This is a genomic window from Rhodococcus sp. SJ-2, assembly GCF_053750035.1.
Map to the genome: position 1 here is coordinate 5,379,175 of NZ_CM132340.1, position 57,671 is coordinate 5,436,845.

The following is a 57,671-nucleotide window of genomic DNA, read 5'->3' on the forward strand; positions in this document are numbered from 1 at the left end:
CATCGACAGACCACCGTCTCCGCTGACGGAGATCACCTGCCGGTCGGGTGCCGCGAACTGGGCACCGATCGCGTGCGGCAGCGCATTGGCCATCGACCCGTGCAGTGCGGACGACAGAAAACGTCGGCGACCGTTCGGGGTGAGATACCGGGCCGACCACACGTTGCACATACCGGTATCGGCAGTGAACACCGCGTCGTCGGAGGCGAGGTCGTCGAGAATCGACGCGACGTACTCGGGGTGAATCGGCTTCCGCTGCTTGACAGGTGTCGTGTACGCGCCGACAACCTTGTCCATCAGATCGCGGTGACGCTCGAGTGTGCGCTCGAGGAACTTCCGGTCGGACTTGCGCCGAATCAACGGTTTCAACGCCTGCAAGGTCGAGGCGGTGTCACCGTGCACTGCGAGATCCAACTCGGTGCGACGGCCGAGCCTGCTCGCATCGATGTCGATCTGCGCCGTGCGCACGTCCGGGAGGAACTGCTCGTAGGGGAAGTCGGTACCGATGAGCAACAGCAGGTCGGCACCGTGCATACCGTCGTGTGCGGCGCCGTAGCCGAGTAGGCCGGTCATTCCTACATCGAACGGGTTGTCGTACTGGATCCATTCCTTGCCGCGCAGGCTGTGCCCGATCGGCGCTGCCACTGTCTCCGCGAGGTCCAAGACCTCTTCGCGTGCACCGCGAACACCCGCGCCGGCGAAGATCGCGATCTTGTCGGCGGCATCGATCGCCTCGGCCAGCGCTCGTACGTCCGACTCTGCGGGCACGACGGTCGGGGCACTTGTACGGACCAGTCGCGGCGCCGGCCCTTCCGAGGGCAGTGCCGCGATGTCACCGGGCAGGGTGACGACGGCAACACCCGGCCCGGCGAGTGCGTGCGACATCGCGCTCTGCAGCACCCGAGGAGCTTGCGCTGCAGCGCTGATCAGCTCGGTGTAGGTGGAGCATTCGACGAACAGACGGTCGGGATGGGTTTCCTGAAAGTATCCGGAGCCGATCTGGGTGGACGGAATATGTGAGGCGATGGCGAGCACCGGCGCTCCGGATCTGTGCGCGTCGTAGAGCCCGTTGATCAGATGCAAGTTGCCCGGCCCACACGATCCCGCACACACCGCCAGCTCCCCGGTGAGCTGTGCATCCGCCGCAGCAGCGAATGCCGCAGCCTCCTCGTGACGCACGTGGATCCAGTCGATACCGCCCGACGCGGTGCCGCCGGTACGGCGCACGGCATCCACGACCGGGTTCAGACTGTCACCGACGATTCCGTAGATGCGGCGCACACCCGCATCGACGAGTTGACCGACCAGCTGATCCGCGACGGTCCGCGCAGCCATGCCCGGCCTACTTCCGTTCGAGGACGAAAACGGGGATCTGACGATCGGTCTTGGCCTGGTAGTCGGCGTAGTCGGGGAATGCAGCCACCGCTCGGTCCCACCACAGCGTCTTCTCGTCGCCGTGCAGTTCGCGCGCCACCATGTCGTGCACCTCGGTACCGTCTCGCAGTTCCACCTGAGGGTTCGCAACGACGTTGTAGTACCAGACGGGATGTTTCGGTGCCCCGCCGAGCGAGGCCACAACCGCGTACTCCCCGTCGTGTTCGACTCGCATCAACGGAGTCTTGCGTACTTTTCCGGTCTTGGCGCCGCGCGTGGTGAGGACGACGACGGGCTTGCCATTGAGGGTGGTACCGGCGGTACCGCCGGAAGACTCGTAGGTTTCGACCTGGTCGGCGGCCCATTTCGACGGGCTGGGTTCGTATTCTCCGGTGAGAGGCATACCTACCAGTGAACACCGCGGGGTGATCCGGCACACCCAGGACCAGAAGTTCGTTGACCCGAATTCTTCTATGCGTCTACCCTGAAGGAAGACTTTCCTCGACCGGAGGTGCCACTCCATGACGACCCTCGACCTGCGGCCCCGCAGGACCGCTCGCGTGGCCGGTGTCGACATCGCCGGCACCGAATGGCCGCTCTACAAACTCGAGGCTCTTGCTGTCGGCGCCCTGCTGCTCATTGCCCTGTTCGTGATCACAGGTACCGCACAGATCGCTGTGCTCACCGCCGCGGCGGCCACCACCGTCACGTGGTGGGTGCGCCTTGCGTACTACCGGCGCACTTCCCACTAGCGGCCACCGCCCGCGACCTCAGGTCGCGAGACATCCCGGTCCGAGCAGTGCCTTGAGGTCGCCCATCAATGCCGACGACGGTTCCACGCGCAGACTGTCGTCGAGCTTGAGCAGAGTCACCTTACTGCCTGTGATCAGCCGGACGTGGACGTCCGCGGTGCCGGGGTGCCTGGTCAGTACATTCTTGAGCGCTCCGACCTTGTCGGGAGTGCACAACCGGGTCGGCATCGCCACCGACACCGGCTTGGCCACACCCACCTGGGAAAGATCCGGTACCGCAAGATCATTGGCGATCAACGAGATTCGGTCGTCGCGGATCGACACGCGCGCTTTGACGAGCACAACCGAGTCCTCGACGACATCCATGCCGTACACCGCGTACGACTGGGGGAAGAAGAGCACCTCGATCCCACCGGTGAGATCCTCGAGCTGTGCGGACGCCCATGCGAGACCGTTCTTGTTGATACGGCGGTTCACGGAGGCGAGAATTCCGCCCACCGTGACCTGAGTGCCGTCCTTGAGACCGCCCTCGAGAATCGCGGGGATCTGCGTGTCGGCCTGGGACGCGAGCACGTGCTCGACACCGTTGAGCGGGTGGCCGGACACGTAGAGTCCGAGCATCTCCCGCTCGAGCGCAAGAAGGTGCTTGCTGTCCCACTCCTCGTCGGGGATCCGGACGTTGAACACCGACGCAACCGATTCGTCGGCGTCGGCACCACCGAACAGGTCGAACTGTCCGATGGCCTCGGCCTTCTTGGTGCTCATCACAGCATCGATGGCGTCGGCATGCACGAGCATGAGGCCCTTGCGGGGATGCTTCAGCGAGTCGAATCCGCCCGCCTTGATGAGCGATTCGGTGACCTTCTTGGTGCACGCGACCGTGTCGATCTTGCCCAGATAGTCGGAGAAGTCGACGTACCGACCCTTCTCCTCGCGTCCTCTGACGATGGACGCCACGACATTCGTACCGACGTTGCGGACCGCGCCGAGCCCGAACCGGATGTCTTCACCGACCGAGGTGAAGTTGGTGTGCGATTCGTTGACGTCCGGCGGCAGCACCGTGATGCCCATCTTGCGGCAGTCGGACAGGTACACAGCAGCTTTGTCCTTGTCGTCACCAACGGACGTCAGGAGTCCTGCCATGTACTCACCGGGGTAGTTCGCCTTGAGGTACGCCGTCCAGAAGGACACGAGGCCGTAACCGGCCGCATGCGACTTGTTGAACGCGTAGCCGGCGAACGGGAGGATGGTGTCCCACAGCGCCTTGATCGCGTCTTTGCCGTAGCTGTTGGCGAGCATGCCCGCTTCGAAGCCCTCGAACTCCGCGGCGAGGACTTCGGCCTTCTTCTTACCCATGGCGCGACGCAGAATGTCTGCGCGTCCGAGGGAGTAACCGGCAACCTTCTGAGCGATCTGCATGATCTGCTCCTGGTAGACGATCAGACCGTAGGTGTCCGCGAGGATCTCCTTCAGGGGCTCTTCGAGCTCCGGGTGGATCGGCTTGACTTCCTGCCGTCCGTTCTTGCGGTCCGCATAGTCGTTGTGCGCGTTCATGCCCATCGGGCCCGGGCGATACAACGCGAGCACGGCAACGATGTCTTCGAACCCCGTCGGCTGCATTCGCCGCAGGAGGTCGCGCATGGCGCTACCGTCGAGCTGGAACACCCCGAGGGTGTCGCCGCGCGCGAGCAGTTCGTAGGTCGCAGGATCTTCGAGCGGCAACGTGTCGAGATCGAGTTCGATCCCGCGGTTGTCCCGGATGTTGTCGATCGCATCACCGATGACAGTGAGGTTGCGCAGCCCCAGAAAATCCATCTTGAGCAGGCCGATGGCTTCACACGAGGGATAATCCCAGCCGGTGATGATCGCACCGTCCTGCGCGCGCTTCCACAGGGGGATCGCATCCATGAGCGGCTCGGACGACATGATCACCGCGCACGCGTGCACACCCGCGTTGCGGATCAGACCCTCGAGTCCCTTGGCGGTCTGATAGATCTTCGCGATGTCCGGGTTCGAGTCGATGAGCGATCGGACTTCGACGGCTTCCTTGTACCGCTCGTGCGTCGGGTCGGTGATGCCGGACACCGAGATGTCCTTCGCCATGATCGGCGGCGGAAGCGCCTTGGTGATCTGGTCGGCGATCGCGAACCCCGGCTGACCGAACTGGACGCGCGCCGCGTCTTTGATCGCAGCCTTGGTCTTGATGGTGCCGAACGTGATGACCTGCGCGACCTTGTCGCTGCCCCACTTCTCGGTGGCGTAGCGGACCATCTCTCCGCGACGGCGATCGTCGAAGTCGATATCGATATCGGGCATCGACACGCGTTCGGGGTTGAGGAATCGCTCGAACAGCAAGCCGTGCGGGATGGGGTCGATGTTGGTGATCCCCATGGCGTATGCGACGAGCGATCCTGCCGCTGAGCCTCGACCGGGGCCGACTCGGATCCCGACGTCCTTGGCGTGGTTGATCAGGTCGCCGACGACGAGGAAGTAGGCGGGGAACCCCATCTCGTTGATGACACTGATCTCGTATTCGGCGCGCCGCAGGTACTCCTCGGGGACAGGCCCGTGCGGGAACCGGCGGTCGAGGCCGCGCATGACTTCCTTGTGCAGCCAGCTGGCCTGCGTCTCTCCCTCCGGAACCGGGAAGATCGGCATCCGATCGTGGTGCTCCCACACCTCCTTGTAGGACTGCACGCGCTCGCCGATCAGCACGGTGTTGTCGCACGCTCCGGGAACCTGGCTGTCCCAGAGCTCGCGCATCTCCTGCGCCGACTTGAGGTAGTAGCCGTCACCGTCGAACTTGAATCGGGTGGGATCCGACAGGGTCTTACCGGTCTGGATGCACAGCAGAGCTTCGTGGTTCTCTGCGGCATCCTTGGTGACGTAGTGGCAGTCGTTGGTCGCCAACGGCGGGATCCCGAGCTTGTTACTGATCTCGAGGAGGCCTTCGCGGACACGCCGCTCGATCGACAGGCCGTGGTCCATCAATTCGAGGAAGAAGTTGTCCTTGCCCCAGATCTCCTGCCACTTCGCGGCAGCCTCGAGTGCCTCACGGTCGTGACCGAGACGCAGGCGCGTCTGGATCTCACCCGAAGGACATCCGGTGGTCGCGATGATCCCCTCGTGGTGCTGTGCGATGAGCTCTTCGTCCATGCGGGCCCACTTGCCGAGCTGCCCCTCGATCGACGCAAGCGAAGAGAGCTTGAACAGGTTGCGCAGGCCGGTCGCGTTCTCTGCGACCATCGTCATGTGCGTGTAAGCACCCGAGCCCGACACGTCGTCGGACTTCTGGCTGGGGTCGCCCCACTTCACTCGCTTGGTGGAAAAGCGTGACTCGGGCGCGACATAGGCCTCGATCCCGATGATCGGTTTGATACCGGCTTTCGTCGCGGAGTTGTAGAACTCACTGGCGCCGTACATGTTTCCGTGGTCGGTCATACCGACAGCTGTCATCTCGAGCCGTTGGGCCTCGGCGAACAACGGCCCGAGCTTCGCCGCGCCGTCGAGCATCGAGTACTCGGTGTGATTGTGCAGATGAACGAACGAGTCAGCCACGCGTGCCTCTCCCGGAAAGTCTGTGGGCAACGACGAGTCTAGGCGCTCGGTGCAACGTCATCGGACAGGCACACCGGTGTCCGACAGCAGACGGTGATGCGTGCTACTCCACACTCGTCGCTGTCGCGCGGAGGCCGCGCTCACGCCGCACGTGGGCCAGCGCATCAGCGCTGAACACCACGAGCGCCGCCCAGATGAGCGCGAATCCGATCCACCGTGAAGCAGGCATGTCCTCGTGCAGAACCATCACGCCCCACACCATCTGCAGACTGGGTGTGAGGTACTGCAGCATGCCCATCGTCGCGAGTGGCACCCGATGCGCCGCAGCCCCGAACAGCAACAACGGCACCGCGGTCACCAGTCCCGCCGACATCAGCAACAGCGAGTGCCCGATGCCGTACCCGGCAAAGGTTCCGGAACCGGTGACGCCGAGAAAGACGAGATAGACCACTGCGAAAGGCATCGCGACGATGCCCTCGCCCGCCAGAGACGTCCGCGGGTCGAGAGGCACGATCTTCTTGAGCACGCCGTAGGACGCGAACGAGAAAGCGAGAATCAGCGCGAGGAACGGTGGACGCCCGTAATCGACGGTGATCACCACCACTGCGACGGCGGCGGCGATCAACGCCACGATCTGCGCGGGCCGGAGCCGCTCGCGGAAGAACAACACACCGAACACGACACTCACGAGCGGGTTGATGAAGTATCCGAGTGCGGCTTGGATGACCTGCCCGGAGACCACAGCGTAGATGTAGACACCCCAGTTGACGGCGATCGCCGTCGACGCTGCCGCGACGAGTGACCAGGTACGCGGTCCGAGATGACGCAGGCCGGAAAGCCGACCGAGAACCGCGAGCAGCAACATCATCAGCACGAGCGTCCACACCACGCGATGGGCGAGGATCTCCACCGCCCCCGCGGGCGCGAGCAGTCCGAAGAACGCCGGAAACAATCCCCATGCGGCATACGCGCCGATGCCGCAGAGCACACCGGTGGCCGTCGGGTCATGTGGTTTGGTGGACAATCGTCGGCTCCTACGGCTCGCCGTCGTCAGCGCCGGGGGCCACCGTGTCGATATGTTCGGGCAACAGTGGTCTCACCGAGAACCTCCCGGCCACCGCATCCGACGGCAGCGCTTCGACCGCCCGGACTTCGGGAGCGGTGGCCGCCGTTCGTAACTGGTCACCGGTACCTCGTACGACGATCCCCACCACGCATGCGCACTCGGCCGCGAGTCGCTCCGCGGAGACGGCAGCGATCAGACCCGCGCGATCGCTTGCTGCAGCGGTGCTGCGCAACCGCCCTGCAGCGACGTCCGGAGCGCGCTGCAGCGCCTCCGGATGCGCCGACACGGCGACGGTGACGAACGGGGTCTGCACCCGGTCGATCGGCACCCGGAAGAGGACCTGGGCGACGCGCAGGGTGCCCGGCAGCGCGGCAACTGCGGCGACATCCAGCGGTTCGACGAACGACACGAGCGCCCAGCTCGGGTCCGGTCCGAGTTCGGTCAGAGTCGACTCGGCGCGGCCCAGATAGTCCGCGACCTGCTCTCCGTTGTCGGGGCCGAGCGCGTCGGTGCGCACCGACGCCGGACGGACCGGGTTGAGCACACCGGCGAGGAGCACCGCGAGCACCAACGCAGCCGTCGCCGACCATGACACAATCCGGGCCATGGCTCAGGCGTTGCGCAATACGTCGAGTGCGTGCTCGAGGTCAGCCGGGTATTTGCTGGTGATCTCGACCCAGTTCCCGCGGGTCGGATGCGCGAATCCGAGAGAGCGTGCGTGCAGCCACTGGCGTTCCAACCCGAGACGAGCCGCGAGACGCGGATCGGCGCCGTAGGTCAGGTCTCCGCAGCACGGGTGCCGTAGAGCGGAGAAGTGCACACGGATCTGGTGGGTGCGGCCGGTCTCGAGGTGGATGTCGAGCAGGCTCGCCGCTTGGAACGCTTCGACGGTGTCGTAGTGCGTGATGCTGGGTTTGCCGTCCGCCGTGACCGTGAACTTCCAGTCGCTACCTCGGTGCCGCCCGATCGGGGCGTCGATGGTGCCGCTGCTCGGATCAGGGTGGCCCTGCACGAGTGCGTGGTACCGCTTGTCGATGGTGCGCTGCTTGAATGCGCGCTTGAGCACGGTGTACGCACGCTCGGAGGTCGCGACGACCATGACGCCCGAAGTGCCGACGTCGAGCCGGTGCACGATGCCCTGCCGTTCGTGTGCACCCGAGGTCGAGATGCGGAAGCCAGCGGCGGCCAGACCACCGATGACCGTCGGACCCGTCCAGCCGACACTCGCATGCGCGGCCACACCGACGGGTTTGTCGACAGCGACGATGTCGTCGTCGGAGTAGAGGATCTCCATACCTTCGACGGGCTTCGCGTCGATGGTCAACGGCCGCGGAGGCTCGGGCAGGACCACTTCGAGCCACGATCCCGCAGAGAGTCGATCCGATTTGCCCATCGGCGCACCGTCCATGATCACGGAGCCCTCTTCGGTGAGCGCAGCGACCACCGTGCGGGACAAGCCGAGCAGACGGGCCAGTCCGGCATCGACCCGCATCGCGTCGAGTCCGTCCGGTACGGGCATGGCCCGGGTCTCCCTCACTGACGTTCTTCCTTTCCGTTGGATTCCGATTCGCTGTCCCCTGCGCTGTCCGGTAGGGCTGCGTCTGCCGGTGTCGCTGTGTCCCGGGAGTTCGCACGTGTTCCGTCGGGCTCGACGCCGAACACCGTCAACGCGACGAGCAGGATCGCGCCGCACACGATCGCCGAATCGGCGACGTTGAACACGGGCCACCATCCGACCGACACGAAGTCGACGACATGCCCCTGCAGCGGCCCGGGAGAGCGGAACAGCCGGTCGGTGAGATTTCCGAGCGCACCTCCGAGCACCAACCCCAACCCCAGAGCCCACCACAGCGAGCGCAGCGTCCGGCCGATCTTGATCACACCGATGACGACCCCGATCGCCACCAGCGTGAGCACCCACGTCATGCCGGTCGCCATCGAGAACGCGGCGCCGGGGTTGCGGATCAGCGTCAATGTCACGGTGTCGCCGATGACCGAGATGGGATCGGACGGGTCGATGTAGTGGACGGCGGCAATCTTCGTGATCAGATCGGCCACGTAGATCACCGCTGCCACGACGAGCAGATTGCGCAGCCGCCTCGGTCCCGCCTGCGCTTTCACCGGGGGATCCGGTGCGGGCGGTTCCGGCGTATCGAACGCAGGATCGGGCCGGGAAGCTTCGTCACTCACTCCGCCATCATCCCCTACCCAGCCGAGGAAGCGGCCACCGCGCCCGTCGTGGCTACCCTGGTGACGTGCCTGTGCTGTCGAGATTCGCCTATACGAGGCCGTGCGCCTTCGCCGCCGTCCTGTCGCTCACCGCGCTCGTCACGGGATGCGGTGATTCGCCCGACGGCACTCCCGCGGTGACCGCCGCGTCTTCGACCGAGGTGACGGTGCCCGTGTCCGCTGTGACCGCGACAGTGCTCGATGCGGGAGCCGAGCCCCGCGAGGTTGTGCGATTGACGCCCGCAACCGGTACCGAACAGAGCGTGATCCTGACCACGCGCTCCGAGGTGCACCAGCAGATCGGCGATCAAGCGGCGCAGGACTTCTCCACCCCTGAACTGACGACACCGCTGTCCGCGACGGTCACCGAGTCGGTGGCCGAGGGAGCACCCGGCACCGTGGTCGACCTGATACTCGGTGATGTCAGTACCCCCGACCCGCACCTCGAGACATCCCTCACCGAGGTCCAGGGGTCCGGAGCCGGGCTGACGATGGGCCCCAACGGTGCGGTCAGTGCGCTGCGACTCGAACCGGGGACCGCGGTACCCAACGTGGCGCGCTCAGCACTCGAACAGGCCTTCTACCAAGCGGTCTACCGGATGGTGGCGTTCCCCGACGAAGCGATCGGTGTGGGCGCGGTGTGGGAGAGCCACCAACAGGTGATGAGCGCGGGAATCACGATCGATCAGGTCGGCACGGCTACTCTCGTCTCCCGCGACGACGACCGGATCCGCGTGGATGTCCGCGTCGAACAGATTCCGCAGGAGTCGACCTGGATGTTGCCCAACGGACAAGGGCAGCTGTCCGTCGAGGAATACACGATGGCAGGCGACGGAACGATGACGATCGACCCGAGTAAGCCACTGCCCGTTCAGGGCGACTTCACGGTGAGCGGTGATCAGACCTATCTCGACCCGAATGGCGAAACTCGGTTGTCGCAGTCCCAGGTGGACCGGGTGGGCTGGCACACCCCGGGAAATTGAGCCGGTCCGGTCGACTGGTCACCGAAGCGGCGGTGGCCGACGCGGATCTCCGCGCCGGCCACCATCCCCGTCTCATGAAATGAGACTGTTCTCAGGAACTTACGGGCACGCGGGCGTCTGCAGGGCCGCCAGCGACACGATCGCACACGCGTTGTCCTGCGACAGCTTCCAGTAGCCGTCTTCAGCAACGAACATGACCGTGCCCGTGGATACCTGATCGCCGATGGCGGTCTCGATACCCGCAGTCGCAGTGCCGTCCTCGTTGTCGTTGATATCGATGATGGTGACCTTCGCACCGGCCTGCTGCGCGGCTGCTGCGACCTGGTCGATCAGGGTCGGATCGAGCTCTGCACCCTGCACGAGGTTCTGCTTCTCCTCGGCCGGAATGCTGCCGTCGAAGGCCTGGTCGAGCATGGTCTGCAGTTCCTCGACGGTGGGCACCGGCGGGTACTCGGATGCAACGGCCTCCGACGTCGTGGTCTCTGCCGTCGAGGTTGCCGCGGTCGTCTCGGTCGAGCCTCCGTCATCCGAGCTGCAGGCAGTCATCGTGAGGGCGGCGGCGAGCGCCACCGTAGCGACGGTGATCTTGCGAAGCTTCAAAATTCTCGTCCTTCTCGTTCTCGAACGAACACGACCTTCGTGCTCGGTCATCCAGCGACGGATGGGTCCACCGCGACAGGCGGGTCGTCCGCAAGAGTACCCGGCGGTATCGGCAGAACCTTGAGGGCCGCTGGAACGCGTGTCAGTGCAGGCTCGACAGTGGATCGGCGTGGTCCAGCAACGGATCTGCCTCGTCCAACGTCCGCGCAGGCCCAGGCCCGGTGGACCTCGTCTCGAATCGAACCGTGACGACACCGTGGCCGGCCCCCTGGACCCAGCCGTGTCCGAAATCCGGATGCCGGACGTCGGTTCCGGGCTGCCACCGCCGGCCCGGCGCCTGCGCCGGCTCGGACACGCTGTCGCCGATCGGATCAGCTCGCGACGGTTCCGGTTCGAGCGCATCGAGTTCCGGAAAGAGCGAATCCTGCGCAATCGCAGACAGCCCGGCGAACCCCACGCCGACAAGCCTGATGGGCCCGATCTCGAGTGGGTCGAGAGCCAGACGTTGCGCCGCGGCTGTGAGTACCTGCACGTCTTCCGTGGGATAGGGCAATGTCGTCGACCTGGTGAGAATCGACATGTCGGACTTACGCAGCTTGAGGACCACCGTCCGCGCGGCACGCCCGTCCTTGCGTAGCCGCTCGTGCGCAGCGGTCGCACTGGTAGTCACCGCGCGCCGCAGGTACTGCAACGCCACGATGTCTGTCGCATAGGTGGTTTCGGCACTGACCTGTTTGGCCTCGGCGCGTTCGACCACGGGGCGGTCGTCGAGACCGTTGGCCAGCCTGTGCAGGCCAGGGCCGATCGTTGTACCGAGAATGGACGCGACCTCGGTGACAGGAAGGGCTGCAAGGTGGCCGATGGTGTCGATCCCCAGCTTCCGCAGCCGTTCCTCGGCCACCGGTCCGATACCCCACAGGCTGCGCACAGGAAGGCCGTGCAGCAGCGTGAGTTCTTCCTCCGGTCGCACGACGAGCAGTCCGTCCGGTTTGGCCAGCCCCGACCCGATCTTCGCGATCTGCTTCCCCGACCCCGCACCGATGGAGGCCACGAGACCGGTCTTCTCCAGGATTTCGGCCCGCAACTCCGCACAGAAGCGGTCGGCTTCCTCGGCGGACGCCCCGGCCAGTTCCACGGGTTCGGCGAATGCCTCGTCGAGCGAGAGCGTCTCGAGGACCGGTACTCGTGAACGCAGGGTGTCGAACACTGCGGTGCTCAACTCTCGGTACACGACACCGCGTGGAGGTAGCACGATCCCGCCGGCCCCGACGAGCCTGCGCGCTCGGCTCATCGGCATCGCCGAGCGGGCACCGTAGCCGCGCGCTTCGTAGCTCGCGCCCGCCACGACCCCGCGTGCCCCGAGACCACCGACCAGTACCGGCCGACCCCGAAGGGTCGGCCGGGTGAGCTGCTCGGCGGACGCGAAGAATGCGTCGAGGTCCACGTGTAGGACCCAGCGCCGGTTCGCGGCGGTGGTCATCTCCCCAGGTTAGAGGGCTACGCCAACACGCTCGTTGCCGGGCGTTCGAACGCGCAAGCAAGACGCAAGTGCCATGCAAGAGGCGTGCAATCGGGTGCGCGGACAGTGGCATCAGCAACCACGATCCGAAGGGCACCACGCATGAACCATTCGTCTCCCCCTGCCATCGAGGCCGACGGGCTGGTCAAACGTTTCGGCGCATTCACTGCCGTCGACGGCGTCAGCCTCACTGTCCCGACCGGCTCGGTCTACGGCGTGCTCGGCCCCAACGGCGCGGGCAAGACCACCACCATCCGTATGCTCGCCACACTGTTACGGCCGGACGCAGGCAGCGCCCGAGTATTCGGGCACGACGTGGTCGCGGAACCGACAGCGGTGCGCTCCTTGGTCGGCGTCACCGGGCAGTACGCGTCGGTCGACGAGGATCTGACCGCGACCGAGAACCTGATCATCTTCGCGCGTCTACTGGGTCTGAGCCGCGCAGATTCGCGGCGGAAGACCCACCAACTGCTCGAGGAGTTCGCGCTCGAGGATGCCGCGAGCAGGGCACTGAAGTACTTCTCCGGCGGTATGCGCCGTCGCCTCGACCTGGCGGCCAGTCTCATCTCGCAGCCGCCACTGCTGTTTCTCGACGAACCGACGACCGGTCTTGATCCGCGCACCCGTGCCCAGATGTGGGACACGATCCGCAGGCTCGTCGCCGAGGGTTCCACCGTGCTCCTGACCACGCAGTACCTGGACGAGGCCGATCAGCTCGCGGACCGGATCGCCGTGATCGATCACGGCCGCGTGATCGCGGACGGCACCGCCGACGAGCTCAAGGCGTCGGTCGGAATGTCATCGCTGCACCTGTCGCTGGTCGACCACGAAGACGCCGAAGCGACCCGCGCGATCCTCATCGAAGCACTGGGGGTCGACGTCGCCGTCAGCCCCGAGGCAGCGCGGCTCACCGCACCACTGACCGACACCTCGATCACCCCCGAATTGCTGATCCGATTGCGCGACAACGGCATCGTCGTCGACGAAATCACGGTGAGCAAACCCAGCCTGGACGAAGTGTTTCTGACCATCACCGGGCACGACGCCGATTCGGCGACCGCCCCCCACAACGAATCGAGCGTCGCATGACGACCACTCTTGCCACTGAGCGACCCGGCATCGCACCCCGCCCGCTCCCCACTGCACGTCGCGTCGGACTCCGCGACACCGTGACCCAGTCGCTGACAATGGGGTACCGCGGGCTCGTCAAAGTCAAGCACAATCCCGAACAGTTGTTCGACGTCGTGATCCAGCCCATCATCTTCACGCTGATGTTCACCTACATCTTCGGTGGAGCCATCGCCGGTGACGTCGCGTCGTACCTTCCGATCATCATCCCGGGCATCCTGGTCCAGACTGTGATCACCGCGTCCGTCGTGACCGGGACCCAGCTGCGCGAAGACATGGACAAGGGAGTCTTCGACCGCTTCAAATCCCTCCCCATCGCCCGGATCTCGCCGCTGGCAGGCGCGCTGCTCTCGGATATCGTCCGGTACGCGATCGCAACAACCATCACCTTCGCCATGGGGTACGCGATGGGATTCCGACCGGACGGTGGGATCATCGGTGTCGTGGCGGCCGGCCTCCTCGTCGTCGTGTGCGCCTTCGCGATCAGCTGGATCTTCGCACTGATGGGTGTGCTGATGAACAAAGCGTCGGCTGTGCAGGGTATCTCGATGCTCGTGTTGTTCCCTCTGACCTTCATGTCCAACGCGTTCGTACCCGCCGATACGATGCCGGGCTGGATGCAGACGTTCGTGAGCATCAATCCGGTCTCGCATCTCGTGACGGCCGTGCGCGACCTGGTGAACAACGGCCAGGTCGGGATGCCGCTGGTGTGGTCGCTGGTCGGCGCCGCGGTCATCGTGGTGGTGTTCGCGCCACTGGCAGTACGCGCGTACATGCGCAAGGCGTGATGCCGACCCACCGCCCGCAAGTAGTGCAGGACCCATGCGGACCTGCACTACTTGCGGCTGCCGAGCGCTTCGAGGATCGAGGATCGGGCATGGTGACGACGAAGTCCCGCGACCGCGGCGAGTGCCTCTTCGACGCGCTCGGCGCCTGAGGTCACCCGAGCCAGGTCCAGATGCCGCGACACCTTCATCGACGGAAAGTCCTGCCGAGGAATTGCTCTCGTGGACAGTGCCAGCAATCGCAATCCACCCTCGGATCCGGTCGCGACATCGAAACTACCGAGCGCGCACGCCACTGCCCCGATCTGGGGCAGATCGCGGTACCCCTCCGGGCCGAGGTCTTCCCTCATCCTTGTTCCGAGCCAGTCGACGACGTCCCCTGCTTCGGCTGCACGACCGGCGAGGACATGAGCGCCGATGGTCGCCGCCACGACCAGCGTCCCGAACGGATCGGGAATGTCGTCGATGCCTGTGTCCGGCCAGCCCCTCAGCGCGAGCGCAGTCCGGTAACCTCGCAGTCCGGCGTCGATTTCACCGGATGCCAAGTTCACTTCGGCGCGACTCGCGGAGAGTGCGGCGATCCCCTGATTCCGGTCATGCACGGTCGTGTCGTCGGGGTCACCGACCTGATCCAGCTCGCGGCGCGCGTCGCCGACGCGACCCAGACCTACCAGCGCAGCAGCAATATAGCTGTGCAGAGCCGCGGACTCGTCGTATGCGTGCAATTCCCGCAACTGCTCGGCACTGTCACGGTAGTAGGCGACCGCTTCCTCGTAACGGCCCGACTGCGCGGCGATACTGCCGAGGTGTTGGTTGACCATCGACACCGTCCACTCCTCCCCCGCCGCCAGGGCGAGCTCGAGCGCCGCCCGGCCATCGGACCAGGAACCGTACATGTCGCCGCTGTTCTCCCGCAGGTTGGCCCGCACTATCAGCGCAGCACAACGTGACGCCCGATCGGGGTGTCGCACCGCAACGGCCAGCGCACGCGCGACACCCCGGCCGGATACCGGTAGCACCAGCAGCGCGGTGGCCGTGGCGATCACGGGATCGAGATCGTCTCGGGTCCGGACGATGTCGCGGAGCCGAATTCGGGTGAAGGCAAGCTCGCGGCTGACACCGCTGAACGACAGCACAGTGGCGACGAGCAGGTAACTCGAGGCGAGGAGGTTTCCCGGCACTGCACGGGCTTCCGCGCCCCGGGGATCGAGGTCGAGAATCCGGGGAGACCAGGCGAGCACCTCGGAGTGTGTGCCGCGCAACGTCCAGAGCATGCCGAGGACCGGGAACACCGTCAGCGCCACCCGGTCCTGTCCGCCGCTGAGCGCCTGTCTCAACACGGCGAGCAGGTTGTCGTGTTCGATATCGACCGCGCGTGAGACGGCGGTCTGGTCGCCGTCGAGGAACCTCCGTACGGCGCCGCGGCAGAACACTTCTGCCCAGTCGAACGTCCGGTCGAGGACCGCGGCCTCTTCGTCGCCGCGGGCCAGCTGTTCCTCTCCGAACTCGCGGACGGTTTCGAGCATGAGGTACCGCAGACCTGCACGTTCTTCGACGACGGTGAGCATCGACTGGGCCACCAGTCCCTCAATCGCGAATGCCGCATCGGCAACCTGACCCCACTGCGCGACGGCGACTGCGGCATCGAGTGTGAAGCCTGCCGGGAACCTGCACAACCGGCGCAGCGCCGCCCGTTGATCGGGTTCGAGGAGATTCCAGCTCCACTCGATGACCGCATAGAGGGTGCGATGTCGGTGGGGGGAAGTGCGGTCCCTTGAACGCAGCAGCGTGAATCTGTCGGTGAGCCGGGCATTGATGTCCTCGACCATCATGGTGCGCACCCTCGCGGCGGCCAGTTCGATCGCGAGCGGAAGACCATCCAGAGTGCGGCAGAGCCGTGCTACTTCCGCGGGATCCAACCGCACCGACGGACGCACGGCCCTCGCGCGGATGCTGAACAGATCCGTTGCTGGTGATCCACCCTCCGCGATGTCCAGCGGGGACAGCGGATACACGACCTCAGCGGTGATCGCCATCGGAGCGCGACTCGTGGCGAGCACTGTCAGTTGTCCGCTCGCCGCGACCAGGTCCGCGACGACCTCGGCAACGTCGTCGATCAGGTGTTCGCAGTTGTCGACGATCAGCAGCGACGGACGCGACGAGAGTGCCTCTCGCAACCTGTCACGCGCGTCGTGTATCCGCGCTCTGGTCAACACCGTCCCGGGAGTCAGCTCGACCTCACCGATACCGAGGACGGAGCTGATCGCGGCGACCACGTCGGCCCCGTTGCGCAACGGGGCAAGCTCGACCAGCGCTACCGGGATATCTCGTGCTGCCCGAAGGCCGATCTCGTGCGCGAGACGGGTCTTTCCTGTGCCACCCGGACCGAGCACGGTGACCACGCGCGCATCTGCCATCAGGCGCTCGACTTCGGCCAGATCTGCCTCGCGCCCGAGCAGGGCATTGGGCGCTGCTCGCAGCCCAACGGAACGCGGAATCGTCGGTGCTGCGCCATGTTCCGGTTCGGGAGCACGGTGTGGCCGTGCATGCGCTTCCGCCTCGACTGCCGGTGTCGAGGCGAACCTCGGCGACTCCCCCTTCAAGATAGCCGTATTGAGGTCGACCAACCGAGGTGACGGATCGGCACCGAGCCGGTCGGCGAGCCTGGTGCGGAGTCCGGCGAACACCTCGAGGGCTTCGCTGTCGAGTCCGAGGCTCGAGAGCACCAGCATCAACTGGCCGTGTACCTGTTCGTCGACGGGAGCCTTCGCAGCGGCTGCGCGTGCCAGTGGCAACGCCTGCTCCAGCTCCCCCATCACGACCGTCGCGGCCAGTTCCACGGCGTCGAGCCCGGCGGCACGAGCAGCGGCCTCGTCGGCGATCTCACGGGCGAGGTCACCTGTCACCAGATCCGCGCCCGGCTCGCCGCGCCACAGAGTTCGTGCATTCCGGACGGTTGCCACGGCGCCGGAGAGGTCTCCGTCCGCACGCTGTTGCTGCGCGCGTTGCTCGCACACTCGCGCCAAGGTCAGATCGACTTGCGTCCGGTCGAGGAGGAGGCGATAGCCGGCGGGACCCTTCTCGAGCACACCGTCGGGTAGCACAGCGCGGAGCCGGGAGATCTGGGTGTGCAACGCGTTCGTCGGCGAGCGCGGCGGCTCGTCACCCCACACGTCCTCGATCAGCGACCAGGAGCTGCGCGCGCGGCCCGGCCTGCGTGCCAGGGCTGCAAGGAGACTGCGGGCACGCAGGCCCGGCAGTGGGATCAGCTCGTCGCCACGGCGCGTCGCCACCTCACCCAACAGGGCAACTTCCACGCCGGCCGCGGCTGCCGCAATGAGGTCGTTCGAATCGTGGTGCACCTCCGCCGATCCTAGTACCCCGACATCGGGATCCCCGAGAGACTCTGGACCTCCCGGGGGCCCCGGTGAGCGAAAGCGCGCGCTGCTACGCCTTGACGATGGACACGCGCACACCTTCTCCGAGTTCGATCGGATCGGTCTCTGCTGCGACGAGCTCGAACGTCGTTGCGAGGATCTCACCGGCGATCAGATCACGGTGGCGGGCCGCCCACTCGGCGCGGGCCGCAGGGACTTCGAACTGCACGGAGATGCGATCCGAGATGTCCAGTCCGAGGTTGCGTCGCGCATCCTGCAGTTCGCGAATGCGGTCCTTCGCCCAACCCTCGGCCTCGAGTTCCTCGGTGACCGCGGCGTCGAGCACCACAAGTCCGGCCCCGCCGGGCAGTGCCGCGGTCGACTCCGGTTCGGCGGCCACGAGCCGTGTGGTGAACTCCTCCGGCAGCAATGTGATGCCCGCTGCAGTGACAGTTCCGTCGGCGTTCTCGCTCCAGTCTCCGGACTTGACGGCCTTGATCACTTGCTGGACGTCCTTGCCGAGCCTCGGACCTGCCGCGCGAGCATTGACGACGACCTCGAACCTGCCATGCGATTCGACGTCGTCGGTGAGGACGACGTCCTTGACGTTGACCTCGTCCTTGATCAGATCGACGAACGGCTCCAATGCTGCCGCAGCGGCACTGGCGACGGTGACCTGCGGCAGCGGCAGCCGTACCCGAAGCTGCTGGGCCTTGCGCAGCGACAACACCGTCGAGCACACCGATCGCACGTCGTCCATGGCCGCTACGAGGTCGGGATCGGCGGGGAGCTCGTCTGCGGCAGGCCAGTCGGCCAGATGCACGGAGCGTCCACCAGTCAGGCCACGCCAGATCACCTCGGTCGCCAGTGGCAGCAGCGGGGCCGCAAGCCTGGTGACCACCTCGAGCACCGTGTGCAATGTGTCGATCGCATCGGCGTCCTCGTCCCAGAACCGTGATCGCGACCGACGCACGTACCAGTTGGTCAGCGCGTCGCAGAAGGTGCGCACCTCGTCGCATGCGCCCGCGATGTCGATCACCTCGAGTGCCTCGGTCACGGACTCGCGGGTCTCGGCGAGTTTCGCCAGGATGTACCGATCGAGCACATGGGTCGAGTCGGTGCGCCACGTGCCGGACTTCGGCGCGTACAGCTGCAGGAAGCTCCACGCGTTCCACAGCGGCAGCAGGGCCTGCCGCACCCCTTCACGGATCCCCTGTTCGGTGACGACGAGGTTGCCGCCGCGCAGGATCGGCGACGACATGAGGAACCAGCGCATGGCGTCCGAGCCGTCGCGCGCGAACACCTCGTTGACGTCCGGATAGTTGCCCTTCGACTTGCTCATCTTGAGGCCGTCCTCTCCGAGGACGATGCCGTGCGCAGCAACGCATTTGAATGCCGGACGATCGAACAGCGCGGTCGCGAGGACATGCAGCGTGTAGAACCAGCCGCGGGTCTGCCCGTTGTATTCGACGATGAAATCGCCGGGGTAATGCGAGTCGAACCAGTCCTGGTTCTCGAACGGGTAGTGCACCTGCGCGAACGGCATCGAACCCGACTCGAACCAGCAGTCGAGAACTTCCGGCACGCGACGCATCGTCGACTTCCCGCTCGGATCGTCCGGGTTGGGCCGCGTCAGCTGGTCGATCATCGGGCGGTGCAGATCATCCGGACGCACACCGAAGTCGCGCTCGAGTTCGTCGAGCGAACCGTAGACGTCGATCCGGGGATACTCGGGATCGTCGGAGACCCACGCGGGTATAGGGCTGCCCCAGTAGCGGTTGCGGCTGATGTTCCAGTCGCGGGCACCTTCGAGCCATTTACCGAACTGACCGTCGCGGATGTGTTCGGGGACCCACGTGATCTCCTGATTCAGCTCGACCATACGGTCGCGGAAGCGGGTGACGGCCACGAACCACGACGGCACAGCCATATAGATCAGCGGTTGACCCGAACGCCACGAGTGTGGATAGGAGTGCTCGATCGTCTCGTGCCGCAACAGTTTTCCGGCGGCCTTGAGATCCTTGATGATGACCGGGTTCGCATCGAAGACCTGCAGGCCCTCGTAGGGCGGCACCATCGAGGTGAACCTGCCGCCCGGGTCGAGCGGCTGTACCAGTTCGATACCGTTGCGCTGGCAGTACTCCATGTCCTCTTCACCGAACGCCGGTGCGAGGTGGACGATTCCGGTGCCGGACTCGGTGGTCACATAATCCGCGGCGATCACCTGGTGGGCGTTCTCCCGGCCGACGAAGAAATCGAACGGGGGCTCGTACGCGAGGCCCACGAGGTCACTTCCGGCGTATTCGGCCAGCACCTCGGGTTCGTCGCCCAGCTCGCGTGCATAGTGGCCCAGTCGATCCTTCGCCAGCAGGTACGTCTTCGCATCGGCGCCCTCGCCCGCGCGAACCGAGACGTAGGTGATCTCAGGGTGAACCGCGACCGCCAGGTTCGACGGCAACGTCCACGGCGTCGTGGTCCAGATCAGGGCATTGGCACCGTCCAGCTCGGTGCCCGGTGCGCGCAGGACCATGTCGACGGTGACCGCCGGGTCCTGCCTCATCTTGTACGCATCGTCGAGCCGGGTCTCTTGGTTCGACAGCGGTGTCTGCTCGTACCAGCTGTACGGCAGCACACGGAAACCCTGGTAGATCAGCCCCTTGTCGTACAGCGATTTGAACGCCCACATGACCGACTCCATGAAGTCCAGGTCGAGCGTCTTGTAGTCGTTGTCGAAGTCCACCCAGCGGGCCTGCCTGGTGACATAGTCGCGCCACTCACCCGTGTAACGCAGCACCGACTGCTTGCAGTACGCGTTGAACTCGGCCAGGCCCATCGTGTCGATCTCGGACTTGTCCTTGATGCCGAGTTGCTTCTCGGCCTCCAGCTCGGCCGGCAACCCGTGGGTGTCCCATCCGAATCGGCGGTCGACCTTCTTGCCGAGCATCGTCTGGAAACGCGGAACGACGTCCTTGACGTAACCCGTGAGCAGATGCCCGTAGTGCGGAAGCCCGTTCGCGAAAGGTGGGCCGTCGTAGAAGACGAATTCCTCGGCGCCCTCGCGATTGGCGATGGATGCCTTGAAGGTCTCGTCCTCGGCCCAGCGCGCGAGGACCCGTTCCTCGAGGTCGGGGAAGTCGACGCCGATGTCCTTGGCGACACCGTAGTCGACCTTCGGGTACCCGCCGGTCGGTGCAGTGGAATTGACGTTCTCGGTCACCGCGTGACTCCTCCGTGCCTCACATTCTCGGCACGGGGACGATCACGGCGCATTCTGCGCGGTCACCGCGGTACCACCCCGCTTGCACTCGCGGAAATATCCGCGATGTGCCTCTTCATTGGGCTGTCACGGGCCCTACCCGTTCGGTTCTACTGAGCGCCCCGCGAATGCATCTGCATTCGCGCGGTGCCGTTCTTCCGAAGGCTCCCCGGTGATAGCCGGATCGACACCATCCCGCACCCGCGGGAACCAGCAACAACGTGTACTGACCTCTACCGCACAGTACCCGTGAAGTCATTGTAGGCAGTGCCTGTCATTCTCGTGAATCCTGCTGGTCATCGCCTCGCGTGCGGCGCACACTCGGCGTGGCACGCCGACTGGCGGTCTCCCCCCGAGTGGGGGCTTCCCGCGAAGTGAGTGAACTCCCGAGCAAGAGCACCCCGCCGACGACACACACCGCGATGCAGCCCCAGGCCCACGCGATGGATCCGGTCATCAAGGCAATGACGAGAAGACCGAATCCGATCGCCGCGAGAACCAACGTCACGACGAGCACGACACCTCCTCAACCGAGGTGGGGAACAGGCCCGGGGCCTCGCTCAGCTGTTGCCCTTGGCGAAGGACGACGAACCGAACGACGACGAGTTGCCCTGGTTGAACGCATCTGCACCGCTGTCTACCGGCACCGCGGAACCGCGCTGCTCGAGCTCTTCGAGCTGCGATTCGAGGTACGACTTCAGGCGCACGCGGTACTCACGCTCGAACGTCTTGAGACGTTCGATCCGGTCTTCGAGAACGGAACGCTGCTGGTTGATCGTCGCCATGATCTCGGTGTGCTTCTTCTCTGCATCCGCCTGAAGACCATCGGCCTTCTCCTTTGCCTGACGGAGCTGCGTCTCGGATCGCGTGCGTGCGTCGGAGAGCATCGCGTCGGACTTCTGGCGAGCATCGGCAATCATCGCCTCGCTGCGCGTACGCGCATCCGAGACGAGCTGCTCGGAGTTCGTGCGAGCGTTGCGCACCAGCTCCTCGGCCTCCGACTTGGCGTCGCCGGTGAGACGATCTGCCATCTCTTGCGCGAGACCGAGCACCTTCGCGGCCTGCATGCTCGCATCGCCACTGGCCGGCGCAGCTGCTGCGACCGGAGCGGGCGTGGGCGCCGGTGCAGGTGGCGGGGTGGGATCCGGCTTGGGGGCCTCGACCACCCGCGCCGGTTCCGCCTTTGCCTGCGACACTGCCGGTGCAGCAGAGCGCGGGGCCTTCTTCGCTTCGGCAAGCTCCTGGTCGAGCTCCGCGACGCGCTGGCGCAGGTCTGCGTTCTCCTCGATCAGGGACGTCAACTCCTGCTCGACGAGATCGAGAAAAGCATCGACCTCGTCCTCGTTGTATCCGCGCTTCCCGATCGGAGGCTTGCTGAACGCGACATTGTGCACATCAGCTGGTGTCAGCGGCATGGAAGGATCCCTTCACGCGTCAAATAAGCGGTCAAGCAGGCGTTCCGTAGTTCAGACAGTGCGTCACGCGTATCAGAACCCACTGTATATTGCCTTCCATTCTGGCACATCGGAGCGCGCGAACGCCCTGCGACGGCACCACGACGGCGCATCTCAGATTCCCCCGCTCCGAGGGATGAATGCCATCAGGAAGTACACGATGAACAGCAAGACCATGATGGATAGATCGAGCCGGATCCCGCCCAGATTGAGCGGGGGGATAAGGCGCCTGAGCAGCTTCACCGGCGGGTCGGTGACCGTGAATATCGCTTCCAGGATCACCACGACGAATCCCGCCGGCTTCCAATCCCGCGCGAAGGTTCTGATGAACTCGACAATGATTCGTCCGATCAGCAGAAGCCAGAAGATGAACAGCAGGAAGTACAGCACATCGAATACGGCCACCCGCCCACTCTGCCCGACGAACCCGAACCCTTCCAAACCGAAACGCCCGGCCTGCAGTTATCTGCATCACGCCGGGCGTTTTCGGTATGCGTTCGAGGGAGACGAGCACGGTGCCGAGGTCTGGCACCGCGTGGGCTACTGCTGACTGTAGAAGCCGGTCTCGGCGATTCGGCGGCGCTCTTCCGCCGACACGTCGATATCGGCGGGCGAGAGAAGAAAGACCTTCGTCGCAACCTTGTCGAAAGACCCGCGCAGCGCAAATGCCAGCCCGGCCGCGAAGTCGACCAACCGTTTCGCGTCGGCGTTGCTCATTTCGACGAGATCCATGATCACCGGGGTTCCATCACGGAACCGCTCACCGATCGTGCGCGCCTCACCGTAATCGCGTGGACGCAGCGTCGTGATCTTCGACAACGGACCTCCTTCATCGAACAGCGCGCCGCGCCGTGCCTCGGTCCGCTCCAGTCGCGACTCCGCGGCCATCGTAGACCGTGCAGGAGAGCGCACCGGAGCCGCCGTCGGACGCGGGGCGCGGGCAGTGATCGGCTCGACGCGGGCGCTGCGCGGCGGGGGGTCGTATCGATCGAAGTCGTCTTCGGGGAAATCACGCTCGGCCTCGTCGCGACGCGGAGCGGGGTATTCGTCTCGGCGCGGCACCGCGTACGCGCCGTACGGCTGTTCACCGTAGTCACGCTCACGACGTGGGCTCGCTGGGTCGTCGAGGTAGTCGTCCTCGTAATCCTCGAGCGGGACCATTCCGAAGTAGGCCTTGAACTTGTGGAGCGTGCTCATCGATCGCCTTTCCCTCGCGCGGCGGTTGAGATTCAGGCTAACGGTCTCGCACCCAACACTCCCGTTCCGACACGCACGCATGTCGAACCGTGGCGTACGGCATGTTCGAGATCACCCGACATCCCCGCAGACAGTTCATGCGCTTCGGGGTACCGCTGCCGCAACCTCTCCCCCAGCTGCGCGAGCGCCTCGAACGAAGCGTCGGCATCCGCGCCGAGCGGAGGTACGCCCATCAGCCCCGCCAGCTCGAGGCCGTCGGCAGCAACCACCGTATCGGCGAGAGCATCGAGGCCGTCGGTAGGGACACCACCGCGTTGCGGGTCACTGTCCAGACTCACCTGCAGCAGCACGCGCAACGGCGCGGATCGTTCGCCGGCGTCCAGGGCTGCCGCGACCCCCGCCTCGAGAGCGCCTGCCAGTCGAATGCTGTCGACCGAATGCACCGTGTGCGCCCAGCGCGCAACAGCCCGGGCCTTGTTCCGCTGCAGCCGACCGATCATGTGCCATTGCACTGCCGGGTCGGGTACCTCTGCCCGGAACTGCTGGATCTTGGCGTGCGCCTCCTGCTCACGGGACTCTCCGAAGGTGCGGCATCCCAACTCGTGCAACAGAACCACGTCCGACGCCGGAAAGTACTTCGTGACGGTCAACAAGCCGACCTCCGAGGGGTCGCGCCCGCTGGCACGTGCCGCGTCGTCCAACCGACGCCGAACCGAGTCGAGCCCGCGAGCGAGTTCGTCACGCCGGCCCTGCCGCGCTGTATCACTCACTGCGAAACTTCCTCGAGCCAGATGACGGAGGCCAACCTACCGGTCGGCGCACCTCGGCGGTGGCTGAACAGGGTCGGGTCCTCGATGGTGCACCGCGGATCTTCGGCCACGGCCGCAACGCCGTGTTCGATCAATTGCCTGCGCAGGCCCGCGCGGAGATCCAGCCCGGCCGTGCCTTCGACTGTGCGTGTTGCACTGCCGGGAAGATGCGTCTCCACGTCATCGCGCATCGCAGCAGGTACTTCGTACCGGCGTCCACTCGCGGCCGGACCGAGAAATGCCCCGATCCGGTCCGCGCGTGCACCGAGTGCGATCATCGCATCGAGGACCCTCGGGATGATGCCGATACGTGCGCCGATACGCCCCGCGTGTGCCGCGGCCACGACACCGGCTTCTTCATCGGACAGCAACACAGATACACAATCGGCACTGAGGGCGACAAGCGCGAGCCCGGTCGCGGTGGTGACGAGAGCGTCGGTCGCGGCTACGGGCTCGGTGACAGGGCCGTCCACCACGGTGACGTTGCGGCTGTGGATCTGCTCCATCCACACGAATCGTTCGGTTGGCAATCCGATGACCTCGGCCAGGCGCTGCCGGTTGGCTGCGACAGCTGCGGGATCGTCCCCCACGTGGTCACCGAGGTTGAAGGAGTCATAGGGGGGAGCCGAGGCCCCGCCGGTCCGTGTGGTCACGACCCGGCGGGCACGCACTCCCGGGTGAGGCGCTGTCAACGCCGCATGAAAATAGGCACGTCCACGTCGTCATCGCCGTCGTCGTCGACTTCGACCGACCGCGCAGCGCTGCCACCGGCCGGGGGAAGCCCGCTCGACGCCGGCACAGGCTCACGGACCGGCGCTTCGTCGGTACCGTCGCGATCGGGACGGCCCAGCTCGCCTGCTCGACCGGCACCGATGGCACCCGGTCGGGCATTCGGCTGCGGGTTCTGCTGTGACTGCTGTCCCTGCTGCTGTCCGGGTCCTGCCTCGACGGGACGTCGAGTCGGAGTGCCGCCGTCGAAGCCCGCCGCAATCACCGTGACACGCACCTCGTCTCCGAGCGAGTCGTCGATGACGGTGCCGAAGATGATGTTCGCGTCGATGTGTGCAGCTTCCTGCACCAGCGAGGCTGCCTCGTTGATCTCGAACAATCCGAGGTCGGAGCCGCCTGCGATCGACAGCAGCACGCCTCGCGCACCCTCCATCGAGGCTTCGAGGAGCGGTGAGTTGATCGCAGCTTCCGCGGCCTTGATCGCACGCCCTTCCCCCCGCGACGAACCGATGCCCATGAGCGCACTGCCCGCTCCGGACATCACGCCCTTGACGTCGGCGAAGTCGACGTTGATCAGGCCCGGGGTGGTGATGAGGTCGGTGATCCCCTGAACACCGTTGAGGAGGACCTCGTCGGCGGACCGGAAAGCATCCATGAGGCTGACCGCAGCGTCGCCGAGCTGGAGCAACCGGTCGTTGGGGATCACGATGAGGGTGTCGCACGATTCGCGCAGCGTCTGAATGCCTGTGTCTGCCTGACCGCCACGCCGCTTGCCTTCGAAGGAGAAGGGGCGGGTGACGACACCGACCGTCAGTGCGCCGAGCTTACGCGCGATGCTCGCCACGACGGGCGCGCCGCCGGTACCGGTACCACCGCCCTCGCCGGCGGTGACGAAGACCATATCGGCGCCCTTGAGCACCTCTTCGATCTCGTCCTTGTGGTCTTCGGCAGCCTTACGACCCACTTCGGGGTCTGCTCCTGCGCCCAGGCCACGAGTCAACTCGCGTCCGACGTCGAGCTTGACGTCGGCGTCGGACATCAGGAGTGCTTGTGCATCGGTGTTGACCGCGATGAACTCGACTCCCTTGAGTCCCTGCTCGATCATGCGGTTGACCGCGTTCACGCCGCCACCGCCGATACCGACGACCTTTATTACGGCGAGGTAGTTGTGCGGGGGCGTCATGGGCTCTCGCCTTCCTGGGATTTCGGGTTCACACTTCGATCGATCTTTCCGAGGCACCCGCCAAACCCTCAACCATAGCTTGAAGGTTATGTCAAGTACCCGACTGCTGCGAAACGCTATGGCACAGCAGCCCGAATCCGCCAGCAGACTCGCCGACGACACGCCACCAATTTCACAGCGACCTCCTCACCGAACCGTCGGAAGGTCCGGACTGGCAACATCGAACTGCTGCCCGGGCTGGGCCAACAGGGGCAGGATCACTGCAGCCTTGCGATCCGAACGCTCCACCGCGCCCCACACGACCACTCGACCGTCCGCCAGGATGAGCGAGATATCCGAGTCCGAACCTGCCGCGACCTCCTGTACCTGCACGGCGAGTTCCGGCGGCAGCAGTCCGATGATCTCCACCGCCGCTGCCGTCGCGGGGTCACCGGTACCCGGTGACGCCGTGACGAGCCGGGGGGTCATCAGCGGAGGCGGCTCGACCGCAAAGTCCACGCCTTCCGCATCGACGGAGTGCGTGCCGTCCGGTCCGTCGAAATAGACCACGGCGACACGCTCGACGATGGTCACCCGCACTGTCGACGGGTACGACCGCTGCACCCGGACCGACGCGGCGCGGGGAAGCGCCGAGGCGACACGTTGCGCGGCTTCGGCAGTATCGACCTGCAGCAGCGGCGTGCCGTCGGCGATATCGAGGCTCGCAAGCACTTCTTCGCGGGTGATGACGTCGTTGCCGGTCACTTCCACCGAGCGCACCGACAGCAACGGCGAGGTCCACGCCACCACAATCGCTGCGAGCAGGGCGACCACCACGACTCCGCCGATGAGCACCGTGCGCAGACGCACGGAACGGCCCGAGGGACGCCGTGCTGAGTTGTTCGCTCCGAGAGCCTCGTCCCGCGCGGACATCCTGACACGGCGACCGGCGCGCTTGCTCCGCGGCGCTCTACGTTCGGTGGTCTTCGTGGAATCGGGTGTCACGAACCGCTCGACTCCGTTCCGACGCCCGCCGACCGGAAACGTCCCGGCTTGCTGTGCAGGGCGTCGAGGATCTGGCGTCCGAGCATTGTGACGTCTCCCGCACCCATGGTGATGACGATGTCGCCTGGGCGGCTCAACCGAGCCACCTGGCGCGGTACGAGCGACAGGTCCGGTTGGTAGTGCACCGGTTTCGATACCGCTTGGGCGACCAGTGCCCCGCTCACCCCGGGAATCGGTTCCTCGCGCGCCCCGTAGACGTCGAGAACCACCACTTCGTCGGCCAGGTCGAGGGCGGCGCCGAACTCCGTCGCGAAGGTTTCGGTGCGTGAATACAGGTGCGGCTGGAACACGACTATCACTCGGGGACGTTCGGTTCCCGACTCCGTGTAGCGCAACGGCTCGCCCGCCACGAGTTCCGCGGCTGCGGCGAGGACGGCGCGCACCTCTGTCGGATGGTGCGCGTAGTCGTCGAAGACCCGCACACCTTGTTCGCGCCCGCTGAACTGGAACCTCCGGTGGACACCGCCGAAGCCTGCGAGTCCTTCGATCGCCTCGTCCACGGACGCGCCTGCCTCGAGTGCTGCCAGAAGGGCAGCAAGCGCGTTGAGGGCCATGTGCCTGCCCGGTACCGACAGACGGACCGTGCGCGGGGTGTCTTCACCTGCGAGATGGAACTCGGCGACACCGCCGATGTCCTTCGGCTCCCACGCGAGCAGACGCACCCCGACCGGGACACCTCGGACGGCCGTGGAAGTCCCGATGACCTGGGCCGTGCCGTATCCGGAGATCCGGAGATCGGTATGACCGAGTGCGACCACGCGCTCGGCGAGTGCCGCGGACCCTGCATCGTCGAGACAGACGATGAGCAGGCCGCCCGGGGCAATCTTGGCAACGAAATCGTCGAACACCTCGGTGTACGCCTCGGGGGTGCCGAAGAAATCGAGGTGATCCGGTTCGACGTTCGTCACGATCACGACGTTCGGATCGTATCGGAGCAGTGAGCCGTCACTCTCGTCGGCTTCTGCGACGAAGACGTCCCCGCTGCCATGGTGCGCATTGGTCCCGGATTCGTTGAGTTCACCGCCGACTGCGAAGGACGGGTCGTACCCGCAATGCTGGAGAGTCACGACCAGCATCGAGGTGGTGGACGTCTTCCCGTGCGTGCCGGAGACCAAGTATGTGCGGTACTCGTGCATCAGGGCCGCGAGCACCGCTGGCCGAAGCAGAACGGGGATGCCCCGCTCGCGGGCGGCCACGAGTTCGGGATTGTTCTTCGGAATCGCGGCGTGCGTCGTGACGACCGCGGTCGGCCCGCCGTCGATCAGGTCGAGTGCGTCGGCATGATGACCGATCCGTACCTGCGCTCCTCGCGCGCGCAGCGCGAGGACTCCTCGGCTCTCCTTGGCATCCGATCCTGACACCTCCCCACCGCGAGCGAGCAGGATTCGGGCAATGCCCGACATTCCCGCACCGCCGATCCCCACCATGTGCACCCGCTGAAGCTCCGCGGGCAGCTGCGCGCTCATTCTCGACTCCTGTTCGGTTCCACGTCGGCGACCTCGAGCACGATACGGGCCACTTCGGCTGCGGCACTGCGATGTCCCGCGGCCGCCGCGTTTCGTCCCATCTCGGCGAGCCGGTCGGGGTCACCCAGCAACGGCGTGACCGTATCGGCCATGAACGCCGACGTGAGCTCGACGTCTGCCACGATCATTCCACCACCTGCTGCCACGATCGGCCGGGCGTTGAGTTCTTGCTCGCCGTTGCCGTGCGGTAAGGGAACGTACACGGCCGGTAGTCCGACCGCGGAGACCTCCGCCACGGTCATTGCTCCGGAGCGGCAGACCACCGCGTCCGCCGCCGAGTAGGCGAGGTCCATTCGTTCCAGATACGGGACAGCCACATACGGTGCCTTTGCATGACCCGGATGGGCCGGAACGTCGACGGTGTTCTTCGGACCGTGCGCGTGCAGAACAGCGACTCCGGCCTCGGCGAGGCTTGCCGCGGCACCGACCACCGCCTCGTTGAGGGACCGAGCCCCCTGCGATCCGCCGAACACCAGCAAGACCGGCACGTCGTCAGGGAGACCGAAGTGGCGACGTGCCTCGGCGCGCAGCGACGCGCGGTCGAGTTCGGTGATCGAGGATCGCACTGGGATCCCCACGATGTCGGCCTCGCCCTTCCTCTTGATGCCTGATCCGGGAACTGCGGCGAGTACCCGGGAGGCGCGCAGGGCACCGATTTTGTTGGCGATTCCGGCGCTGGCGTTCGCTTCGTGCACGACAACGGGAATACGTCGTCGGCGGCGCAGTACTCCCCCGCCTGCCGCGAGGTATGCGGGCAGTGCGACGTAGCCACCGAATCCGACGACGACGTCCGCTTCGACACGGTCGAGTATGTCGCGGGTGCGGCGAACGGATGCCACCACCCGCGCGGGGAGCGCGAGGAGGTCGCGGGTCGGCTTGCGCGGCAGCGGCACCGGCGGGATCAATTCGAGCGGATATCCGCGGCGCGGCACCAGCGTCGTCTCCAGGCCACGTGAAGTTCCGAGCGCGGTCACCACGGCATCCGGCATCAGGTCACGTATCGCGTCCGCTACCGCGAGCGCCGGTTCGATATGTCCTGCCGTACCGCCTCCTGCCACCACGACGGACAGTCCTGGCTTGTCCCCACTCACCGACGATTTCCTCGCTCTCCGGTCCTGCCGTTGCCGTTACGTCTTCGTGGTTGCTGCGAAGTCGCGCGGCTGTTCTTCGTGCGTTCTTGTTTGGTGCCACGCGCGCGAGCGCCCCCGGTGTCACGGGCGCGAGCGCCCCCGGTGTCACGGCCGCGAGCGCTGTCGGGCGAGCGTCGCCCGGTCGTGGCTGCGGCGGATGCACGCCGCGTCCGCGTCGCAACCGCGGTTCCGCCGGGGCGAGGGTTGCCGCGTCCGCGCGGTGGCTTCGCTCCGCGGAGCGATCCGCCATGTGCATCACCGCGTCCGGGTCGGTAGGCCTCGGGTTTGCGGATCTTCATGATTCGGGCCAGTCGTCCGTCCTGGCCTGCGTGTAGGGCTGCGATCGCTTCCGGTTCGTGTCTGGCGGCGTTGGCGATCAGGCCGAACATGAGCAGGGTAGTGGCGGTGGAGGTGCCGCCTGCCGAGACCAGCGGAAGCTGCAGACCGGTCACGGGCAGCAATCCGACGACGTAGCCGATGTTGATGAAGGCCTGGCCGATGATCCACACGGTGGCGGTGGCGGTGAACAGGCGGAGGAAGGGATCGACCGAGCGCATGGAGATTCGTAATCCCACGTAGGCGAAGAGCGCGAACAGGCCGATGACCGCGAGGCCGCCGATGAAGCCCAGTTCTTCGCCGATGATCGCGAAGATGAAGTCGTTGTGGGCGTTCGGTAGGTAGCTCCATTTGGCGCGGCTCTGACCGAGACCTCGGCCCCAGATTCCGCCGTCGGCGAGCGAAAAGCGCGCCTGCCGCGCTTGGTACCCGGCGCCTTGGGGGTCGTCGCCGGGGTTGAAGAACGCTCGGACGCGCGCCGAGCGGTATCCGGCCGTCAATGCAAGGACGGCGGCACTGGCGATGGCGGTGCCGACGATTCCGACGAAGATCTTCAAGGGCAGCCCCGCGAACCACAGCAGGGCGAGTACGACGATGACGAGGGAGACGGTCGTCCCGAGGTCGGGCTGCAGGACGATGAGGATGGTCACCAATAGCGCCGCGGGAACGAGCGGCACGATCATCTCTTTGAGGGTGGAGTTCTCCCCGCGCCTCGAGGCCAGCAGGTGGGCGCCCCACAACGCGATCGTGATCTTCGCGACCTCCGAGGGTTGCAGGGATATGCCTCCGACGACGAACCATCCCCGGGTGCCCTGCGATTCGGTTCCGATACCGGGTATCAGTACGAGTACGAGCAGCACCACCGAGACCGCGAAGGCGGGGAAGGCGAACCGGCGCATCATGCGCACAGGGATCTGTAGAGCGACGTAGAAGGCGACGAAGCCGAGAAGGGCGAAGACGATCTGCGACGTGAACATTCGGTACGGCGAGTCCTCGGCTGCAACCGCTTCCACACTCGACGACGACAGCACCATCACAAGCCCCAGCACCGTGAGCAGGACGGCGATGGTGACGACGAGGTGGAACGACGCGAGGGGTCGCGCCATCCACTGCCCGATCCGGCCGCGCGCGGACGGTGACGGTGCGCTGCCCTGCGGCGAGGTCACCGGGTTGTCCCGCCCCCGCGCAATTCGTCGACCGCTGCCGCGAAACTGCGGCCACGCTGGGCATAGTCGACGAACATGTCGAGCGACGCGGCCGCGGGCGCCAGCAGGACGGCGTCCCCCGGTGCTGCGAGGGCGGCAGCCTCACGAACCGCGATGCGCATCGCCTCGGGTCCGCCGGCGCCGCGTGCGCTCACCCGACGGAGTTCCGGTGTGGCTCCACCATCCTGTCCGAGTTCGCTGCCGGGCTCGAGCCCGCTGTCCTGACTGCTCATTTCCCCATCGTCGCGCGTGTCGACCAGGACCACGGGGATGCCGGGGGCGTGTCGTGCCAGCGCGTCTGCAATCGAGTCCGCGTCGCGCCCGAGCAGAACGGCCCCGGTCAGTCGCGAGGCAACGTCGACGACCAGGTCGTCGACGCGCGCGCCCTTGAGGAGTCCGCCTGCTATCCACACAACCGCATCGCGCGCGAGAAGGGAGCTTCGGGCCGCGTGTGGATTGGTGGCCTTCGAGTCGTCGATGTAGTCGACGCCGTCGACGGTGCCCACCGGTGCGGCACGGTGCGGCCCGACCTGGTGCCTACGCAGCCCGTCGTGTACCGCCGCTTCCGGTACGTCGATCGCGCGGGCCAATGCTGCAGCCGCCAGCGCGTCGGACAGACCGGCCGGTCCTGCCGGGGTCACGTCGGTCACCGACGCGAGGACGGCGGAGTCGGCGAAGGCTCGGTCGACGAGCACGTCTCCGCTGATGCCGAGTTGACCTGCGTCCGGGTATCCGAGGGTGAACCCGACAGTGAGGACGGACCGGGACCGCTCGCGGAGTCCACCGGCGATCGGGTCGTCGAGTCCGAGGATCCCAACCGCGCCGGTGAGTGCGCCGAGCTTGGCGTCGATGTAGTTCTCGATGCCGCCGTGCCAGTCGAGGTGGTCTTCGGCGATGTTGAGGATGACTCCGGCCGCTGGTCGCACGGATGGGGCCCAGTGGAGTTGGAACGACGACAGTTCGACAGCAAGGACGTCGGCCCTCCGGTCGTCACGGCGCAACGCATCCAGTACGGGCAGGCCGATGTTGCCGCATGCCACGGAGGAGATGCCTGCCGATTCGAGGATCGCGTGCAGCATCATCGTCGTGGTGGTCTTGCCGTTCGTCCCGGTTACGACGAGCCATCGTCGGGCGGGGCCGTAGAGCTCGGCCTGGTCGATCCGCCACGAGAGTTCGATGTCGCCCCAGATCGGAACAGCGGCGCCCGCCGCACGCGAAAGCAGTGGCGCGTCGGGCGGGAATCCGGGACTGGTGACGACGAGGGCGTAGTCGCGCATGGACGCAGCGTCGTCGAGCGCCGCGGTGTCGAGCAGGGTGTCGAGTTCGACGGTCTCTGCACCGAGCTCGGCCGAGCGTGCCAGTGCCTCGGGATTGCGGTCGGTGACGGTGACGCGGGCCCCGAGGTCGAGCAGTGGCCTGATGGTGGCGCGGCCCGAGATTCCGGCGCCTGCGACGAGAACGCGCGCACCCCGCAGTCGCTGCAGTTCATCCGTCACGATGTCAGTCTCCGATCGCCGCGAGGTACTCGCTGTAGAACAGGGCGAGGCCCATGGCCGAGGCGATTCCGGCAAGCAACCAGAATCTGATGATCACCGTGGTTTCGGCCCATCCGCCGAGTTCGAAATGGTGATGGAACGGTGCCATCCGGAACACGCGGCGTCTGCTGGATCTGAAGACCGCCACCTGGATGACCACCGAGGCGGCCTCGGCGACGAACAGTGCGCCGATGACGACCATGAGAAGTTCGGTGCGGGTGGTCACAGACAGACCCGCGAGCATGCCGCCGAGAGCGAGCGAACCGGTGTCGCCCATGAAGATCTTCGCGGGAGCTGCGTTCCACCACAGGAACCCCAGGCAGGCCGCGCCACCTGCTGCGCACAGCAGTGCCAGGTCGAGCGGGTCGCGCACGTCGTAGCAGCCGGCTGTGGGCTCGACCGCACATGCGTTCCGGTACTGCCAGAAGGTGATGATCACGTAGGAACCGAGTACGAGTGCCATCGACCCTGCGGCGAGGCCGTCGAGGCCGTCCGTGAGGTTCACCGCGTTCGACCAGGCGCTCACAAGTAGGTAGACGAACAAGATGAAGACGATCGATCCCATCGACACCGTCGCGATGTCACGCACGTACGACAGATCGGTGCTCGCCGGGGACAGACCATCGGAATTGCGGAACTGAAGTGCCAGGATGCCGAACGCCACCGCGACGATGAGCTGCCCGACCAGTTTCGCGGTCTTGTTCAGGCCCAGATTGCGCTGTTTGCGGATCTTGATGAAGTCGTCGAGGAACCCGACGCCGCCCAGTGCGGTGGTCAGTCCGAGTACCAGTAGTCCCGAGGCCGACGGTCCTTCTGCGTCGTATGCCAGGCCGATCAGGTGCGAGCCCCAATACCCCGCCCACAGACCCGCGAGGATTGCCACACCACCCATGGTGGGAGTGCCGCGCTTCGCCTGATGACTCTGTGGCCCCTCGACCCGGATCTCCTGACCGAAGCCTTGCCGGGAGAACGCCTTGATCAACACCGGCGTGAGCAGAATCGACACCGCGAGTGCGATACCCGCGGCGAATAGGATCTGTCTCACCGTGCAGCCTCCGTCTCCAGAACAGCGTTGTCATCTCCGAGCAGGGCCTCAGCTATCGACCACAGGCCGACCGACTGCGACGCTTTCACCAACACGATGTCGCCTGGGCCGATTTCGTCGCGTAGCAGCTCGATTGCTGCGTCGGCATCGAGCACGTGGCTTGCTTCCTCGCCCCAGGATCCTTCCATCACCGCACCCTGGAACAGACCCCGGACCGGTCTTGTCGCACCGACCGCGATGATGCGCGAGATGTCGAGGCGCACAGCGAACCGGCCGATTGCGTCGTGTTCGACGACGGATTCGTCGCCCAGTTCTCCCATTTCGCCGAGGACGGCGAAGGTCCGTCGTCTGGCCGGCCCGCTGCGGGCCACTGTTGCGAGTGCCTTCAGTGCGGCTCGCATCGAGTCCGGGTTCGCGTTGTATGCGTCGTCGATGACGGTGACTCCGTCGGCTCGGGTGGTGACGGCCATCCGATGGGCAGAGACCGGGGCCGCTCCGGCAAGGGCGGCGCCGGCCTGTTCCGGTGTGGCACCACATTCGAGCGCGATCGCGATCGCGGTGAGCGCGTTTCCGACCTGGTGCTCCCCGTGGACCGCAAGTGTGACGGGCAGGCGCTGCTCGGTTCCGGTCGCGCGGTCGGTGATCGCGAGGGTGAAGGTGGGTCGGGCGTCCCCGTCGAGGGTGATGTCGGTGGCCGCGACCTGGGCGCTACCGGAGCTTCCGACGGTGACCACCCGCGCGCGGGTCCGCGCTGCCATGCGTGCTACCAGTGTGTCGTCAGCGTTGAGGATGGCGATGCCACCGTCGGCTTCGTCCGGGAGCGCTTCGACGAGTTCCCCCTTGGTCTGCGCGATCACCTCCCGCGAACCGAACTCACCGAGGTGGGCTGTGCCCACGTTGAGGACTGCACCGATCCTCGGTGGGGCGATCTGCGCGAGGGCTGCGATGTGTCCCGGTCCACGCGCCGACATCTCGAGTACGAGAAAGCGGGTGTCTCGGGTGGCGCGCAGCGCAGTCCAGGGGTGTCCGAGTTCGTTGTTGAAGGAACCCGGTGGTGCAACGACGGGCCCGAGAGGTGCGAGGACCGCTGCGATGAGGTCTTTCGTGGAAGTCTTCCCGGACGACCCGGTCACTCCGATCACGGTCAGTCCGTCGTCGACGAGCTCGTCGACGACTGTCCTGGCGAGTTTCGCAAGGCCGCTGAGGACAGCCGCACCGGATCCGTCCGGATCGTGCTCGAGGGCCAGGGCGTTGGTCTCGGCTGCGGGAATGGATGGGACGACGATGGCGGGCACACCCACCGGTCGCGCCGCGAGGACGGCGACCGCGCCCGCGTCGACCGCGGCCGCTGCATGATCATGGCCGTCGGTCTTCGCACCGGGCAGCGCGAGGAACAGGCTGCCCTCGGCAATCCGTCGGGAATCGAACTCGACTGTGCCGGTGACTTCGACAGCCGGGTCGTCGACATCGTGCAGGGTGCCCCCGACTGCCTCCGCGATCCGAGCCAGTGTCATCGGGATCATTCCGTGCCTCCGCTGCGCTGATGCCGTTCGATCGCTGCCGCGAGTACCTCGCGATCGTCGAACGGATGCTTGACTCCGTCGATTTCCTGGCCCCGCTCGTGGCCCTTGCCCGCGACGAGCACAACGTCGCCGGGACGCGCCCACGCGACCGCTGCTTCGATCGCAGCGGCCCGGTCGCCGATTTCCCGGATCTCACCCTGAGAGCCGTGCTCGAGTGCTCGGGCTCCCTCGAGGACCGCGGCCCGAATCGCTGCAGGATCCTCGGTGCGAGGGTTGTCGTCGGTGACGACGAGCAGCTCGGCCGAGGCCGCAACCGCACCCATGAGCGGACGTTTTCCGCGATCACGATCACCACCAGCGCCGACAACGACGGCAATACGTCCCGTCGTGCTGCGCCGCAGTGTGGAGATGACAGCTTCGAGCGCCGCCGGTTTGTGCGCGTAATCGACGACCGCAAGAAAACCCTGTCCGCAGTCCACTCGCTCGACGCGGCCCGGGACGTCGACGCTCGCGACTCCACGAGCAGCCACGTCGGGGTCGACTCCGACCGCAGAGCAGAGGGCAACTGCGAGCGCCGCGTTGGCGACGTTGTACCGCCCGGGCAACCGCACGCTCACTCGATGGGTCCGTCCTTCGGGGTCGGTCAAACCGAATTCCTGGGTGCCTGCGGGATCTGATTCGGCGTCGGTCACCGACCAGTCCGCACCCGCGCCCCGGGTCTCACTGGTCGACACCGTCCGTACGCCGGCGGGATCGCCGTCGTTCGCAGAGCGCGCGATCTCGGCCATGCGTATGCCCCAGTCGTCATCGACGCATACGACGGCGCGGTGTGCTCGAACAGGCGAGTCCGGCGCGAACAGGCGTGCCTTTGCGGCAAAGTAATCGTCGAGATCCTTGTGGAAGTCGAGGTGATCCTGTGACAGGTTCGTGAACCCACCGACCGCGAAATCGGTGGCGGCAACGCGACCGAGAGCAAGGGCGTGACTCGATACTTCCATCACTACCGTGTCGACGCCGTGTTCGAGCATGGTTGCGAACAACGCGTGGAGTTGCGGGGCTTCGGGGGTGGTCAGTGCGCTGGGTACTCGCTGGCCTGCGATTCGCGTCTCGACTGTGCCGACGAGACCGGTGACCCGCCCCGCGGCACCGAGGCCCGCTTCGACGAGATACGCCGTCGTGGTCTTGCCCGACGTTCCGGTGATTCCGATGACCTGCATCCGTTCGGACGGGTGTCCGTAGACCGTGGCCGATGCGAGGCCGAGTACGGCGCGGGGCTCGGGATGCACGAGCACCTGTACCGGGCCGGCCCCTCGAGCTGTGGTAGCGATCGCCTCGGCCCCTGCCGCGTCGGTGAGGACGGCTACGGCACCGCGATCGAGTGCGGCGCCGACGAAGGCGGCCCCGTGCGCGCGAGCACCCGGCAAAGCGGCGAAGAGGTCGCCCGGTCGGATCCGTTGGGCATTCAGATCGATCCCGGTCACGACCGCGCCTGCCTCCGCGGCACCGTCGGAGGCGGCATCGGATCCAACCGCGAGGAGGTCGGCGCCGATGGTGTCGGCCAGATCCCGAAGGGACGTCATCGGCGGATTCTCGGGTCGGCGTCCCTCCGCGAGGGGAGACGGATCCGGACTCGATGGCACAGGTACAAGTTCCTCTCTTGCGGCATCCCGCTGCTGCTCTCGATCGGTGCCTGACTACACCGCAGTGTCACGTTACCGACGTGTCAGGTTACCCAGACCGCAAGGCTGCACCGACACCCGTCCGAGCTCCCGGCGACGATATGAACATCAGGATTCAATCGGCCTGGAGAATCAGCTTGCCACCCGGTTCCGGCGACAACGGCACTGCGGCACGCTGCAGGAGCCACGAGGCGATATCTCGGAACAGTGGAGCCGCGGACTGGCCGCCGGTACCGTCCGAGCTGCGCGTGGGCGCATCGAGCATGATCCCGATCACGTACTTCGGATCGTCCGACGGAGCGATGCCCGCGAAGGTGATCCAGTAGTCCGAGTTCGAGTAGCACCCACAGTTGGGGTCGATCTGCTGGGCGGTACCGGTCTTACCTGCGATCTGGTACCCCTCGATCGCTGCCTGCGCCCCCGTCCCCTGCTGATTTCCCGTATCGGATTGGACGACCGACCGGAACATATCGCGCACCGTAGCTGCTGTCTGCGGACTCACCACCCGGACCGGATCGGGCGATTCCGTTTCGGTGCGGGTGCCATCGGGACCGATCGTCGCGTCGACGATGCGGGGCGGAATGCGCTCACCGTCGTTGGCGATCGCCTGATAGATCCCGGTCATCTGCAGCAGTGTCATCGACAGTCCCTGCCCGATCGGAAGGTTCGCGAACGTACCACCCGACCACTGCTCTCGGCTGGGCACCAATCCGGCGGACTCACCGGGAAGGCCCACCTCGGTGCGCTGACCGAGGCCGAACAGGTCGAGCATCTCGGCGAACCTGTCTTCACCGATGCGTTCTGCGAGCATGAGTGTGCCCACATTGGAGGACTTCCCGAAGATTCCCGTGGTGGTGTACGGCACGACGCCGTGGTCCCAAGCGTCCTTGACCGTGACACCCGACATATCGATGCTGCCGGGGACCTGCAGGACCTCGTCGGGTGTCGTGAGTCCGTCCTCGATCGCCGCAGCAGCAGTGATGATCTTGTTCACCGATCCGGGTTCGAACGGTGAGGCGACCGCCGGGTTGCCTTGCTCTGCCGAAGGCGGATTGTTGGCGACACCGATGGAGGGGTCGAACGTGCTGTCGTTGGACATCGCGAGTACCTCGCCGGTGTGCGCATCGAGCACCACCGCCGACGCGTTGTCGGCACCGGACAGATCTTTCGCTCGTTGCACCTGCTGCTGCACGTGGTACTGGATGTCGTTGTCGATCGTGAGCTCGACGGACGAACCGTTCACAGCGGGGTGCTGGTCGCGCCAACTTCCCGGAATAACCACACCGTCCGAACCGCGGTCGTAGGTGGACGATCCGTCGGTACCGGCGAGGACCGAGTCCATGGAGGCCTCGAGGCCGATCAGTCCGTACCCGTCCCACCCGGTCGCACCCACGATGTTCGCCGCGAGCGATCCGCCGGGATACAGCCGGATGTCCTGCCGTTCCAGCCCCACCATGCTGTATTCGTCGACGATGGCTGCCGCCACACCGGGATCCACCCCGCGAGCGAGATAGACGAATGTCTCGTCACTCTCGAGTTTCTCGAGCACCTCCTTCTTGGGTGCAGCGGCTCCGAGCGCATCGTGCAATGCGTCGGCCACTCCCTCGAGATACTCGGCGACCTCGGGCTGTGACGGGTCCTTCGCCCGGGCCTCGCTCAGTTCTTTCCGGACGCGCACAGGCTGGAACGTGATCGCTTTGGCTTCCATCGTGTAGGCGAGCGGATTACCGTTGCGGTCGCTGATCGTTCCGCGCGTTGCGGGTTCGACGAGTCGGGTCGTGCGCTGACTTGCTGCCTCTGCAGACAATGTCGGCGCTTGGAACAGTTGGATCGACAACAGTTGAGCGCCCGCGAGACCGAGGATTGCGAAAACCGCCCAGAGACCGAGTTTGTTTCGGAACTGGAACGCCGTGGTGTCGGTGCGACGGCGGCTCGGGCGCCATCCTGCACCCCTCGATGCGGGCCGACGCCTGGGAGCACTACCGCGCGGCCGAGCCGCACGGCGAGGGGTGGCGCCGTTCCTCACCGTTGTCCGGCCTCCGATCCCAACGGCTCACCAATCCGGGAAGCCTCGGGTTGCGGCAGTTCACTCACAGGCACCGATTGTTCCGCTTCTTCGGGAAGAACCGTGACATTCTCGGGCTGCGGCGCGGCGCCACCTTCCCGGCCTCCCGCGCCCGCGGCGGCCTCAGGCCCAGGACCGGCGGGAGCGCCGGGCGCAGGCTCACCGACAGGGGTCTGCGCTGCCGGCACGGAGGCGCGCGGCGCCTCTGCTGCCGCCGCGGCCCGGCTTTCGGGGTCCACCGCTTCAGGCGATTCCACAGCGTCTCGAGGTGCAGGCTGCTCGCCCGACGGCGACAACGGACGGGGATTCTCACGCCCGGCGCTGCCTGCAAGCGGAGGTTGCACATCGCCCCGCGGCTCCGGGGCATTCAGCGGCGCCGGCGGTGCACCCTGCGCGGCCACCGGTTCACCGACGACTTGCACCGAGCCGTCCTCGCCCACAACGAGCCTCGTTGCCTGCCCCGCGGGGATCATGCCGAGTTCTGCGGCATGCTGCGCGAGTACCGGAGCTGTCAGACCCGCTTCCACGTCACGCTGCAGCACTGCTCGCTGCTGAAGGAGACTCTCGTTGTACGCGCGGGCAGCACCGAGCTCGTAGGAGTCCTCCGCAGCCCGTGTCGTCAGAAGCAGGGTCACCATCATCCCGACCGCGAGCAGCGCAATGATGCTCGCGACGAACGGAATGCGTGTCGCGACACGGCGCGCACCGGTGGTGCGCCCGCGAGTCTCGGCCGGGGAGACCAGCTGTGCAGCCCGCTGATTGCGGCGCTGGTAGGCACGCTGCGCTGCCGTCGATCGAGCCTGCCGAGGTCGGGGCGGGGATGGCACCTGCAGGGTCATCTTCTACCTCCTGGCAATTCGTTCCGCGGCACGCAGCCGGACGGGCGCCGAGCGTGGATTCTTGTCGATCTCGTCGTCGGACGCGCGCTCTGCGCCCCGTGTGAGGATGCGAAGTTCCGGGCCCATTCCGGGCAGCTCCACCGGAAGCCCCTCAGGACTGCGGGATTTCGAGCGCGGTGCGAGCTCCTGCTTGACGACACGGTCTTCGAGGGACTGGTAGGACATGAACACCACTCGCCCCCCGATCGCGAGGGAATCGAGTGCCTCCGGAATCGCGCTGCGCAACGAATCGAGCTCGCCGTTGACCTCCACTCGAAGGGCCTGGAAGGTGCGCTTGGCGGGGTGCCCGCCGGTGCGTCGCGATGCGGCGGGAATCGTCCGGTACAGCAATTCGACGAGCTCGCCACTGTTCCGGAAGGGCGACTTCTCACGAGATCGCAGGATCTCGGACGCGATCTTCCCGGCGAATCGCTCCTCGCCGTAGGTACTGAGGATTCGGGCGAGATCACCGTGGCCATAGGTGTTGAGCACGTCGGCGGCCGTGATCCCGATGGTGGGATCCATCCGCATGTCCAGCGGCGCATCCTTCGAATAGGCAAATCCGCGTTCGGCCTCATCGAGCTGCATCGACGACACGCCGAGATCGAACAGGATTGCGTGCACCGACCCGACTCGGTCGAGGCCCACCCCTTCGAGCGCGTCGGCAATACCGTCGTAGCGGGTGTGGACGAAGTCGGTGCGGCCGGAGAACTCGGCCAAACGTCCGCGCGCAATATCGAGGGCGTCGGGATCCCGGTCGAGCCCTACCAGCCTCAGGCCGGGAAAGGTGCGCAAGAAATGCGCGGAGTGACCACCCAGCCCGAGAGTCGCATCGACGTACACCGCCCCGGCCCCGCCGGGACCTGCTGCCTCGATCGCCGGCCCCAGCAGCTCTATGGCGCGGTCGAGCAGTACCGGAACATGGCCGAAGCCATCAGTGTCGGTCGTTTCGGCGTCATCCTCGCCGTCCACCATGTGGTCCTCCGAAATCCTGCTCGTTCGATGCGGGCCACGCGGGCCGTTCGATTTTGGTGGTCGGTCGGATGGTCTGGATACGGCGGCGGCGAATGCCAGGAGGTCTCTGTCCGATCCCGGAGACCTGACACTGGGGAAGTGTGTCAGGGCTTCCGTTCCGTACCTGGCGCCGGGGAAGTGCGTCAGGGTCGGTCCCGGGCAGAGGCCTCACGGCACTCGCCGCGCAGAGCCGAAGAATCGTCACAATATGTCGCGAAGTACCTCGTCCCTTGCTTCGGAGAAACCCTCCTCGTGCTCGGCCAGGTATGCCTCCCACGACTCGGCGTTCCAGATCTCGAGATAGTTGACAGAACCGATCACAACGCAGTCCTTGGTGAGCCCCGCGTATGTCCGATGCGACATGGACAACGTGATGCGGCCTTGCGAATCGGGACGCTGTTCATCCGTGCTCGCCGCGAGGTTTCGCAGGTAGGCACGCATGCTGGGGTTGCTGCGAGACGCTGCCGCCGCCCGTTCCGCGAGCGCGGTGAATTCATCGCGTGGATACACGGTCAGGCTGTGATCCTGCCCTTTGGTGATCATCAACCCTCCCGCCAGTTCATCTCGATACTTCGCAGGCAGAGTGAGCCTGCCCTTGTCGTCCAACTTCGGCGTGTAGGTGCCGAGAAACACCCGGAACCTCCCGCCTTGCCGGACGGACTCTGTGTCGTGCGACGAGGACTCTCTCGCTCCCCGCCGCGCCCCACAGTACCCCACTTCACCCCACGAATATCCGATTAACAGGCGTCCGATCGGCGTGTTGTTCTTGAAATTCCTGGTCAGCGGACGTGGCGGAGGTGGGGCACCGTGCGCGCCTGTGACGGTTACCGCGCTCGCACCCGCCTGTGACGTGCGCCCGGGAACATCGAAACGCAGGAAATTGCAGGTCCGCCTGGTGGGGGGCGACACCGAAACAGACAGATTGCGTTGCAGTGGGGCGCAGTGGGGTTGATGAGACCGGCCGGGTGGGTCGTATGCCCCACCGGCAAGGGAACACCCCACACATACAGGAAGGGCGCGACCCCCATGGGTCGCGCCCTTCCTGTATGTGTGCGCGGTGTGCGCGTCAGATCACTCTTGTTCGAAGCGACGCCGGAACCGCTCCTCCATCCGGTGGGTGAAGCCCTCCGAAGACTTCTTCCGACCACGAGTGGAAGCCTTACCGCGCTTTCCGGAATCCGCTCCGCTGGATGCGGCACCCGATGCGGATCGATGCCGTCCGTCGACCAGCACGAGAACTCCCGCACCGAACATCACGAGAAACCCGAGCAGGCTGATGATCGGGAACCCACCCGGCTTGACCGGTAGGGCAACTCCCGCGATAAGCAACGACAAACCCAATACGAACAGTGCGCCGGCCTGCAGCCGCCGCCTGTTGGACGCCATACCCAGTCGCTTTCCGCGAACGGTCGAGGCGAACTTGGGATCCTCAGCATAGAGCGCGCTCTCGATCTGATCGAGCATGCGCTGCTCGTGCTCGGAGAGTGGCACGGTACCTCCCCCGGCACTAAACGGTGGCCGCCGGACCCGGTGGGACGAATCCGGCGGGGCGCCGACATCACGGCCGCCTGAGTCAATGATACGAGCACATTTCCTCCGGGACCACCAACTACGAAAGTTGGTTCGATCTCCCGGGTCGAAAAGTACCGTTCGGCCAGGGGCCGAGGTCACATGCGAGACCCGGTTCCGCTCTCAGCGGACAAATAGCTCTCGACGTCGTGCAGGAAAAGTCCGACCTTGTCGAAGAAGGCCGATGCGTCTTCCGTATCGACAACCCGCTGCACCCCGGCCTCGACCGCGGCGCGCGCAGCTGATCGATCAGCGAAAAAATCTGCCCAGCCGGCGAACGATTCATCAGCGCGCATCATCATCACCCAGGCGTTTCGGGTCGCGGGCCTCCGTTTGGGACGTTGAGCCGCCCTCAGTTCCGCGGCTGCAACCACTGCGCCTGCGCCGCGCAATGCGGCGAGATAGGACAAGCGGAACCGTTCGCCGGGCGCGTCTGCACCTGCAGCTCCGGACAGGAGTTCGTCTGCCTTGCGCAACAGCGACGCAGCGCGGGCCGACATGGTCGGCCCCACACAACCCGCGAGGGCAGGCCCCCCGGCGGACCTATGTGATCTTGATCTCGAGGTGTTCGGGGCTGCCATGGCTCGTGCACCTTCCTGCCCTGCCGCAGTGCGGCTCCGGCCCGGACGATCCGGGGATGTTCGCTTCCCTCGAACATCCCCGGATCACCGGCATCGAACATAGGTTCGACGTATTCAATATAGCTGGACCCACCGACACGTCGTCAAGGGAAGGCGGTCTCCGTCCCCATATGAGCACTGACCCGAATCGGCACGACCCGAAGCCGGTACTCGTCGACCTCACCCCCACGGAGTTCCGGACCCACCTGCCCGATCTCCTGTCCGTCTACGTCACCGCCATGCGATATCCCCGAGGCACCGAACACCACCGCGCGCCGATGTGGTCGGAGCACGCCGATCGCGACGGCTGGCGCGCCGTCGCCGCAATGATGCCGGGCGACCCCAGTACTTTCGTCGGGATCGCCTACGGCTACCACGGGCACCCCCATCAGTGGTGGCACCAGCAGGTACGCGCCGGGATGCGGCACTCGGGAATGTCCCCGGACTCGATCGACGCGCTGCTCCGCGATTACTTCGAACTGACCGAACTGCACGTTCGGCCCGACGCTCAGGGCCATCGCATCGGCGAGGCACTCCTGCGACGATTGCTCCTGGATCGCCCAGAGGAGGCGGTCATGCTGTCGACACCCGAGATCGCAGAAGAAGACAACCGCGCGTGGCGTCTCTACCGGCGTTTCGGCTTCCGCGATGTGGTCCGGCGGTTCGTCTTCACCGGGGACGCTCGCCCCTTCGCTGTTCTCGGTCGCGCGCTCCCGATCGACGCGGCCCCCTCCAAGGCACCGCGATGACCGTCACAGGTAGTTCGGTGCTCGACGCCGTCGTCATCGGTTCCGGGCACAACGCACTCGTCTCGGCCTGCTACCTGGCACGCGAAGGCTGGTCGATCGAGGTCGTCGAGCGCGACACCGTCATCGGCGGCGCAGTCTCGACCGTGGAGCGATTCCCCGGATACGCGGTCGACCGCGGGTCGTCGGCTCACATCATGATCCGGCACTCCGGCATTCTCGAGGAACTCGATCTTGCTTCGCACGGCCTGCGGTACATCGATTGCGATCCGTGGGCATTCGCCCCGCCTCCGGCGGGGAGCGGCCGACCCGGCATCGTCTTCCGACGCGACCTCGATCACACCTGCGCATCGATCGAGGCGGCCTGCGGGGAACGCGACGCCGAGGCATACCTCCGCTTCGTGCGCGAGTGGGGTCCGCGCACAGCTGCGGTCATGAGATCGTTCGCGGCGCCACCGACCGCCCGTCATCTCGTCCCGTCGTTCCGTGGGCTCGACCTCGGCGGGGGTGCTCTCGACCTGTCACGGCGATTCCTCACCTCCGGTGATGCCCTCCTCGACGAATACTTCGACGACGAACCGCTCAAGGCCGCACTTGCCTGGTTCGGTGCACAGTCCGGGCCACCGATGTCCGAGCCGGGCACTGCACCCATGGTCGGATTCGCTGCACTGATGCACACGTTGCCGCCCGGACGACCTGTCGGCGGCAGTGGTGCTCTCACACAGGCCCTGACGTCCAGGCTCGCCTCCGACGGAGGCACCGTGACGTGCGGCGACGCCGCGGTAGAGATCCGTCGGTCCGGCGAGATCTGGACGGTCCGCACAGAGTCCGGGCGAATCATCAGCGCCCGAACCGTCATCGCCGGATGCCACATTCTCACCACACTCGACATGCTCGAACAGGGTGGATTCGATGCCTCGCGGATCGGCGCGTGGAGACGACGGATTCGCGTCGGTCCCGGCATAGGCATGGTGCTCCGACTCGGCACCGATTCGCTTCCCCGTTATCGCGGCGCACCCGGTGACGGCGGTGACACCACCGGTCTGCAACTGCTCGTCGACGACCGCGCTCAGCTTCGTCTCGCGCACGGCGCGGCGCTTGCAGGAGAGTTGCCGCCGACGCCCGCTGTCCTGGCGATGAGCTTCTCCGCGCTCGACCCGTCGATCGCACCGTCCGGGGAACACCAGATCACTCTGTGGTCACAGTGGTACGCCTACCGGCTCGGCAATGGACGTACCTGGCGGTCGGAAGCCGCAGCCGAGACCGACCGGATCATCGCCGAGATGGAGACCCGGGCCCCCGGTTTCACCGCGGGTATCCGCCATATACACACGCAGACGCCCGAAGACATCGAACGTGAAATGGGGCTGATCGGCGGCAACGTCATGCACGTGGAGATGGCACTCGATCAGATGTTCTTCTGGCGTCCTGTCCCCGAGCTGTCCGGCTACCGCGTGCCGGGTACGTCCGGGATGTATCTCACAGGTGCATCGATGCATCCCGGAGGCGGCGTGTCGGGATCGAGCGGCCGCAGCGCCGCACGCGTCGCACTCGCTGACAGCGGTGGCGGCCTGCTGCGCAGAACACTCGGCCGGCTCGCACGGTGATCCGGAGGTCCACGCGAGAACCCGACGACGCGCCGGATCCGACCCGATGGTCAGAACGCACGACGTCGGCCTGGCACCATATCCCTGTGCCGCCGTCCTCCACATCCGTTCGCCCCGCAGCCGTCCCTCGCCAGGCCATCGCCCGCAGGGTCATCGCCGCCTTCGCACTTCTGATCCTGATGGTTCCCGCTCTCACCGGATGCCTTCGTGTCCAGACGTCCATGGGAATCTCGTCCGATGATCGGGTCTCCGGCCAGGTCGTCGCGGCGACGATCCCGATCGACGAGAACGACAAGGGCCCCGAACTCACCGTTCCCTCGGCCCTGGCCGGAAAAGTGCGCGTTCAAGAGTACGCACAGGACGGTTATGTCGGCAGCCAGGTCTTCTTCAGCGACCTGACCTTCGGCGACGTGCAGCAACTCGCGACCATGTCGGATCAGAGCGCCGGATCCTTCCAACTCTCCCTGCAGCGTGCAGGCGACCTCGTGTCGCTCACCGGGCGGGTCGATCTCGAAGCGGCCCCTGAACGCGGCACCGACGTCCAGTTCACTATCGCCTTTCCCGCGCGTGTGGCCACCACCAACGGCGACCGCGAGTCCGATTCGATCGTCTCGTGGAAACTCCCCGCAGGTGAAGTGAGCACGCTGCGCGCAGAAGTGCGTTACTCCGACCCCAACACCCGCGGATTTGCGGGATGGGCCGGGATCGTGGCCGGCGGCGCCACGGCCGTCACGCTCCTGATCGGCGCATTGGCCTGGTTCACTCGCAATCCCTCTGCCACACGACCGTCATCGAACGGTCGAAGCCGGTCCTGACCAGCACAACCGCCCAAAGATACGGCCGTCAGGCCGGTTGCGCCGCAGGTGCAGGCATTTCGATGCCGAGGCGCGTGAGCACCTCACTGGTGGCCCGCGCGAAATTCAGCGTGATGAAGTGCAGACAGGGAGCACCCTCGGCGATGAGGCGTTCGCACATCTCGGTGGCCACATCGATGCCGACCTCGCGCACAGCTGCCCGGTCCTCGTCCGGCCCGTAACCGGCTGCCCGCACGAGACGCTCCTCGAGCGCCACTGGGAGCTTCGATCCGGACAACTCCAAGCTACGGCGCGCCGATCGCAGCGAGGTGATCGGCATGATCTCGGGGATGATCGGCTTGGCGGCCTGCTCTGTGTCGAACGCGGCGACGCGGTCGCGCAATCTCAGATAGTGCTCCACGTCGAAGAACATCTGGGTAATGGAGTATTCGGCACCCGCGCGGAGCTTGTTCACCAGAAACCGGGTGTCGTGATCGAGGTCGGGTGAACGATGATGCCCCTCGGGGAACGAGGCCACCCCGACATGGAAGTCACCGAGGTCGCGTACGAGTCGCACCAGTTCGTCGGCGTGTGCGAGCCCCTCGGGGTGCTGTTCCCACTCACCGAGCGGGTTGCCGGGCGGGTCGCCGCGCAGCGCCAGAATATTCGTGATGCCGCGATCCGCATACGCACCGACCATCGCCCGAAGTTCGTCGACGCTGTGTCCGACAGCGGTCAGGTGCGCCACCGGCAGCAGCGTCGTCGCTTCCGCGAGTTCGCCGGTCACGCGGACTGTTCGGTCGCGCGTGGAACCTCCCGCACCGTACGTCATCGAGACGAACGCAGGGCCGAGCCGCTCGAACACCCGGACGGCGCGCCACAGTCGTGCCTCGGCGTCCGCGTCGCGCGGCGGGGAGAATTCGACAGAGAACGGAATCCGCCTGCCACGCAGATCGCCGAGGCGATGCACGATCGATGGCGTACGCGAATCACCATCTTGCTCGACTCGCTCGGCGCTGTCGGCCACCGCGCCCTCACCGGTCCCCCTGAAATCGACTACCACGCGTCCAGCATAGGGTGCGCCGACCAACGACCGGCCACCGGCGACGGCGAGGAGCGCCGGATAGGCTCGGTGTCGGTGCCGCGCGACCCGTCGCGCGACGCTCGACGCATTCGACCAGGAGGAATCCCCTGTCCACCGGACCCGCACCCGTGCCCCCCGTCCCGCTCCCCGAACTCGTCGAAGGCGCGCTGCGGCAGTTCTTCGATTCCAAGGCCCCCATCGTGGAGACCGTCGGTGGAGGTTACCCAGAGGCGGTCGCCGCGCTGGAGTCGTTCGTTCTCCGCGGAGGTAAGCGCATTCGTCCGTCGTTCGCGTGGTCCGGGTGGCTCGGTGCAGGCGGGGACCCGACCGGACCGCACGCCGGTGCGGTGTTACGGGCGTGCTCGGCACTCGAGCTGGTGCAGGCGGGTGCGCTGGTCCACGACGACATCATCGATGCGTCTACCACGCGTCGCGGCTTTCCCACCGTGCACGTCGATTTCGCCGGGCTGCACCGCGACAACGCGTGGCGTGGGGCGCCGGCAGAGTTCGGGCAGGCCGTCGCGATCCTGCTCGGCGATCTGGCGTTGGTGTGGGCGGACGACATGGTCCGCGAGGCCGGACTCCCCAGCGGGGCTGCAGCGCGGCTCGGCCCGGTCTGGGCGGCCATGCGCACCGAGGTCCTCGGTGGCCAGTACCTCGATATCGCGGGTGAGGCCGCAGCGGACGAGTCGGTCGAGGCCGCAGCCCGCGTCAACCGATTCAAGACCGCCGCGTACACGATCGAACGCCCACTGCATCTCGGCGCAGTTCTGGCAGGTGCCGACGAGTCGTTGATCGACGCGTACCGCCGTTTCGGCACCGATATCGGCCTTGCGTTCCAGCTGCGCGACGACCTTCTCGGCGTTTTCGGCGACCCGGCGGTCACCGGAAAACCGTCCGGCGACGACCTGCGCTCGGGCAAACGGACCGTGCTGTATGCGCTGGCACTGGAAGCCGCTGACGCCGACGATCCGATTGCCGCTGCGACCCTGAGGGAGTCGATCGGCACCGATCTGAGCGATCAGCAGGTCGAGCACATACGCAACGTGCTCGTCGAGGTCGGCGCTGTCGACAAGGTAGAGCAGCAGATCACCGCGCTCACCGAGCGGGCGTTCGCCACCCTCGGGTCCTCGGGGGCAACCGAGGAGGGCGCAGCACTCCTGCGGGAGGCGGCCTTGGCCGCGACGCGGCGCGCGGCGTGATGACCGTCCGTACCGTTCCCGACGCACAGCGAGTGGTCGTGGTGGGCGCTGGCCTGGCGGGACTGTCCGCTGCCCTGCACTTGCGTGGTGCCGGACGCGATGTGACCGTCCTCGAACGCTGCGATGCGGTGGGCGGCCGCGTCGGTGTCCACACCGGCCCCGGCTACGAGATCGACAACGGGGCGACCGTCCTGACGATGCCCGAACTGATCAACGACGCGCTCGCCGCCGTCGGAGCCGACCCGACCACCGTGCACCCGCCGCTGCACACCACTCGGCTCTCCCCCGCCTATCACGCCCGGTTCGCCGATGGCAGCACGCTCGACGTGCACTCGGATCCGGACTCGATGGTCGCCGAGGTCACCAGGGTGTGCGGCGCTGAGGAGGCGCGCCGATACCTGACATTGCGGCGATGGCTCGCGGACATCTTCGACACAGAATTCGACCGGTTCATGAACGCGAACTTCGATTCGCCGCTCGACCTGGTTTCCTCGCCGGGGGCCCTGTACGACCTGGTGAAACTTGTCCGGCTCGGCGGGTTCGGCAGGCTCGGTAAACAGGTGAACCGCCGGATACACGATCCTCGGTTGCGGAAGGTGTTCACCTTCCAGGCACTGTATGCGGGAGTGACACCGGCACGCGCCCTGGCGATATACGGCGCGATCCCGCACATGGACACCTCACTCGGTGTCTACGCCGTGGACGGGGGGATGCGTACCGTAGCCCGCGCGATGGCCGATGCCTTCGTTCGCGCAGGGGGCAGATTGCATCTCGGAGCCGACGTCACCGAACTGCGGTTCGCAGGTGATCGCGTCTGCAGCGTGCATACCGCGGACGGCAGCTGCTATCCGTGTGACGCTACGGTCCTGACCCCCGACCTGCCCGTAGTCGATGCGCTCCTGCCTCCCCCACGGTTCCGGAGGACACTCGCGTCCCCGTCAGCGGTCGTCCTGCACGGCACCGTACCCACCGCCGTCAGCAGGACGTGGCAGGCAGCGCACCATCACGTCATCGAGTTCGGTGCGCGGTGGGACGGCACCTTCCGCGACATCACCGCCCCCCGAGGGCGGGGACGGCTGATGACCGATCCATCGCTGCTCGTCACGCGGCCTGCACTGTCGGATCCGGACTTGTTGCTCCGCCGCAACGGAGCCGAGCACGAACCACTGTCCGTACTCGCGCCCTGCCCCAACCTCGAAAGCGCGCCGTTGGCGTGGGACGCGCTCGCAGGTCCTTACTCCAAGGAACTGCTCTCCACCCTGGACGCCCGCGGATACGCGGGAATCACCTCGGGATTCGACGTCGATCACATCGACACACCCGCGACGTGGGCAGCCAAGGGCATGTCGGCGGGTAGCCCCTTCGGAAGTGCCCACGTGTTCCGGCAGACGGGCCCGTTCCGTCGTCGCAACCTGGACCCGCGGCATCCCAATGTCGTTCTCGCGGGGTCCGGAACCGTGCCGGGTGTGGGAGTCCCTACGGTGTTGTTGTCAGGTCGGCTCGCTGCCGAGCGCCTCGGTGTCGGCCGGCAGTAGCACTGAGGTCCGCGCCACGCCGTCACCGAGGCGGACGCGCCGCCGTTTCCGGCTCCACTAAACTGTGTCATCGTTCTTGTCAGCTGCGCCCAGCACCAACGCGACTTCCGGGGGAGGAATCGTACCCATGTCGTCCCCTGCCGCTTCCGAAGCCGATCCCGGTGATCGGTCGGCCATCGAACCGGCAACGGAAATCCCGTCCCCGGAACCGCCCGGACGTCGTCGTAGTGCGGCCGAATTCCTTCGTGGCCCCGCCGGCAATGCGGCGGTCCTCGGAGCCTGCGGAGCGGCCTTCGTGACCTTCGGCAGCTTCGGTGCGGGCAGTGTTCGCCGTGTCGATCCGTTGCTCGAAGACATGTACCTCTCGTGGCTGCGATTCGGCCACGGTCATCTGCTCTCCACGATCATCATCTGGATCGGTGTCCTGCTGATGATCGGTGCTTGGGTCCGGCTGGGGCGTGCCGTGCTTGCCGACCGAGCATCGGTCCGCGACCTCTGGAAGGTCCTGCCCACGTGGACCGTTCCACTGCTGGTCGCCACCCCGATGTTCAGCCGGGACGCCTACTCGTATCTTGCCCAGGGCGCCATGTTGCGCGAGGGTTTCGATCCGTACTCGGAGGGCCCCGTCGTCAACCCGGGCCTGTTACTCGACAACGTCAGTAACGTCTGGACAACGACGACCACTCCGTATGGTCCGGTCCATCTGCTGCTCGGAGCAGGCATCACATCGATCACCGGCGACAACGTCGTGTCCGGCACGTGGCTGTGGCGTCTACTCATGCTGCCCGGTCTGGTGCTGATGGCCTGGGGCGTGCCCCGACTCGCACGCCGGATGGGCGGCAATCCCACCGTGGCGTTGTGGCTTGCGGTCCTCAATCCGCTCGTCCTCGTACACCTCGTCGGGGGTGTGCACAACGAGTTGCTGATGGTCGGACTGATGCTTGCCGGGATCGTGCTCGTGCTCGAAGGACGCCATCTCAGTGGCTTCGCGCTGGTATCGCTGGGCGCCGCCATCAAGGCCACCGCTGGACTCGCGCTGCCCTTCCTGGTGTGGGTGTGGATGATCCATGAACGCGACCGCGCGCTCGCAGAAGGCCGCGAACCCCCCTCCCCCATCAAATCGTTCGTCAAGACAGTCGGCATCGGGGTCGCGGTCTTCGTCTTCGTCTTCGGTGGTACCTCGCTGATCGCCGGAGTCGGCATCGGGTGGCTGACAGCACTGTCCGGATCGTCGAAGATCATCAACTGGCTTTCGCTTCCGACGATGATGGGCCATGCGATCACCTGGTTCACACCGTGGCGTCTGGGTTCCGTACTCGACGTGACCCGGATGCTCTGCATGATCGCTCTCGGCATCATCCTGGTCTACGCATGGTGGCGCTTCCGCCGCTCCGAACGCGACGCCGTCCTCGGCATCGTCATCGCACTCACGGCCGTGACGCTTCTGTCGCCGGCTGCGTTGCCCTGGTACTACTCGTGGCCACTTGTCGTGGCGGCAGCATTCAGGATGTCGACACGCACCCTGATGATCTTCGTCGCATTGTCGACGTGGCTGATGCTGATCTTCAACCCGGACGGCTCGATCGGGATGTACAACATCGCACACGTTGCACTCGCTGTATTCGCTGCAGTCGTCGCCGCGCTCTCGTTGCGCAGTCCCGACCCACTGCATCTGCGCACGGCCACGCGGTGAGAACGGGCGTGCCTGCACCACGCCTGCGCACCGAGCGTGGTCCGCTCGCACCCGGCCACCTCGACGAAGCGTTCGCGTACTGCGCGTCGCTGACCGCCGCGCACGGTCGCACTTACGACCTCGCCGCGCGGTTGCTGCCGAAGGAGCGGCGGCGAGCCGTGCACGCCCTCTACGGTTTCGCGCGCATCGTCGACGACATAGTCGACGTCACCGCTGTCGATGATCCGGCTGCGGCTGTGCGCGGGGTCGATGACGCGGACACACGTCTACATCAGGCCCTCGAGGGCAATCCTGGGATACCCGACCCGACCGGCCTGGTGGTCCGGGCACTCGCCGCCACCATCGATCGCTACGACATCCCTGTGAGGTATTTCGAGGCCTTCCTCCGGTCGATGCGCATGGACATCCCAGGTACCAGCGAACACCGTGTCCGGTATCGCGACATGGCAGAGCTGCGCGAGTACATGTACGGGTCGGCCGCGGTGATCGGCCTGCAGTTGCTCACAGTGTTCGGCGTCGAGGACGTCGACAGGGCCGGGCCGTATGCGAGTGCGCTCGGCGAAGCGTTCCAGCTCACCAATTTCATCCGTGACGTCGGTGAGGACCTCGAGCGCGATCGCGTGTACCTGCCGAACGATCTGTGGGCGGCATTCGGTGTCGACGACGACCTGCTCCGCGCGAGCAAAAGCCACCGTCGCCCCGATCCTCGGGTACGACGCGCCCTCGCACACGCCGTTGCCTTGACCAGGGACCGCTACCGCGAGGCCGAACCCGGCCTTGACCTGCTTCCCCGCCGCGTCCGGCCTGGAATCCGCACCGCGTTCGTGCTGTACAGCCGAATCCTCGACGAGGTCGAGCACAGCGGTTACCAGGTCCTGGATCGACGCGTGGCGGTCCCGCGCCGCACGCGGACGTCCGTCGCGGTGATGCAGGCGGCTTCGGGCGCGATAGCGGGACGACCCTGGAAGCACTCACCCCGTGTGCAGGAAGGCCGATCGTCCTAGAATGCCGACGACTGCGCCCGCCTGATCACTTCCCTCATCGAATCGGTGTGCAACGCGTTGATGGCGTTTCCGCCGGGGAGAGTGTCGTCCTCCCGGAACATCCATTCCAGAATCTCTGTATCGGTGAATCCCCCGTCGTGGAGCACCGCGATGAGTCCCGGAAGGCCCTTGGCGATCGCTCCGGTGCCGTCGAAGAACACCTCGGGGACAACCGGAACGCGGTCTCGTTTGAACGCGATCAGCTGGCGGTCGCGCAACAGCTGATGAACGCGTGTGATGGCGAGGTCGAGTTGCTTGGCCACGTCGACGAGCTGCAGGACGGGAACGGTCCGGTCGAGGACGTCGTCGCAGTACGGAATAGTGCTCACCGTTCCACCGTATCGCCGATGCATGGAGGGCACGTACGCGACCACCTGCCGGCACCATGACTACGATCGACAGGGACGAAATCGGGACACAGAGACACGGGGGTACACCGGGTGACCGCTGGAGGCGACCATGTGGTCGGCAAGCTCCTCGACCGGCGCTATCTGATCGAAGCACGGATTGCCCGCGGTGGCATGTCGACCGTGTACCGCGCGACCGATCAACGTCTCGATCGTCCGGTCGCGGTGAAGGTCATGGACCATCAGTTCGCTGCCGACCCCCAATTCCTCGCGCGGTTCGAGTTCGAGGCCCGGTCGGTGGCGCGACTCAACCATCCGGGTCTCGTCGCGGTGTACGACCAGGGACAAGATGGTGACGACGTGTTCCTCGTCATGGAACTCGTCGAAGGAGGCACACTTCGCGAGCTACTTCGCGAGCGCGGACCCATGCCTCCGCACGCCGCCGCTGCTGTGGCAGCGCCCGTGCTCGGTGCGCTCGCGGTGGCTCATCGTGCCGGCCTCGTGCACCGCGACGTCAAGCCCGAGAACATCCTCATCTCCCGGAACGGCGAGGTGAAGATCGCCGATTTCGGGCTTGTCCGTGCAGTCGCGGCCGCGAATACGACATCGCGCAGTGTGATCTTGGGTACGGCCGCGTACCTCTCGCCGGAGCAGGTCACAACCGGTAATGCCGACGCGCGCAGCGACGTGTACTCGACCGGTGTACTGATTTTCGAGATGCTGACCGGACGCACCCCTTTCACTGGCGACACGTCACTGTCGGTTGCGTATCAGCGTGTCGAGAAGGACGTACCCGATCCCGGTACATGGATCGACGGTGTTCCGGAAGAATTCGACACGCTGGTACGTCGTGCGACAGAGCGTGAGCCGGACGAACGATACGCCGATGCGGGTGCGATGGCCGATGCCCTCACCGACCTCAGCGACGCACTCGATCTTCCTCGCTACCGGGTCCCGGCGCCCCGGAAATCCGCGATCACCGCGAAGACTGCTGTCTCGGCCCCCGCGCCGCCGTCGCCGCTCACGCCGAACGCGGTTCCCGAGACCACCGCGATCAGGCCACAGGCTGCGGCTACCGCGGATGCGGCCCCGACCGTTGTCCATCATGCGGCGGCTTCGCCGATCCCGCAAGGCCACGCCCAGCCGCAGCACACCAAGGTCGTCACGCGAGAGCACACCCGAGACGAAATCCAGGGACGTCACGATGGTGGCTCCGGAGCCGGCGACGGTACGCAGGTCGATTACCGCGCACACCGACGCGCCTCCCGACGCACCACCACCGGCTGGATCGTCGGGATCGTCGTACTCGCACTGCTCATGGGCCTGGCCGGATGGTGGCTCGGATCGGGGCGGATGATCGACATTCCTGCGGTACAGGGCATGGATGCTGCCGCGGCCGCCGCAGCCGTCGAGACGGCAGGCGCGGCCGTGGTGACCCGCGGTGAGTACTCGGACGCGGTTCCGATCGACACGGTGCTCGGTACCGATCCGGCGGTGGGTTCGCAGGTTCCGCGCGGCGATACCGTCGCGCTGCTCGTGTCGTTGGGGCGACCGACGGTACCGGGAGTCCCCGGAGGGGGCGACCGGAACACGGTCGAGGACGAACTGCGGCGGCGCACGTTCGAACCGGTCGACGGCGGGACGGCGTTCAGCACATCGGCCCCGGAGGGGTCGGTCGCGGCGCTCGATCCCGCCCCGGGCACCGTGCTCCCGGTCGGCGCGAAGGTCGAGGTGATTATCAGCAAGGGTGCCGCGCCAGTGGAACTTCCGGATCTGGAGGGCCGGACGGTCGACGCCGCGCGCGCAGCACTCGAGAAGGTCGGCCTGACAGTCCAGGACGAACGAGAGGTGTTCGATCCCGATGTCGACGCGGGCCGGGTATCCGGAACCGATCCGTCCGAGGGTGACCGGGTCGGAGCGGGCGGCACGGTGACACTGCTCGTGTCGAACGCGGTGAAGGTGCCGTCGATGATGGGGCGTTCGGTCGGGTCTTCACGAGACGAACTGGCGCGGCTGGGACTGGATGTGGAAGTGCGACAGCTCGCCGACTCGGACCGATCCGTGGTGATCGGGCAGAGCCCCGGCGCCGGGAGCCGAACCGAACCGGGCACTACGGTCGTGCTGACCGCCGTGCCCTGATCCGTTCTGCTCCACGGTCCTCTGTGGGCCCGCCGGACGGACCCCTATCGGATCAACCGCGCAGCATCTCGGCGACGAGGAATGCCAACTCGATGGACTGCTGAGTGTTCAGTCGCGGATCGCACGCGGTCTCGTACCGTCCGTGCAGGTCGACGTCGGAGATGTCCTGTGCTCCGCCGAGGCATTCGGTGACGTCTTCGCCGGTCAGTTCGATGTGGATCCCGCCCGGGTGACTGCCGAGGGCACGGTGCACTTCGAAGAAACCTTGGACCTCGTCGACGATCCGGTCGAAATGGCGGGTCTTGTACCCGGTCGACGACTCGTGGGTGTTGCCGTGCATCGGGTCGCACTGCCAGATGACCTTGTGACCGGTGGCTTCGACAGCCTCGATGATGCCGGGCAGCAGGTCGCGGACCTTCGAGTGCCCCATCCGCGAGATCAAGGTGAGGCGACCGGGCTTGTTGTGGGGGTCGAGGCGTTCGACGTACTCCGCGGCCATCTCGGGGGTGGTGCTGGGCCCGACCTTCAGACCGATCGGGTTGGAAAGCAACTCAGCGAAAGCGATGTGGGCACCGTCGAGTTGCCGGGTCCGGTCGCCGATCCACAGGAAGTGGGCCGACAGGTCGTACAGGCGGGGCTCGTCTCCGGTGGTGTCGAGGCGCAGCATCGCGCGCTCGTAGTCGAGTACGAGCGCTTCGTGACTCGCGTAGATGGTGGCGGCGCGCAGGTTCGGGTCGATGACCCCGCAGGCGTCCATGAACCGCAGGCCACGATCGATCTCGGAGGCCAGTGCCTCGTAGCGGGCTCCGGCCGGCGACGACGCGACGAACTCGCGATTCCAGTCGTGGACGCGATGCAGGTCTGCTTCGCCACCGGAGGTGACTGCACGTACCAGGTTCATCGCGGCGCTTGCGTTGGCGTACGCCCGGACCAAACGGGACGGGTCGTGCCCGCGGACAGCCGCGTCGGCGACGATGGAGTTCACCATGTCGCCGCGGTACGACGGCAACCCGAGGGCGTCGGTGTCGGACGAGCGCGGCTTGGCGTACTGCCCGGCAATACGCGCGACCTTGACGACCGGGGTCGACGCACCGTAGGTCAGGACGACAGCCATCTGCAGCAGTGTGCGGATGTTGCCCTTGATGTGCGGTTCGGTGTTGTCCATGAACGTCTCGGCGCAGTCACCGCCCTGCAGCAGGAAGGCCTCACCCCTCGCGACGGCCGCGAGTTGATTCTGCAGTTCCTCTACCTCGCGGGGCACGGTGATCGGCGGGACGCTCTCGAGGACGGTCCGCATTGCCGCGGCCTGGTCTTCAGGCCATGTCGGCTGCTGCAGCGCAGGCTTGGACAACGCGATATCGAGCTTTTCGCGCAGTTCCGACGGCAGCGGCGGAAGTTCGGGCAAGCGGTCGATCGGTACGTCGACGGTCCAGTTCACTCCACCAGGATATGGCCCCGACCGCAGCCGGTCACACAGACCCGGCTCATCGCGTCCGGCGGGCCACCTCGATTGCGTCGAACTTCGCGAGATTGTGACGCGCATCCGTCAGCGCATCGTGGTTGTCGTCGGGCACCGGCGGGAGCACCGGGGACCCGTGTTGTTCCCAATGCTGCCGCAGCTCACGGGTGAAACGGGGCAGTACATCGGGCAGCTCCGGCATCGACCCCCACAGCTGGACCAGCGCCACATGGTCGTATGCACCGATCCACGCCCACAACTCGGGCCGAATACCCACACGGGGCACGAGGAATTTCAGGAGGTCGTCTCGGATGCGGCTCCGCGACTTCCAGGCAGGGTGGTTCTGGGGCGGCAACTTGGGTAGAACATTGCGACGAACCCACGGGCCTGCACGCTCCGGGTCGAACTCGGTGGACACCGCGTAGAACTCGCGCCCGTCCTCGCAGACCACACCTATCGATACGAGTTCGATGGTGCGTCCATCCTCGATGAACTCGCAGTCGTAGAAGTAGCGCACGTCGTCACATTATGCCCGCGACGCCGTGCGTCACCCCGCCTGGGTGTCGGGCATGCGGTCGGCCTCGGGTGTGACGGCAGGGTCGGTCGGTGTCGCCGTAGCCTTCGGAGGCACGTCCTTCAACGAGGCGGCATAAACGTCGACGTACTCCTGACCGGACAGCTGCATGAGGGAGTACATCACTTCGTCGGTGACAGTGCGCTCGACGAAACGGTTTCCGCCCATTCCCTCGAACCGGGAGAAGTCGATCGGCTCACCGACCCGGACAGTGATCTTGGCCGGCTTCCACATCTTGGAGCCGATCGGGTTCATCTTGTCGGTACCGATCATCGCGACG

Annotated in this window: 49 protein-coding genes (2 of these 49 only partly in view); 12 read left to right on the forward strand and 37 right to left on the reverse strand. The window is 66.1% G+C overall.

Translation table 11 applies throughout. From position 1 onward, the window contains the following. Together ACSYG9_RS25130 and ACSYG9_RS25135 are read right to left on the reverse strand one after the other, a co-directional pair. Positions 1–1,335, reverse strand: the 5' portion of a protein-coding gene (locus ACSYG9_RS25130; protein WP_440125011.1) for a pyruvate dehydrogenase. It extends 432 nt beyond the left edge of the window; the window shows 1,335 of its 1,767 coding nt (coding positions 1–1,335); it begins with the start codon at positions 1,333–1,335; its stop codon lies beyond the left edge, outside the window. A gap of 7 nt (positions 1,336–1,342) precedes the next feature. Next, positions 1,343–1,777, reverse strand: coding sequence for a nitroreductase family deazaflavin-dependent oxidoreductase (locus tag ACSYG9_RS25135; protein ID WP_440125012.1), 435 nt, complete (start codon positions 1,775–1,777; stop codon positions 1,343–1,345). Between the two features lie 118 nt (positions 1,778–1,895). Between ACSYG9_RS25135 and ACSYG9_RS25140 the strand changes: the two genes are divergently transcribed. Next, positions 1,896–2,126: a hypothetical protein gene (locus ACSYG9_RS25140; RefSeq protein ID WP_440125013.1), complete on the forward strand. Its 231-nt coding sequence runs from the start codon at positions 1,896–1,898 to the stop codon at positions 2,124–2,126. A gap of 18 nt (positions 2,127–2,144) precedes the next feature. On the opposite strand, the gene dnaE is transcribed toward ACSYG9_RS25140, so the two are convergent. The 5 genes from dnaE to lspA all read right to left on the reverse strand — a co-directional run bounded on the left by dnaE (position 2,145) and on the right by lspA (position 8,940). Continuing rightward, positions 2,145–5,684 carry a DNA polymerase III subunit alpha gene (dnaE, locus tag ACSYG9_RS25145; RefSeq protein ID WP_440125014.1) on the reverse strand — a complete coding sequence of 1,180 codons (3,540 nt, stop codon included), beginning with the start codon at positions 5,682–5,684 and terminating at the stop codon, positions 2,145–2,147. A 103-nt stretch (positions 5,685–5,787) separates the two neighbouring features. Beyond that, positions 5,788–6,708, reverse strand: coding sequence for an EamA family transporter RarD (gene rarD, locus ACSYG9_RS25150; RefSeq protein WP_440125015.1), 921 nt, complete (start codon positions 6,706–6,708; stop codon positions 5,788–5,790). A gap of 10 nt (positions 6,709–6,718) precedes the next feature. Next, entirely contained in the window at positions 6,719–7,357 is a 639-nt protein-coding gene (locus tag ACSYG9_RS25155; RefSeq protein ID WP_440125016.1) for a hypothetical protein, read from the reverse strand. 3 nt (positions 7,358–7,360) lie between these two features. Then, a complete protein-coding gene (locus ACSYG9_RS25160) occupies positions 7,361–8,269 on the reverse strand; it encodes an RluA family pseudouridine synthase (RefSeq protein ID WP_440125017.1) in 909 nt (302 codons plus the stop codon). A 14-nt stretch (positions 8,270–8,283) separates the two neighbouring features. Beyond that, the gene (gene lspA / locus ACSYG9_RS25165; RefSeq protein WP_454840372.1) at positions 8,284–8,940 is read right to left on the reverse strand and encodes a signal peptidase II; all 657 of its coding nucleotides are present in this window, start codon (positions 8,938–8,940) and stop codon (positions 8,284–8,286) included. Between the two features lie 65 nt (positions 8,941–9,005). On the opposite strand from lspA, the gene ACSYG9_RS25170 reads away from it, so the two are divergent. Next, entirely contained in the window at positions 9,006–9,962 is a 957-nt protein-coding gene (locus ACSYG9_RS25170; protein ID WP_440125019.1) for a hypothetical protein, read from the forward strand. Between the two features lie 99 nt (positions 9,963–10,061). Here the strand turns inward: ACSYG9_RS25170 and ACSYG9_RS25175 are convergent, their stop codons facing one another. Together ACSYG9_RS25175 and ACSYG9_RS25180 are read right to left on the reverse strand one after the other, a co-directional pair. Beyond that, on the reverse strand, positions 10,062–10,562 hold the full coding sequence (locus tag ACSYG9_RS25175) for a hypothetical protein (protein WP_440125020.1): 501 nt from the start codon (positions 10,560–10,562) through the stop codon (positions 10,062–10,064). A gap of 142 nt (positions 10,563–10,704) precedes the next feature. Then, a complete protein-coding gene (locus tag ACSYG9_RS25180) occupies positions 10,705–12,042 on the reverse strand; it encodes a DNA polymerase IV (RefSeq protein ID WP_440125021.1) in 1,338 nt (445 codons plus the stop codon). 141 nt (positions 12,043–12,183) lie between these two features. On the opposite strand from ACSYG9_RS25180, the gene ACSYG9_RS25185 reads away from it, so the two are divergent. Then, positions 12,184–13,170 (forward strand): ATP-binding cassette domain-containing protein, encoded by a 987-nt coding sequence (locus tag ACSYG9_RS25185; RefSeq protein ID WP_440125022.1) that lies wholly within the window; start codon positions 12,184–12,186, stop codon positions 13,168–13,170. After that, entirely contained in the window at positions 13,167–13,997 is an 831-nt protein-coding gene (locus ACSYG9_RS25190; protein WP_454840375.1) for an ABC transporter permease, read from the forward strand. Before ACSYG9_RS25185 ends, ACSYG9_RS25190 begins: the two co-directional genes overlap by 4 nt. A gap of 47 nt (positions 13,998–14,044) precedes the next feature. On the opposite strand, the gene ACSYG9_RS25195 is transcribed toward ACSYG9_RS25190, so the two are convergent. From ACSYG9_RS25195 to ACSYG9_RS25305, 23 genes are all read right to left on the reverse strand, one after another. Continuing rightward, on the reverse strand, positions 14,045–17,356 hold the full coding sequence (locus tag ACSYG9_RS25195; protein WP_440125024.1) for a BTAD domain-containing putative transcriptional regulator: 3,312 nt from the start codon (positions 17,354–17,356) through the stop codon (positions 14,045–14,047). An 85-nt stretch (positions 17,357–17,441) separates the two neighbouring features. Further along, positions 17,442–20,588: an isoleucine--tRNA ligase gene (ileS, locus tag ACSYG9_RS25200; RefSeq protein ID WP_440125025.1), complete on the reverse strand. Its 3,147-nt coding sequence runs from the start codon at positions 20,586–20,588 to the stop codon at positions 17,442–17,444. 313 nt (positions 20,589–20,901) lie between these two features. Beyond that, the gene (locus ACSYG9_RS25205; protein ID WP_440125026.1) at positions 20,902–21,144 is read right to left on the reverse strand and encodes a hypothetical protein; all 243 of its coding nucleotides are present in this window, start codon (positions 21,142–21,144) and stop codon (positions 20,902–20,904) included. A gap of 43 nt (positions 21,145–21,187) precedes the next feature. Then, positions 21,188–22,042, reverse strand: a complete 855-nt coding sequence (wag31, locus tag ACSYG9_RS25210; RefSeq protein ID WP_440125027.1) for a DivIVA-like cell division protein Wag31 — start codon at positions 22,040–22,042, stop codon at positions 21,188–21,190. A gap of 153 nt (positions 22,043–22,195) precedes the next feature. Then, positions 22,196–22,486, reverse strand: coding sequence for a YggT family protein (locus tag ACSYG9_RS25215; RefSeq protein WP_169686435.1), 291 nt, complete (start codon positions 22,484–22,486; stop codon positions 22,196–22,198). A 135-nt stretch (positions 22,487–22,621) separates the two neighbouring features. Beyond that, positions 22,622–23,278, reverse strand: coding sequence for a cell division protein SepF (locus ACSYG9_RS25220; RefSeq protein WP_440125028.1), 657 nt, complete (start codon positions 23,276–23,278; stop codon positions 22,622–22,624). A 32-nt stretch (positions 23,279–23,310) separates the two neighbouring features. After that, positions 23,311–24,048 carry a YggS family pyridoxal phosphate-dependent enzyme gene (locus ACSYG9_RS25225; protein WP_440125029.1) on the reverse strand — a complete coding sequence of 246 codons (738 nt, stop codon included), beginning with the start codon at positions 24,046–24,048 and terminating at the stop codon, positions 23,311–23,313. Then, entirely contained in the window at positions 24,045–24,779 is a 735-nt protein-coding gene (gene pgeF, locus ACSYG9_RS25230; protein ID WP_454840379.1) for a peptidoglycan editing factor PgeF, read from the reverse strand. Before pgeF ends, ACSYG9_RS25225 begins: the two co-directional genes overlap by 4 nt. Continuing rightward, positions 24,776–25,999, reverse strand: coding sequence for a cell division protein FtsZ (ftsZ, locus tag ACSYG9_RS25235; protein WP_440125031.1), 1,224 nt, complete (start codon positions 25,997–25,999; stop codon positions 24,776–24,778). The genes pgeF and ftsZ overlap by 4 nt, the downstream gene beginning before the upstream one ends. Positions 26,000–26,185: 186 nt before the next feature. Next, positions 26,186–26,848, reverse strand: coding sequence for an FtsQ-type POTRA domain-containing protein (locus tag ACSYG9_RS25240; RefSeq protein WP_440127805.1), 663 nt, complete (start codon positions 26,846–26,848; stop codon positions 26,186–26,188). A 131-nt stretch (positions 26,849–26,979) separates the two neighbouring features. Next, positions 26,980–28,509 carry a UDP-N-acetylmuramate--L-alanine ligase gene (gene murC, locus ACSYG9_RS25245; RefSeq protein ID WP_454840381.1) on the reverse strand — a complete coding sequence of 510 codons (1,530 nt, stop codon included), beginning with the start codon at positions 28,507–28,509 and terminating at the stop codon, positions 26,980–26,982. Continuing rightward, the gene (gene murG / locus ACSYG9_RS25250; RefSeq protein ID WP_440125033.1) at positions 28,506–29,660 is read right to left on the reverse strand and encodes an undecaprenyldiphospho-muramoylpentapeptide beta-N-acetylglucosaminyltransferase; all 1,155 of its coding nucleotides are present in this window, start codon (positions 29,658–29,660) and stop codon (positions 28,506–28,508) included. Before murG ends, murC begins: the two co-directional genes overlap by 4 nt. Further along, positions 29,657–31,141: a putative lipid II flippase FtsW gene (ftsW, locus tag ACSYG9_RS25255; protein ID WP_454843037.1), complete on the reverse strand. Its 1,485-nt coding sequence runs from the start codon at positions 31,139–31,141 to the stop codon at positions 29,657–29,659. The genes murG and ftsW overlap by 4 nt, the downstream gene beginning before the upstream one ends. 56 nt (positions 31,142–31,197) lie before the next feature. Next, positions 31,198–32,736 (reverse strand): UDP-N-acetylmuramoyl-L-alanine--D-glutamate ligase, encoded by a 1,539-nt coding sequence (murD, locus tag ACSYG9_RS25260; RefSeq protein ID WP_454840383.1) that lies wholly within the window; start codon positions 32,734–32,736, stop codon positions 31,198–31,200. 4 nt (positions 32,737–32,740) lie between these two features. Next, positions 32,741–33,820, reverse strand: a complete 1,080-nt coding sequence (mraY, locus tag ACSYG9_RS25265; RefSeq protein WP_169686417.1) for a phospho-N-acetylmuramoyl-pentapeptide-transferase — start codon at positions 33,818–33,820, stop codon at positions 32,741–32,743. Further along, entirely contained in the window at positions 33,817–35,343 is a 1,527-nt protein-coding gene (locus tag ACSYG9_RS25270) for a UDP-N-acetylmuramoyl-tripeptide--D-alanyl-D-alanine ligase (protein WP_440125035.1), read from the reverse strand. The genes mraY and ACSYG9_RS25270 overlap by 4 nt, the downstream gene beginning before the upstream one ends. Continuing rightward, complete coding sequence (locus ACSYG9_RS25275) at positions 35,340–36,923, reverse strand: UDP-N-acetylmuramoyl-L-alanyl-D-glutamate--2,6-diaminopimelate ligase (protein WP_440125036.1); 1,584 nt, start codon at positions 36,921–36,923, stop codon at positions 35,340–35,342. The genes ACSYG9_RS25270 and ACSYG9_RS25275 overlap by 4 nt, the downstream gene beginning before the upstream one ends. Before the next feature lie 214 nt (positions 36,924–37,137). Further along, positions 37,138–39,048 (reverse strand): penicillin-binding transpeptidase domain-containing protein, encoded by a 1,911-nt coding sequence (locus tag ACSYG9_RS25280; protein ID WP_440125037.1) that lies wholly within the window; start codon positions 39,046–39,048, stop codon positions 37,138–37,140. Further along, positions 39,045–39,926 (reverse strand): hypothetical protein, encoded by an 882-nt coding sequence (locus tag ACSYG9_RS25285; RefSeq protein WP_440125038.1) that lies wholly within the window; start codon positions 39,924–39,926, stop codon positions 39,045–39,047. Before ACSYG9_RS25285 ends, ACSYG9_RS25280 begins: the two co-directional genes overlap by 4 nt. Before the next feature lie 3 nt (positions 39,927–39,929). Continuing rightward, positions 39,930–40,940, reverse strand: coding sequence for a 16S rRNA (cytosine(1402)-N(4))-methyltransferase RsmH (gene rsmH / locus ACSYG9_RS25290; protein WP_440125039.1), 1,011 nt, complete (start codon positions 40,938–40,940; stop codon positions 39,930–39,932). A 240-nt stretch (positions 40,941–41,180) separates the two neighbouring features. Continuing rightward, positions 41,181–41,612 (reverse strand): division/cell wall cluster transcriptional repressor MraZ, encoded by a 432-nt coding sequence (gene mraZ / locus ACSYG9_RS25295; protein ID WP_440125040.1) that lies wholly within the window; start codon positions 41,610–41,612, stop codon positions 41,181–41,183. A 438-nt stretch (positions 41,613–42,050) separates the two neighbouring features. Then, positions 42,051–42,470: a DUF3040 domain-containing protein gene (locus tag ACSYG9_RS25300; protein ID WP_440125041.1), complete on the reverse strand. Its 420-nt coding sequence runs from the start codon at positions 42,468–42,470 to the stop codon at positions 42,051–42,053. A gap of 176 nt (positions 42,471–42,646) precedes the next feature. Further along, positions 42,647–43,048: an SAV_6107 family HEPN domain-containing protein gene (locus ACSYG9_RS25305; protein ID WP_454840387.1), complete on the reverse strand. Its 402-nt coding sequence runs from the start codon at positions 43,046–43,048 to the stop codon at positions 42,647–42,649. A gap of 251 nt (positions 43,049–43,299) precedes the next feature. Between ACSYG9_RS25305 and ACSYG9_RS25310 the strand changes: the two genes are divergently transcribed. The 3 genes from ACSYG9_RS25310 (at position 43,300) to ACSYG9_RS25320 (ending at position 46,336) form a co-directional block, all read left to right on the forward strand. Continuing rightward, the gene (locus ACSYG9_RS25310; protein WP_440125043.1) at positions 43,300–43,917 is read left to right on the forward strand and encodes a GNAT family N-acetyltransferase; all 618 of its coding nucleotides are present in this window, start codon (positions 43,300–43,302) and stop codon (positions 43,915–43,917) included. Beyond that, on the forward strand, positions 43,914–45,521 hold the full coding sequence (locus tag ACSYG9_RS25315; RefSeq protein WP_440125044.1) for an NAD(P)-binding protein: 1,608 nt from the start codon (positions 43,914–43,916) through the stop codon (positions 45,519–45,521). Before ACSYG9_RS25310 ends, ACSYG9_RS25315 begins: the two co-directional genes overlap by 4 nt. A 179-nt stretch (positions 45,522–45,700) precedes the next feature. Next, positions 45,701–46,336 carry an LppM family (lipo)protein gene (locus ACSYG9_RS25320; protein WP_454843038.1) on the forward strand — a complete coding sequence of 212 codons (636 nt, stop codon included), beginning with the start codon at positions 45,701–45,703 and terminating at the stop codon, positions 46,334–46,336. A 28-nt stretch (positions 46,337–46,364) separates the two neighbouring features. Here ACSYG9_RS25320 and ACSYG9_RS25325 read toward each other — a convergent pair whose 3' ends face one another. After that, positions 46,365–47,285, reverse strand: a complete 921-nt coding sequence (locus ACSYG9_RS25325) for a methylenetetrahydrofolate reductase (RefSeq protein ID WP_454843039.1) — start codon at positions 47,283–47,285, stop codon at positions 46,365–46,367. Between the two features lie 242 nt (positions 47,286–47,527). On the opposite strand from ACSYG9_RS25325, the gene ACSYG9_RS25330 reads away from it, so the two are divergent. The 4 genes from ACSYG9_RS25330 to ACSYG9_RS25345 all read left to right on the forward strand — a co-directional run bounded on the left by ACSYG9_RS25330 (position 47,528) and on the right by ACSYG9_RS25345 (position 52,833). After that, entirely contained in the window at positions 47,528–48,601 is a 1,074-nt protein-coding gene (locus ACSYG9_RS25330; protein WP_440125045.1) for a polyprenyl synthetase family protein, read from the forward strand. Next, positions 48,601–50,136 carry a phytoene desaturase family protein gene (gene crtI / locus ACSYG9_RS25335; protein ID WP_440125046.1) on the forward strand — a complete coding sequence of 512 codons (1,536 nt, stop codon included), beginning with the start codon at positions 48,601–48,603 and terminating at the stop codon, positions 50,134–50,136. Before ACSYG9_RS25330 ends, crtI begins: the two co-directional genes overlap by 1 nt. A 127-nt stretch (positions 50,137–50,263) precedes the next feature. Next, positions 50,264–51,829 carry an alpha-(1->6)-mannopyranosyltransferase A gene (locus ACSYG9_RS25340; protein ID WP_440125047.1) on the forward strand — a complete coding sequence of 522 codons (1,566 nt, stop codon included), beginning with the start codon at positions 50,264–50,266 and terminating at the stop codon, positions 51,827–51,829. An 8-nt stretch (positions 51,830–51,837) separates the two neighbouring features. Further along, positions 51,838–52,833 (forward strand): squalene/phytoene synthase family protein, encoded by a 996-nt coding sequence (locus tag ACSYG9_RS25345; protein WP_440125048.1) that lies wholly within the window; start codon positions 51,838–51,840, stop codon positions 52,831–52,833. Here the strand turns inward: ACSYG9_RS25345 and ACSYG9_RS25350 are convergent. Further along, positions 52,830–53,201: an Rv2175c family DNA-binding protein gene (locus ACSYG9_RS25350; RefSeq protein ID WP_454840390.1), complete on the reverse strand. Its 372-nt coding sequence runs from the start codon at positions 53,199–53,201 to the stop codon at positions 52,830–52,832. The two genes, ACSYG9_RS25345 and ACSYG9_RS25350, sit on opposite strands and share 4 nt — an antisense overlap. Positions 53,202–53,312: 111 nt before the next feature. Between ACSYG9_RS25350 and pknB the strand changes: the two genes are divergently transcribed. Continuing rightward, the gene (pknB, locus tag ACSYG9_RS25355; protein ID WP_454840392.1) at positions 53,313–55,358 is read left to right on the forward strand and encodes a Stk1 family PASTA domain-containing Ser/Thr kinase; all 2,046 of its coding nucleotides are present in this window, start codon (positions 53,313–53,315) and stop codon (positions 55,356–55,358) included. Between the two features lie 52 nt (positions 55,359–55,410). Here pknB and ACSYG9_RS25360 read toward each other — a convergent pair whose 3' ends face one another. The 3 genes in view from ACSYG9_RS25360 to ACSYG9_RS25370 are tightly spaced (at most 46 nt apart) and all read right to left on the reverse strand, a layout consistent with a single transcriptional unit that may run on beyond the window. After that, complete coding sequence (locus ACSYG9_RS25360; protein WP_440125051.1) at positions 55,411–56,796, reverse strand: class II 3-deoxy-7-phosphoheptulonate synthase; 1,386 nt, start codon at positions 56,794–56,796, stop codon at positions 55,411–55,413. Between the two features lie 46 nt (positions 56,797–56,842). After that, positions 56,843–57,334, reverse strand: coding sequence for a polyadenylate-specific 3'-exoribonuclease AS (locus tag ACSYG9_RS25365; protein ID WP_169686390.1), 492 nt, complete (start codon positions 57,332–57,334; stop codon positions 56,843–56,845). 30 nt (positions 57,335–57,364) lie between these two features. Continuing rightward, on the reverse strand, positions 57,365–57,671 hold the 3' portion of the coding sequence (locus ACSYG9_RS25370) for a lysophospholipid acyltransferase family protein (protein ID WP_454840395.1). Its footprint extends 443 nt past the window's final position; the window shows 307 of its 750 coding nt (coding positions 444–750); the start codon falls outside the window, past its right edge; the stop codon is at positions 57,365–57,367.

Excerpts from the sequence above, each read along its gene's own strand:
- ACSYG9_RS25135 (WP_440125012.1), bottom strand. The coding sequence starts at position 1,777 with ATGCCTCTCACCGGAGAATACGAACCCAGCCCGTCGAAATGGGCCGCC.
- ACSYG9_RS25140 (WP_440125013.1), top strand. The coding sequence starts at position 1,896 with ATGACGACCCTCGACCTGCGGCCCCGCAGGACCGCTCGCGTGGCCGGT.
- ACSYG9_RS25155 (WP_440125016.1), bottom strand. The coding sequence starts at position 7,357 with ATGGCCCGGATTGTGTCATGGTCGGCGACGGCTGCGTTGGTGCTCGCG.
- ACSYG9_RS25160 (WP_440125017.1), bottom strand. The coding sequence starts at position 8,269 with ATGCCCGTACCGGACGGACTCGACGCGATGCGGGTCGATGCCGGACTG.
- ACSYG9_RS25180 (WP_440125021.1), bottom strand. The coding sequence starts at position 12,042 with ATGACCACCGCCGCGAACCGGCGCTGGGTCCTACACGTGGACCTCGAC.
- ACSYG9_RS25185 (WP_440125022.1), top strand. The coding sequence starts at position 12,184 with ATGAACCATTCGTCTCCCCCTGCCATCGAGGCCGACGGGCTGGTCAAA.
- ACSYG9_RS25190 (WP_454840375.1), top strand. The coding sequence starts at position 13,167 with ATGACGACCACTCTTGCCACTGAGCGACCCGGCATCGCACCCCGCCCG.
- wag31 (WP_440125027.1), bottom strand. The coding sequence starts at position 22,042 with ATGCCGCTGACACCAGCTGATGTGCACAATGTCGCGTTCAGCAAGCCT.
- ACSYG9_RS25220 (WP_440125028.1), bottom strand. The coding sequence starts at position 23,278 with ATGAGCACGCTCCACAAGTTCAAGGCCTACTTCGGAATGGTCCCGCTC.
- ftsZ (WP_440125031.1), bottom strand. The coding sequence starts at position 25,999 with ATGACGCCCCCGCACAACTACCTCGCCGTAATAAAGGTCGTCGGTATC.
- murC (WP_454840381.1), bottom strand. The coding sequence starts at position 28,509 with ATGAGCGCGCAGCTGCCCGCGGAGCTTCAGCGGGTGCACATGGTGGGG.
- ftsW (WP_454843037.1), bottom strand. The coding sequence starts at position 31,141 with ATGGCGCGACCCCTCGCGTCGTTCCACCTCGTCGTCACCATCGCCGTC.
- ACSYG9_RS25270 (WP_440125035.1), bottom strand. The coding sequence starts at position 35,343 with ATGATCCCGATGACACTGGCTCGGATCGCGGAGGCAGTCGGGGGCACC.
- ACSYG9_RS25275 (WP_440125036.1), bottom strand. The coding sequence starts at position 36,923 with ATGACGTCCCTTCGGGATCTGGCCGACACCATCGGCGCCGACCTCCTC.
- ACSYG9_RS25285 (WP_440125038.1), bottom strand. The coding sequence starts at position 39,926 with ATGACCCTGCAGGTGCCATCCCCGCCCCGACCTCGGCAGGCTCGATCG.
- rsmH (WP_440125039.1), bottom strand. The coding sequence starts at position 40,940 with ATGGTGGACGGCGAGGATGACGCCGAAACGACCGACACTGATGGCTTC.
- ACSYG9_RS25305 (WP_454840387.1), bottom strand. The coding sequence starts at position 43,048 with ATGTCGGCCCGCGCTGCGTCGCTGTTGCGCAAGGCAGACGAACTCCTG.
- ACSYG9_RS25310 (WP_440125043.1), top strand. The coding sequence starts at position 43,300 with ATGAGCACTGACCCGAATCGGCACGACCCGAAGCCGGTACTCGTCGAC.
- ACSYG9_RS25315 (WP_440125044.1), top strand. The coding sequence starts at position 43,914 with ATGACCGTCACAGGTAGTTCGGTGCTCGACGCCGTCGTCATCGGTTCC.
- ACSYG9_RS25320 (WP_454843038.1), top strand. The coding sequence starts at position 45,701 with ATGGTTCCCGCTCTCACCGGATGCCTTCGTGTCCAGACGTCCATGGGA.
- crtI (WP_440125046.1), top strand. The coding sequence starts at position 48,601 with ATGACCGTCCGTACCGTTCCCGACGCACAGCGAGTGGTCGTGGTGGGC.
- ACSYG9_RS25340 (WP_440125047.1), top strand. The coding sequence starts at position 50,264 with ATGTCGTCCCCTGCCGCTTCCGAAGCCGATCCCGGTGATCGGTCGGCC.